Origin of the sequence: Schaalia sp. lx-260 (assembly GCF_021083645.1) — a bacterium.
Lineage (GTDB): Bacteria > Actinomycetota > Actinomycetes > Actinomycetales > Actinomycetaceae > Pauljensenia.
In genome coordinates this window covers 403,700-450,775 of sequence record NZ_JAJNRQ010000002.1, presented here as the reverse complement: position 1 = coordinate 450,775, position 47,076 = coordinate 403,700, and the positions used below count along the sequence as shown (strand labels likewise).

Below are 47,076 nucleotides of genomic sequence, written 5' to 3'. Positions count from 1 at the left end.
GTTCAGGGCCGTGAGGTGAGTGTGACTGGTGCGGGTGAGCTTGTTGACCTAACTGGCACCGCGTTTACAAACACGATGAAGCGCGGGACTGTGAAGGTCAAGAAGTTGGGCGAGCAAGCCGACCCGGGGGCTGAGAGCGTGCCTTTGGCTGGCGTGGTGTTCTCGCTGTTTGCTAAGACCGATGGTGTGGTGTCTGAGACGCCGTTTGCTACCGCGACCACCGGGGCTGATGGTGTGGCCTCCTTTGAGGGCGTGCCGTACGGGTCGTATGTGGTGCGTGAGACTGGTCCGCTGGCTGCGTATAACCCGTCCAGTGAGGCGCAGGGCCGTGAGGTGAGTGTGACTGGTGAGGGCGAGCTTGTTGACCTAACTAATAGCGCGTTTACGAATACGATGAAGCGCGGCACGGTGACCGTTACGAAGGTTGATGCTGACACTAGGGCGGCTTTGGCTGGTGTGACTTTCCAGTTGAAGCAAGAGGGCGTGGTCAAGTATGAGGCTGTGACTGATTCTTCTGGGGTTGCGACTTTCAGCTCGGTGGCGTACGGGGATTACACGCTTGTGGAGTCCGCGAGCCTGGTTTCTCATGTGTTGCGTGCTGATTATTCGGCTGATGTTGCTGTGCGTGAGCATGGCGCTAGGGTTGATGTGGGTACGGTGGATAACCCCATTAAACGCGGCACTGTGAAGGTGAAGAAGTTGGGTGAGCAGGCTGACCGGCAGGCGCAGAGTGTGCCTTTGGTGGGTGTGGTGTTCTCGCTGTTTGCTAAGACCGATGGTGTGGTGTCTGATAGCGCGTTTGCTACCGCGACTACTGGGGCTGATGGTGTGGCTTCGTTTGAGCGTGTGCCGTATGGGTCGTATGTGGTGCGTGAGACTGGTCCGCTTGCTGCGTATAACCCGTCTGTTGAGGCAGCGGGTCGTGAGGTGAGTGTGAGTGGTGAGGGCGAGCTTGTTGATCTGACTGGTAGCGCGTTTACGAATACGATGAAGCGCGGCAGCATCAAGGTCAAGAAGGTTGATGCTGAGGATGCTAGTGTGCCTTTGGCTGGCGTGGTGTTCTCCCTGTTTGCTAAGACTGAGGCGGGCGTGGTGTCTGAGACGCCGTTTGCGACCGCAAAGACCGGGGCTGATGGTGTGGCTTCGTTTGAGGGCGTGCCGTTTGGGGATTATGAGTTGCGTGAGAGCGCGAGTCTGGTTAATTACGTGTTGAATGCTGCGTGGAAGCAGGATGTGTCTGTTCGTGAGGATGGGCAGGACGTTGATTTGCGTTCTGTTCCTGTGACGAATCAGTTGATCCGCGGCACGGTGACAGTTACGAAGGTTGATGCTGACAGTGGGTTGCCTTTGGCTGGTGTGACTTTCCAGTTGAAGCAAGAGGGCGTGGTCAAGTATGAGGCTGTGACTGATTCTTCTGGCATGGCGACTTTCAGCTCGGTGGCGTACGGGGATTACACGCTTGTGGAGTCCGCGAGCCTGGTTTCTCACGTGTTGCGTGCTGATTATTCGGCTGATGTTGCTGTGCGTGAGCATGGCGCTAGGGTTGATGCGGGCATGGTAGAAAACCCGATCAAGCGCGGCAGTATCACGCTGAGTAAGGTGGACGCTGAAACTGGCGCTCCGCTTGCTGGCGCGGTGTTCTCCTTGTTTGCTAAGAGCGGGGATAGGGTTTCGGAGAGTGCTTTTGATACTCGAACGAGCGCCCCTGATGGTTCGGTTGTGTTTGAGCGTGTCCCGTATGGTGAGTACGTGCTGCGTGAAGTGCAAGCTCCTGAGGGCTATTTGCCTGACACGAGTGCGCGTAGTGTGCGTATAGATGATGACGGGCAACGTGTTTCAGTTGGTAAGGTAGCTAATCAGTTGATCCGCGGCAGTATCACGCTGACCAAGGTTGATGCTGAAACGCGTGCTCGGCTTGCTGGCGCGGTCTTTGAGCTTGTGGATGCTCAAGGCGGCGTGGTTGGTGAGCAAACCAGCACGAGTGATGGTGTGGTCTCGTTTGAGGGCGTGCCGTACGGTGAGTATGTGGTGCGTGAAAAGAGCGCGCCTGCATCGTTCTTGCCCAGTAGTGTGACACTGAAGGCGAGTATTACTCGTAATGAGCAGGTTGTTGCTTTGGGCGAGTATGTGAATACCGCGATGCGTGGCAGTATTCGGGTGCATAAGATTGACGCTGAAACAGGCCAGCCTTTACAAGGCGTGAAGTTTGGTGTGTATCAGCAGCCAGAAAACATGAGCCTTCCTGCCCACAGCACAGATAACACGGGCGAGCAGCCACAAAATGGCGCCCACACAACAAACCCCGCCGACACAAACCCCGCGGCCAACACGACTCCTGCAGGTGAGGCAAGCCCTGCGGGGGGCGAGCTTGTTGCTGTGGGTGTGTCTGATGTGAATGGTGATGTGGTTTTTGCTGGTTTGCGTATGGGATCGTATGTGGTGCGTGAGCTGGTTGCTGCGCCCGGGTACAATCGTGCTTCCAGCCTGACGCGTATGGCGGTTCTTCAAAAAGATGGGCAGGTTGTGCAGGTAGAAGACGTGGAAAATACTCCGATACGTGCTGATATTGTCCTGCGTAAACAAGACAAGGCGGGTCATGGTCTTGCTGGCGCTGTTTTTGAAGCTGTCCATCAAGAAAGCGGGCAAAGGCTGAGCGCGACCAGCGGCTCGGATGGTGTTGTGCGTTTTTCTGCTGCCGTGTACGGGCAGTGGGTGGTGCGTGAGGTTCATGCCCCGCATGGCTACCTGTTAAACCAGGAAACACGCACAGTCAACGTGAGCGAGCAGGACGTGAGAGTAGATGCCGGCGTGATAGTTAATGAGCCTGTCCCGGTCAAGATCGGTAAGAGCGCCCTGGCTATGACCGGCGCTATGCCGCTCATCTGGGTACTGGCCGCAAGCACAGCACTAGCCGGCCTGACACTCATAACCACCACCCGCACACGACGCACACGATGCATACACGGTGTGAACGGGGTAGCTACACAATAAACCCCGCATAAACCCCGCGCGCGTGCGGGAAAGGGATGCTCCCCTAAAAAAGGGGAGCATCCCTCTTTTTCTTTTACACACATGTTTCTGGCCGGTAGCATGACTCAGGCTACGCGGTTTCGACTGAAGGGCATACCCTCATACCTTTCTGGCCGGTAGCCTATTTTCTGAATGCACTACATGTTATGGAAACAAGTGAATGGGACTATGGGCTACAAGTGACTCACGTGAGTACTGACCCCTCGGAAGAATATCGGTAATGATGGACAGAGAAATCGTGGTCGATCAGCTTGAATTGGGCCTTATTTTTGAGTTGTAGCACCGCAGATTTTGCATTGAGGATTTCCCATCCCTCAATCCAAGCCGACTCCAACACCGAATTTGCCCCGTAATATCAATAAAAAACCAGGACAAAACCAACACGAAATGACCAACCAAAAACTCGAGCCGAAACGAGTCCAACACCCACTTTCGGGCTTCATAGCAACAAAAAACAAGAACCCCACCAACAAGATCTGTCGTATAGGCCCAAAAAACAAGAACCCCACCAACAAGATCTGTCGTATAGGCCCCAAAAACCAACACGCTTTGGCCAATAGGCCCGCTTTGGCCAATAGGCCCCAAAGAGATCGAAAAAACGAAAGGCTCCGTGAATTCACATTCACAGAGCCTTTTCTCGTGCGCGGAGGGGGACTTGAACCCCCACCCTCTAGTACGAGGACTAGCACCTCAAGCTAGCGCGTCTGCCTATTCCGCCACCCGCGCAGATGACGATGAAACAAAACAATTTGTTCCAAGCGCAGACGAGTCTAGCATGAAAAGAGGGGGTAATACCAAATTGAGCTCACAGCGCATATTTTGTCTGTGAGCTGACATCATAAATAGCTTAAATACGGCAAAATATAAGAAAAAAGCTGAGAACTCACGAAAAGGATGCCTCATGCAGATCGAAATGTGGGGAGATTTCACCTGCCCATGGTCATATCTCACACTTCGACATTTACGTCGGGTGCTTGCAGACTTTCCTCACCGCGACGAAGTTGAAGTCACTATGCGCCCATTTTTTCTTGACCCCGCACAAGAAGAAGTAACCGACATGCCCTGGGTGCAATCCCTCATTGAAAATGAAGATATGCAACCCGCTGAAGCGCTGGCCCTACGCGATCGGATTATGGCATTAGGACGCGCAGAAGGTATCCGTTTCGACCTTGATTCCATGATTCTTGCTCCAGGAACCGCTGCTTTCCGCGTACTCGTTCAATCACATATCGCAGCTTGGGAAGCAGGAGAAAACACAGGTTCAGACACATTAGTTCTGAAATTCGCCGACGCAATCTTTCGTACACGTTTTGAGATGGGATCAAATATTGCTGACCCTGAGGTCATTATCGGATGCGCACAAGATATCGGCATATCCCCACAGGATGCAGTTTTTGCTTTGTCGGACCCAGCAACAGCTGATGATGTCTGGTCGCAATACCAGCTTGCTATGCACATGGGAATAGATTCTGTCCCTACCTTGCTGTTTGATAATACATTCGTACTCCAAGGAATGCAGACAACAACAGCGTTACGTCACGCTTGCGATACAGCGTGGAAACACGCCCGTTCACGGAAGGAACAATGACATGGGTTTTACGCCAGTAAATATTGAGGGGGAAAATATTCGCCTCGTACCTATGAGCATAGGACACGCTGAGGAACTCTATGAAATCCTCCAAGACCCACGATTTGCTGAGACAACAACTATTCCGTGGCCTTACACGAAAGAAATGGCTTACTCTCACCTGAACGAAGTTGCTGATGCTTGGGATAAAGGTGAGCTAGATTGGGCTATTACATGTAGAAAAACGGGTGAACTCCTTGGACGCATTAACCTGTTCAGTCACGCACGTATTCCTCATTGCTTTGAAATAGCTTTCATGACACGTTCCGATCAATGGGGTAGAGGAATTATGACGCAAGCCGTTCGCCTAGCTGTGGCCACTGCTTTTGATCGCTTTCACGCCACACGCATTGAATGGTTTGCGAATGTAGGAAACTGGGGTTCATGGAAACCTGTCTGGCGATGCGGCTTCCAACGGGAAGGAATTACGCGGCGCGATGCAGGTAAATTTTGGGTAGCCTCCCTACTAAAAGAAGACCGTCGAGAACCAGCAAGCCCATGGGACGGGCCTCAAAAAATTGGTTTACCTGCTCTGGAATACGATTCGACACGCCCAGCACAATTGGTTACCCAATTTCATACGACCTACTCAATGCCAAATCGTGTAGCTGAAGGGGAGCGGCCTACCTTAGATTTTGACCGTCTGGATATGAGAATGTCGCTTATCAGTGAGGAATTCGCTGAACTTACAGGCGCAGTTTACGGCCCACAAGCTCGAAAAATCATTGAGGACGCATCTGCAAAAGCAAAAGAAATATCCGATCATACGCATGACGTTGTCGAAGCTGCGGATGCTTTAGCCGACCTGGTCTACGTGATTTACGGGATGGCTTTAGAAAGCGGTATTGACTTAAATGCGGTTCTTGATGAGGTTCAAGCGTCGAACCTGTCGAAACTTATGCCCGATGGTTCTGTTCTTCTGCGGGAAGATGGGAAAGTCCTCAAAGGCCCGAATTTTTTCCCACCGAATGTGCGCAGAGCACTCAAACTGGATGAATGACACGAGGAATACATTCAGAAAGAAGAAACAGCGCCGTGTGAAATTTTTAGACACCCTGAAAATATGATGTAGGTGCTAAAACAGGCATTATTTTCGTTGGAAAAATCGTGTGACACGAAAGTGCGACACTGCACACGGTGTTTTACATGGTGCATATGCGCACTTAATGAGACGATGATACATACGAGTAAGAAATGGAGGCCCACAATGGCTCGCATTGTTGTTGTCGGTGGCGGCTACGGAGGCGTAACAGTAGCTAAAGGTTTGGATCCTTTAGCGGAAGTAATCCTTGTAGAACAAAAAGATCGTTTTGTTCACCATGCGGCTGCTTTACGTGCTGCAGTTGAAGAAACATGGCAACACTCCATTTTCATGCCATACTCCAACCTGCTCACGCACGGAACTTTCATTCAAGGAACTGTGTCACGGGTTGAAGGAACCACTGTTCACGTGTACGGACGTGAACCTATTGAGGCTGACTATGTGGTGCTTGCTTCAGGATCTACCTACCCCTTCCCAGCGAAGTATTCGTCCTCTCGTGCTCAAGTGGCGCAAGCTCGTTTGGAACAATTGCACGAAAATTTACGTGCTGCACGTTCTGTCATGCTTGTCGGTGGTGGTACTGTGGGCATTGAATTCGCCGGTGAACTTGCGGCAACACACCCTGACTTAAACATTACAATCGTGGAAAAAGAACAAGATATTTTATCCACGCCAGGGTATTCACCGAAACTACGCGAAGAAATTAAGACTCAGCTTGCTGAACTTGGTATTCGCCTTATCACAGGATCAAGTTTGGCCTACCTTCCGCCTTTTAATGTGGGTGAGCTAGGGCATTTTACGGTGCAAACGGTGGACGGTGAAGAAATACAAGCGGATCTTTGGTTCCAATGCTACGGTGCTCGCGCAAATTCGGGTTTCTTAGCAGGAACATCCTATGAAGAAGCTCTGCACCCCGATGGGACAATCCGAGTGGAACCAACCCTTCAGGTGAACGGATATGCGAATACTTATGCCGTAGGTGATATTACTGATGTGCGTGAATCAAAACGCGCAGATGCAGCCCGCCAGCAAGCGCGAGTAGTTATTGCGAATATTTCTGCTCAGATTCGTGGAGAGCAACCAGAAAACGTGTATCGTCCGACTAAAGAATGGGTGATCCTCCCATTAGGACCGCGGATGGGTGCTTCACAATTACTGGATGATGAAGGAAATACGCGAATTCTTGGTGCAGATGAGACAGCAGAAATTAAAGGTGCAGACCTCATGGTGTCAGTTATTCGCGCACAACTAAACCTGCCGTAACTCTAGGAACAAGGTAAGATGTGACTATGAGCACAGATCCACGTCATGCGTTAAACCACCTGATCGAAGCCTTTGAACATCACTTTGATGTGGCATGCGCACAGGACAGGCTTGATGAACGTGCTTTGGAACAGGCTGAATCTGCTCTACGTGACGCTTTCTTCTTGTACGACGATGTCCTATTCCGACGTTTTGATGTAGAACTACCTTTCGACATGTATGAAGGCGATGAGGAATACGACGAGGAAGATGAAGAAAACGACGACGAACTAGACGATGAAGACTTTGACGATAGTGAAGACCTCGATATTTACGATATGGACATCGACTAAAGTTTTCCTCTGAAGGAATTTTTTACTCATGAAGCTGACCTCATAACTGGGGTTAGCTTCATTTCATATCTTCAGAGGAGCAAAGTTCACTCCGGAGCCCAATCCCGTGCGTTAGACACTACAAGAGGGTATTTCGACTGGATTGATGAATATTTCCTAACCTGCGCAGGAACCAAGGCTTATACGTATAAGAGCGCTTTTGCTGCTCAGCCCAACAGGTAGCTGCTCCCTTAAAGGCTCATATGCGTGAAGGGTAGGCGAATAAATTTCCTCAATCCGTGCCAACACAATCAGCAATCAGCCACTTCAGTGAGTACACGACGAATAGGGGTAGGTAAAGGCGATAGAGAAGAAGACAATATCTGCTCTAACTGACGTGCCGTACGCGGCCCGATAATCGCTGAAGTCACATGGGGATGATCGCGCACCCACACTAAAGACACATCAGCCATCGAACGCTCAAGCCCCTGTGCAGCACGTGCCAGCGCCTCTACTATCCCCTGTGAACCTGTCACATAATCAGCAACTGTATGGCGAAGGTGCTCTGAAGCTGCTCGTGAATCAGGAGGAGTCGAATGACGATACTTACCTGTCAACACTCCGCCGGCAAGCGGCGAATGAGCAAAGACCCCAAGACCTGCCTCATATGATTGACGAATATACGCTGCCTGCTGATGGGCATTCACTAAAGAAAATTCTTGTTCCACCACGCTGATAGGTGGATAAGTACCGTGCTGTCCCGCCCATACTGCCTGTGCTGTGTCCCACATACTGAGGTGATCGAGGCCTACATAATGCGCACGACCAGAACGATACGCCACCTCCAAAGCCTCAAGACTTTCCTCTAACGGGACTTGCAGATCAGGAGTGAGTAACCACAGGTCAACATGATCTGTCCCTAAACGCTCCAAAGCCTCATCTAAACCCGCCAGCATAGCGCCACGCGAAGATGAAGGATGAGCCACACCCCCTTCACCTCGTCGTAAACCCCCACGCCAAGCCAAAATCAGCCGATGTCGTCCTATCGTGCGCACACAATGCCCCAGAACATCAACAGCCGCACCATCACCATGCCACGGTGCGCACTCCACAAGAGAACCACCGGAGTCCGTGAAAAATTCCAACATCTCAGCTGCTTCATGCAGCTCAGTGTCGCGTCCCCACGTAAGCGTTCCAAGGCCCAGAGCCGAGACAAACAAACCCGACTTCCCGCACTGACGAATTTCCATAAAGCCACCTTACGTTGTACAGCGTATTTCAGCATGGAGGCAGACAGGGAATACAGTAAAGACATGACATGGCTTGATGCACTTATCATGGGTTTAGTTCAAGGACTCACTGAATTTCTGCCCGTTTCATCTTCAGCGCACTTGCGTATAGTAGGCGAACTCACAGGTATTACTGATCCTGGTGCAGGTTTTACCGCAATCATTCAAATAGGGACAGAAGCCGCTGTCCTCATTGTTTTTTGGAAAGATATCGCCCGTATTTTGTCGAAATGGTTCCGAGCCTTACCAATTGGGCCAAAAGAAAACCGCGTCCCCGCTACTGATCCTGACGTACGTATGGGTTGGATGATTATTGTTGGATCACTCCCTATCGGTGTCCTCGGATTACTGCTTGAAGATTGGATTGACACCACTTTCCGTAATCTGTGGGTGAGCGTCTTTACTTTGGCGTTTTTCGCTGCGCTTCTAGGACTTGCAGACCGATGGGCACCGCGCACTCGCACATTGGAACGTATGACATGGAAAGACGCTGTTCTGTACGGTTTCGCACAAGCAATGGCTTTAATTCCAGGTGTTTCACGTTCCGGTGGAACTATCACCATGGGGCGAGCGCTGGGATACACGCGTGAAGCTGCCGCGCGGTATTCATTCCTCTTAGCAATGCCAGCAGTCTTTGCTTCAGGCCTGTATAAGGTTGCAAAAGTGTTCACTGGTGGAGAACATGTTGATGTCGCCCCAACGGTTGGTGCCACACTTGTAGCTTTCCTTGTTGGATGGATTGTGATTGTATGGTTTCTTCGTTTGGTATCCACACAGTCGTATTCCGTATTTGTATGGTACCGATTGGCAATAGCTGCTGTGCTGGCCATCCTTTTGACAAGCGGAATACTTGAAGCCACTTCACATGCAATGGTGAGCTAAAGGGTGCATATGTGAAACATCGTCCACGAGTACTGCGCACAAATTAAAGAAATATTGTGTGCTGATCGGAAGAAAACAGCTTCATATTTTCCCGGTGAAACAGAAAGTGAGGGAGAAAAGCAGGCAGGGAAGGACGCTAAAAATGAGGAGAAGGGCACGGAAAGTCACAATCGCAGTGAAGTGATGAAAAACCTTACTTCACGTACCTCACGTCCTTGTTGAGGTGGATATTCGAGTACTGAGGAGGCGTGTAATTTTTTCTTCAGAAAGCTCAGGAACTACACCACCAAATTCAGGGCATGCAAAACGTACCCCACACCACTGACACAGAGGATTAGGTCGAGGAGTAAATACGCCTTGATGCGCGTCTTTTTCAATGGAAGCCCACGTTGTCTCAACATCTTTCCCAAAACGAATGATGTCCTCACGTTCCGGATCAAGTGTGAGAACACGACCACTACGCAAATACACTAACTGCAAACGCGCGGGAAAACGATCCTTCAACATAAGTAAAAGTGCATAAAAACGCATTTGATACAAGGCATCTTCGACAAAACGAGGGGCAGGAGCTTTCCCTGTTTTGTAATCAACAACACGCAAAAGCCCCTCAGGTGAACGGTCAATGCGATCAATGAAACCGCGCAAACGCACACCGTCAGGAGTCACAGCTTCCGCATGATATTCACGCGCAACAGGTGAAATATGCTGAGGCTTTTCAATATCAAAATACGAGGAAATTAACGAGCGCACCTGAGCAAGAGGATCATCTTGCACGTCTGTCACAGGAAATAAAGACAGTACTTCAGGGGTTTCCTCGCAGGTTTTCTGCCAATGCTCCGACAGTAATTTTTGCGCATATGTAACCGTGCGTTCGTGCGCAGGCAGATCAAAAAGATCCTCAAGAACACTATGAATCAGTGTTCCCATCGCTGTGGCATGAGTTGGTGGATCGGTGAAACCATCAACCACATGCAGCCGATACTGCAGCGGACAACGACGATATTCCTTTGCCCGCGATGCTGACAAGGCTGGTTCCCATGTCTTTGTACGTGCCATACATACCACGGTAGTGGCAACCCTTAACAGTGGCGAACCTGACAAGCAGAGAATGTGGACACAGCGATAAACTTCAATACGATGAGCACACAGATAACTCCTGAAAACCTGCGCCCAACATTCCCGATAGGGCAAGAAACTCGCAGAGGAAACCTTCGTGAGGGCGACAGAGTACAAATTAAAGACCCCAAAGGGCGACTACACACGATCACACTTGTTGCGGGAGGATATTTCCAAACTAATCGTGGAGGAATTAACCACGACGATCTGATCGGTCATCCTGACGGTCAAGTAATTACCACCCCTGAAGGCCGACAATTCCAAGTGCTTCGCCCATTACGTCACGATTACGTGATGGGAATGCCACGCGGAGCCGCCATCATTTACCCAAAAGACGCGGGAACAATCATTCACTATGCTGATATTTTCCCAGGGGCACGCGTCTTTGAAGCAGGAGCCGGTTCGGGAGCCCTCAGCTTAGCTTTGCTTGATGCTGTCGGAACACACGGGCATCTGATATCCGTTGAACGTCGTGAAGATTTTGCGGATATTGCTCGGGCAAATGTTGACCTATGGTTTGGGCGTCCCCATCCGGCATGGGATCTACGTATTGCAGATGCAGCTGATGAACTATGTGCGATGAATGAGGGTAGTATCGACCGCATTATTTTTGACATGCTGGCACCCTGGGAAAACTTAGACGCAGCAGCCCACGCCCTGATCCCAGGCGGAGTTTTACTGTGTTACGTTGCCACAGTCACTCAAATGTCACGCCTTGTTGAAGATATCCGTTCTTACGGTGGTTTCACTGACCCTGAAGCATGGGAAACTATGGCGCGGGGCTGGCACCTTGATGGTCTTGCTGTCAGGCCAGACCATCGTATGGTGGCGCATACAGGTTTCCTAGTAACCACTCGTCGCCTTGCCCCCGGAGTGCGTTCACAAGAGCGGCATACACGCCCCTCACCGGGTGCTGATGGAAAAGAAGGCATGTGGGATGACCAAGAAAACTGGAGCGATGAAGCCGTAGGAGCACGGATAAGCAGCCCAAAGAAAATCCGTAAAGTACGCCGTGACCTTTCAGCTAAAACTCAAGCATGGGTGGAAGGGAAAGACGATGAATGAGGATGTTCTTTCTGCTCGTATCAGTGAACAAGGACGCATGATTACTTCCCTTGAAGAAAAAAATGAACGCCTTTCACGAGCACTGACCACGGCACGTTCACAACTTGTACACATGCAAGAACAATTAACACAAGTGAACCGTCCTCCTCATACAATGGCTATCTTTTTAGCTGCACATGTTGGTGAACAACAAATTGAAGTCATGTCTGCATCACGGCGTATGCGTGTTGCTGCCGCCCCCGATCTGAACATCACAAATCTGAGCGTCGGACAGTGGGTACGTCTCGATGACAAAATGATTGCAATAGCAGCAGACGCAATGGCTCGCACGGGATCAATCGGTGTTGTTCGTGAAATTGTTGAACCCGACCGCTTACTTGTTGCGGCAGAAAACGGGCAAGAAATCCTCCTTGAACTTGCTGGCCCTTTACGACACGGAAATCTACGCTCAGGTGATTGCGTTGTCATTGACATGCGCGCAGGTATCGCTTTAGAACGCATCATTCGTTCAGACGTCGAACAAATGCTGACCCCTGAAATCTCCGACGTCACATACGACGACATCGGTGGTCTTCATGAGCAAATACGTCAGGTACGTGATGCGATTGAACTACCATTTCGTCATCCTGACCTGTATAAGCGTTTCGGGCTTCGACCCCCCAAAGGTATTTTGCTATACGGACCACCCGGATCAGGCAAAACATTGATAGCTAAAGCAGTTGCCCACTCACTTTCAGGCGACCATGCTGAAAAAGCATACTTCCTGTCCATTAAAGGCCCTGAGTTGCTGAATAAATTCGTTGGTGAAACTGAACGCCATATACGTGCGATCTTTTCGAGAGCCCGCACACTCGCCCAAGGTAATGTCCCAGTTGTCATATTCTTTGACGAAATGGAAGCCCTTTTCCGCACACGCGGTTCAGGTATTTCCTCCGACGTTGAAACAATGATTGTTCCTCAGCTCCTTGCAGAAATGGACGGAGTTGAATCCTTAGAAAATGTTGTCATTATTGGCGCTTCTAATCGCGCAGATATGATCGATCCAGCTGTTTTACGACCAGGACGTTTAGATGTCCGTATTCGTGTGAACCGTCCGGATCGTGCAGGCGCTGTTGAAATCTTCAGCAAACACTTACGTTCAACCGTTCCGCTACATCCTGATGAGATAGCTGCCGCTGGCACTCCAGAAGCTGCACGCGAAGCCGTAATCCAAGCAGCAGTTGAACGACTATTTTCACGCACAAACGATATGGCATTGCGTGAAGCTGAGCTAGCCGATGGGCGTACACTCACCATTTACCTTGCAGATGTCCTATCTGGAGCACTTATCGCAGGAATCGTTGAGCGAGCAAAAAAATATGCCATCAAAGATTTCCTTGCCAATTCCCCTTACGGTCTGCACCGTGACCACCTGATACAGGGAATAGAAGAAGAAAAAGGTGAATCAGTAGATGTAGCAGCATCAAGCTCAGCAACTGAATGGGCCAGAACCATAGGACTTGAAGCTGAAATTGTTGCACTACGACCTATAAGGACCACACAATGAGCGTGAATCGTATCATCGCAACAGAAACCGAATTCGGTATCTATCAAGTAGGAAATACGTGGGCTAATCCCGTACTCCTATCAACCCAAACGATACGCGCCCTTGCCAGGCGTTCACGTCAAAAAACACCTGCTGCAGACTCTGCTCCTGTGAGATGGGATTACACTGCAGAAGATCCACTGAATGACCTACGCGGAATGCGTATGACACGCGCAGCAGCAGACCCTTCTTTACTGACAGACGACCCGTACCATTTAGCCCCATCAGGCGGGGAAGAACACGTGCCGCGTCCACGAGCCGAAGAACTGGCGCTCCCAGCTGCTACAGCGGCTGTTTTGACCAATGGTGCGCGAGTATATGTGGACCACGCCCATCCGGAATATTCTGCCCCTGAAACACTTGGCCCACGCGACGCTGTTTTATGGGACCGTGCAGGCGAACTTATTGCATGCGACGCGATGGCTGAACTTACCCAAGAGCCAGAAGGCGCAATTGTCCTCGTAAAAAACAACACAGATGGAAAAGGCGCGGCCTACGGAACACATGAAAACTATCAAGTACGACGTGACGTTGATTTAGAGGACATTATTCGTGGGCTTACGCCTTTCATGGTGACCCGACCGATTTTATGCGGTTCAGGGCGTGTAGGTATCGGTCAGCGTTCACAAAAACCAGGTTTCCAAATATCGCAACGTGCAGATTTCGTTGAAAATGAAGTGGGATTAGAAACCACATTCAACCGTCCTATTATCAACACGCGTGATGAACCACATGCAGACCCATCCCGTTTTCGTCGTCTGCATGTTATCGGTGGAGATGCGAACCTTTTTGACTATTCTTCTTACCTGCGTTTCGCTACAACCTCGTTAGTCTTATGGGCTATCGAGCAGGGAATCGGTCTGGAATGGGAAGCTTTAGCTTTAGATGACCCGGTAGAAGCGACATGGGAAGTCAGCCACCATCCTCATATTGATTACCGTATGACAACGGCAGGTGGCGCTTCGTGGACTGCTGTAGATATGCAACAAACCTATCTGGATTTAGTGCGTGCCACCTATGAACGGCTTGGTATTGAGCCGGATACAGAATCAGCATACGCATTAACATTATGGCAAGACATTATTGACCGTATGAAACGTGATCTATTTTCTGTTGCTCCTGAAGTGGAATGGGTAGCGAAATACCAGTTACTTTCCCGTCAAAAAGAACGTTTAGGCGTGCAATGGGATGATCCACGGTTAGTGGCAATGGATTTGCAGTGGGCTGATATGAGGCCGCAGCGTTCCCTCGTAGCAAAATTAGAAGAAGCTGGCCGTGTACGACGCATGTTCACATTAGAACAAGTACGTGAAGCAGTAACGGAACCACCATCGAATACTCGCGCATATATACGCGGTCGAGCAGTTGCTCACCGTCCTGATTTAGTGAAAGCATCGTGGACATCCCTTGTTTTCGATTCGGGAGGTGCTGACCTGATTCGTGTTCCTTTGCCGCAGGCTGAAGGCGTCGACCGGGCCATCATAGAACGCTACCTACCTGACCTGCCAGCATAAGAGGCCGTAACTATTCGGTAGTTCGTACTTTTATCTTTGCGTTATTTCAGAGGCAAGGTAAAGTCTCTCAAATAAAAACTGACGAAAAGTAGCAGAAAAGAACAAAGAGAAGGAAGATAATTCAGTGGAACAATTACGCGCACATGGTGGTGGCCCCTCGCATGAGGACGAAGGGGAGATCCTCAACGGACAAGTAAATGCAACAGTACAACCCATTGATGCCCTTCTGGACGAAATTGATTTAGTTCTTGAAAGTAATGCCACGCAATTCGTTCAAGGATTCGTTCAGAAAGGTGGCCAGTAAGGTGAAACGCCGCGTCTTTGGTATAGAAACAGAGTACGGGCTTACCGCTGCGACACTGGATGGAACACCTGCCTCATTAAATGCCGATGAGGCTGCGCGTGAACTTTTTACTCCGCTTATCCAACAGTACCGCTCAACGAACCTGTTCTTACGTAATGGCGGCAGACTGTACCTTGACGTGGGTTCTCACCCTGAATACGCAACTGCTGAATGTGATCGCCTTGACGATCTACTTGCACAAGACCGTGCTGGAAGCCGCCTTTTTACTGATCTTGCCGCACAAGCTGACCACAGATTAGAAGAACACGGTCGCCCTGAACGCATGTACCTGTTCCGTAATAACGTTGATTCACAAGGAAATTCCTACGGATGCCATGAAAACTATTTGCTGCACCGCAGGCGAGATTTCCGGCAAGTCGCTGATGCTCTTGTTGCTTTCTTTATTACTCGTCAAGCGTTAGTGGGATCAGGATACATTCGTCGCACCCCGGCAGGCGCAGTATATTGCACATCACAACGAGCTGAGCACATGTGGGATGCTGTTTCTTCTGCGACAACACGTTCACGCCCTATCATTAATACCCGCGATGAGCCTTTGGCAGATTCCACGTCATACCGTCGTATGCATGTCATCGTGGGGGACACGAATGTTTGTGAAGCAACAACTGCGTTAAAAATTGGTGCGACACAGCTCCTCTTAGATGCCATTGAAGAAGGAATCCACCTAGAGGACCTCGCCTTGGCGGATCCTATGGGTGCTATCCGGCAACTCAATACGGGGAATAACACGCAAGTACGTCTTGACCTCGCTGATGGGCGTTCAATGACGGCAGCACAGATTCAACGCGAAATATATGAACGAGTCCTGCGCCGATGCCCAGTAGAAGAAATGACATCGTTACTTGTATATGTTGTGGACCTGTGGGATCGTGCAATCCATGCTTTAGATACAAATGATTGGACTCAGGTAGATACTGAACTGGACCATGTCATAAAGAAAAAGCTGATTGATGCCTATATGTCACGCACAGGATGCCGACTTTCGGATCCACGTATTGCCCGACTAGACCTGTCCTATCATGACATCACTGCGAGCGGCTTGGCTGATCGAATGGAAAAAACAGGGTTAATGAAGCGCCTGAGCACCGATGAAGAAGTCACATCAGCAACCCGTACACCGCCCCTGACGACACGCGCGTATCTGCGTGGAAAAATCATTGGTGCCGCTCAAGATGCGCATGTGGATCTTGCAGCAGATTGGGTACATATACGGCCAGAATACGGTAATGCGCAGCCCTTATCTTTGCAGGACCCATTCGCATGCGAAGACGTGCGCGTGGATGCTTTGATACGTGATATCACTGATTCAACACCGGTTTTACCAGCATGATGAATCAACACAGCCCCAATGTTGGCAGGCATGCGAAAGAACAAAGCACATACCGACGTGTCGTGTGGTATGCCGGTATTATCTGTGTGCTCCTATTAGCAGCCGCAGTTACTTTTGGGATTGTGCGCCTCTTGCCCATATTTACTCATAAAACATATGATGCTGCGCAGAGTACACAAAAATCACCTACCAGCTTTTATGGAATTGAAGTATCAGGGCGCGTGGGGGCTACTCCGGTCCTCACAGTGAATGAAACTATTTCACTCACAGGAGCAAAACGTCAGGTTCTTACTCGCGGCATGGGACGCGTTATCAGGGAAGAATCACCAGTTTTATTGTCGATCACAGCATTTGATGGTCGTGATGGCAGTATTTTGTCACCTCATGGTCGGCCACAAATAACTTTGGGGCGTGCAAGCACTCAAGTTTTCGATCAAGAAATCTTACGTGCGGTAGTAGGGAAAACAGAAGGAACGCGATTGTTATACGTGCGTTACCTCAGTGAAGAAGAACGCGCGGAATCTGCTTCGCCCATTGAAATTGATGTTATTGACATTCTTTATACAGTTGCTCAAGGAAGTAACGTTGACGTATCAACAGGCCCGATGGATGTAACTATTGCACCGGAAGGACCGATTATTCGTCACGGAGAAACCCCTCCAGATAATGTAACCGCACACCCTTTGATTCGTGGTTACGGGCCGCAAGTACAACTTGATGATCGTTTAGTTGTGCAATTTATTGCGACAGGCTGGACAGATGGGATTGTCCGTGATGCTACATGGAGTACCGGCGTGCCGCGTATGCTGCGATTAGGTGAGGCAATGCCGGGGATCCGTCAAGCTTTAGTCGATCAACGTGTAGGTTCCCGTGTGGCAATCACAATTCCTCCGGATTTAGCCTACGGAGACGACACTTTATGCGTGCTTGTCGATATTTTGGCAGCCGAACCAGCAAATGATACTGAGGAATCAGAGTAGGCACGTTCTGATCCTTAGAGACAATCTGAGGACAGGCCATAGGCAGCAGGAAACTCACAGGGAACTTAAATAGGATAAACATAAAAATCTCCGTGCTTTTCTTTCGTGCTGCCGTTACGAAAGAAAGACGCAAACCGGACGCTCTCTTTTTTCTGTGCCAACCCAACTAGACTCACACATATGACAGTTGCTGTACGTGTAATCCCATGTTTAGACGTGGATGCTGGCCGCGTCGTCAAAGGCGTGAATTTTGAGAATCTGACAGACGCAGGCGATCCTGTTGAACGCGCTCGACTGTACAGTGAGCAAGGCGCAGATGAAATAACTTTTCTTGACGTATCCGCATCCGTACAAGGACGCGCCACAATGTATGAGGTCGTGTCTGCAACTGCGGAAAACGTGTTTGTCCCTTTGACCGTAGGTGGGGGAGTACGCAGCGTTGACGACGTGGCACGCCTCCTTGAACGCGGCGCAGATAAAGTAAGCGTGAATACGGCTGCTCTGGCTGACCCTGACCTGATCGCTCGTGTGACTGATCGTTTCGGTAATCAGGTGCTTGTTCTTTCAGTAGATGCTCGTCGTTGTCAGCAGGGTGTGTGCACGCAGTCCGGTTATGAGGTGACAACGCATGGGGGGCGACGTTCAACAGGAATTGATGCTCTTGAATGGACGATACGTGCATGTGAACTCGGTGTTGGTGAAATCCTTTTGAACTCAATGGATGCTGATGGGGTACGTGAAGGTTTTGATGTGGATATGCTGCGTACCATACGTGAACATGTGTCCGTTCCCGTGATTGCTTCAGGAGGCGCGGGGCGGTGTGAAGATTTCGTGCAGGCCGCAGCAGCTGGCGCAGATGCGGTACTTGCAGCCTCTGTTTTCCATTTTGGTCTTTTACATATTCATGAGGTGAAACAAGCCCTAAAAAATGCACATTTCCCCGTTCGCTTATGAACACGAGAAAGCTTTTTGTCTTTCCTGTGCCTACTGATCGGACGCGCCCAGAACACTGCCGACAGATATGAAAAACTGACACCATGCTCAGATGGATGACCGCAGGGGAATCACACGGCCCCGTTTTACTTGCAACAATTGAAGGCATGCCTTCCGGAGTGGAAGTCACCACTGAAACTTTCCGTGACGCGCTGGCTCGTCGTCGTCTTGGCGCGGGACGTGGGCCTCGGCAAAAATGGGAAAAAGACGAGGTCACAATTCTGAGCGGTATCCGTCACGGGCAAACCACAGGTGCCCCAGTTGCAATCCAGATCGCTAACTCAGAGTGGCCTAAATGGGAAGTAGTGATGTCTGCGGATCCTGTCCCACCTGAAGCTCTCCTCATTGACGCGGGAAGTGGAGACGAACGCGAGGTTGCGCGTAATAAGAAACTCACACGTCCCCGTCCAGGACATGCTGATCTGGCTGGATTAATGTCTTATGACCTCACTGATATACGTAATGTGCTTGAACGCGCGTCAGCTCGTGAAACTGCGGCACGTGTCGTTTTAGGTGCTTTAGCTGAAGCCTTATTGGAACAGGTAGCAGGTATTCGTTTAGTTTCCCACGTGGTTTCTGTTGGTGAAGAACTTGCTGCCAGAGAGCGCGTACCTACCCCAGATGATGTTTCAGCTTTAGATGACTCACCTGTGCGTACTTTAGATGCGGAAACAGAAAAACGTTTCCTTGCTCGTATTCAAGCTGCGAAAGATACTGGCGATACTGTTGGAGGTGTCGTTGAAGTAATTGCATGGCATGTGCCTTTGGGATTAGGTTCACATGTCCACGCTGATCGTCGTTTGGATGCGCGTATTGCGGCAGCGCTCATGTCAATCCAATCTGTTAAAGGTGTGGAAATTGGGGATGGTTTTGCTCAAGCAGCTTTACCTGGTTCTGCTGCTCAAGATGAGCTGATCCGTGAAAATGATGGGAGCCTGCGTCGCACAGCAAATCATGCGGGCGGTATTGAAGGAGGCACTTCCAATGGGCAGCCCATTATTGTGCGTGCTGCTTTTAAGCCAATTTCAACGATTCCTCATGCGCTGCGCACAGTTGATGTGGAAAGCGGAGAAGCTACGACAGCGTTGCATCAGCGTTCAGATACATGCCATGTCGTTCCCGCTGCTGTGATTTCGCAGGCTGAAGTAGCTTTGGTTCTTGCCGATGCGTTATTCCAACATGCTGGTGGCCTGTCGGTCAATGAAATGAAACGTAACTTAGACGCTTATGTGCAGCATGTGAATACTCGATTAGGAGGATGGTCATAATGCTCCTGACATTGCCTATTGTTTTTGTGGGTTTACCTGGCGCTGGTAAAACAAAAGTGGGCCGTATTCTGGCGAAAAAACTTGGTGTCGCGCATGTGGATACTGATCTTCTCGTTGAAAGACGTGAGGGGCGCAGTGTGCGTGAAATTTTTGCTGCACAAGGAGAAGCAGCTTTTCGTGATATGGAATGTGCGGCTGTGGAGACTGCTTTACGTTCTCATGCGGTGATTTCGCTGGGAGGAGGAGCCGTTACCAATCCTGCTGTGCGTGATATGTTGCGTGGGCATAGTGTCGTTTTCTTAGACGTAGATCATGATGAACTTGTGCGACGCACTCAAGGGAAAACGCATCGGCCTTTGCTGGCAGATCATCCGGATGAGGCTTTGCGGCGTTTACGTGAAGAACGTGCTGACTTATATGCGCAAGTAGCGACGTATCATGAATATTCTGATTCGTCTCCTGCTGATGAGGTTGCTGAGCGTTTATATGCTCATGTGCAGGTCCCGCATCGCATTGTTCATGTGGGAGGGGAAAAACCGTATCCTGTGATTATTGGGCGTGGAAGTGATGCCAGTGACGTGGCCGCTGGTTTACGTTCAACGTGTACGAAGATTTTACTGATCCATGCGCCTTCAATGCTTCATCAAGCTCATGTTTTAGCTGAGGGTTTACGTGCTTTAGGGTATCAGGTTCATTGTGCGGATCATCCGGATGCTGAAGCAGGTAAAAATATTGAGGTTGTTACCGAGCTATGGGATGTGGCCGGTCGTATCCGTTTAGGTCGACATGATGCAATTGTTGCTGTTGGTGGTGGAGCAACCACGGATATGGCAGGTTTTGTTGCCGCCACCTGGCTGAGGGGAATTGATGTCATTCAGGTGCCTACCACTGTGCTTGCAATGGTGGACGCTGCTGTAGGTGGGAAAACGGGTATTAACACGCAGGCGGGGAAAAACCTTGTCGGCTCTTTCCATACGCCGACACGAGTGATAGTTGATATGGATTTCTTATCAACTTTGCCGTTGGAGGATATGCGTTCTGGTGTAGCTGAGATAGCTAAATGCGGTTTCATACGTGATGGTGTTATTACGGATCTTATTGTCCGACATGGTGCCGATATGCTGTCGCATGACAGTGAGGTTTTGATGGAGCTGGTAGAACGCTCTATACGAGTCAAAGCTGATGTGGTTTCGCAGGATTTACACGAGCTGGGTATGCGTGAAATCCTTAATTATGGTCACACGCTGGCTCATGCAATTGAGCGTTGTGAAAATTACCGGTGGCGCCATGGGTATGCCGTGGCGGTGGGCTGTGTTTTTGCCGCAGAGCTAGCTTGTGCTCGTAGTGTGTTGGACCGTGAAAGTGTAGACCTGCATCGTCACGTATTTTCACTTATCGGACTACCCGTTTGCTATGAGGGCGCTTCTTTATCGGATGTGTTATCAGTGATGCTTAATGATAAAAAAGTACGCTCTGGTCAGCTCCGTTTCGTTCTTTTGGATGGGATAGGTAATCCGCACGTGTACCGCGTCAGCGCTGAAGAACTTACTGAACCTGCCCGTAAAGTGGGACTCATTCATGTATGAGGAAAAAGCCTATGCTCGTCTGATCTTCGTGGGAGTGCCTGGTAGCGGTAAAACTGCTGTTGGTGAATATATTGCGCAGCATACGGGTGTGACTTTTATTGATGTGGATACACGTGTAGGTCAGGTTCTACATATGCCTATACATGATCTCATTATTACCGGCGATGAGCGTTTGCATGAGGTACGTCAAAGTGTTGCTTTGGATGCGATCAGTACACAAGGCGTGATTGTCGCCTTAGGTGCTTCTCAAGTGCATGATCCTGCGATTGTGGAATCTATTGATCGGGCTCAACGCGCAGGTACTGATATTGTGCAATTATCTGTTGATATTTCAACGCTTACGGTGCGTGAGGGAATGAATGTGCCGCGCCCTGTAAGTCTGGGTGCTCCGCGTGCAATGTTAGCTCAGATGATGAGTGCGCATCAGAGTGCGTGTGAACGCATTGGAGCTATCCGTGTAGATACAAATAAGAAGTCCATCACACAGGTGGCTTTTGACGTGATGAATACGTGTAAAATGTTGGACGGTTAATTTTTCCCTAATGAGTGAGGCACTTTCGTGGCAACCACAAACGATCTTAAAAATGGCATGGTCATGGTGATTGATGGTCAACTGTGGCAGGTTGTTGAATTTCAGCACGTGAAGCCGGGTAAGGGGCCCGCTTTCGTTCGCACGAAGATTAAGAATGTCATGTCAGGTAAAACTGTGGACAAGACATTCAATGCGGGTATCAAGATTGAGACGGCAACAGTTGATCGTCGTGATATGACTTACCTGTACCAAGATGGTGCTGACTACGTTTTCATGGACACCTCCACATATGAGCAAATCAATGTGCCTGCTGATGTGGTGGGAAATGCGCGTAACTTTATGGTCGAAAACCAAGATGTTATTGTGTCCCAACACGATGGCACTGTTTTATTTGTGGAGCTTCCCGCAACGGTTGTCCTGACAATTGCGCACACTGAGCCTGGCCTACAAGGTGATCGTTCAAACGCTGGAACTAAGCCAGCGACTTTGGAAACCGGATACGAAATTCAGGTGCCACTTTTCCTTGAGGAAGGCGTGCGCGTGAAAGTTGATACACGTGACGGCTCGTACTCTGGCCGTGTGAACGACTGATGTCACGGGCACATAAGTTCACTTCTCGCACAAAGGCACGTAAACGTGCAGTCGATGTGGTCTTTGAAGCAGACCAACGAGGCATGGGACGTAACTCTGAAGTTTTACGTGACTTATTGCGTGAACGTAAAGTAATTACTGCTGCTTTAACGCCGCTTCCTGAATATTCCATTGAGATTATTCAAGGGGTTGCCGATAATCTGTCACGGATTGATAAGCTCATTGAAAAACATGCAAAAACGCCGGGACTGTATCGTTTAGCTGCTGTTGATTTAGCAACTATGCGAGTGGCAACGTGGGAAATGCTGGCTCAAGCTCAGGATGTATCACCAATTATCGCCATTGACGAGGCTTTGTCGATTGTCACCTCAATTTCAACAGATTCGTCACCAGCTTTCGTTAATGCCGTTTTGGATGCGATACGTAAAGATCTTGAATCTCCGGCATGGCAGCGTAACAGCGTTACCTCCTCTGCTGATTCGCTCTCCTCATATGCAGAGCAAGAATCCAATGACTCTGAACGTGTTGATGAGCTTCACGCTAGCGAAACACAGAAGCGCGAGTCGCAAGAACACAGTGCCGAAAATGAGCAGCGATACCTCACAATGGCTGATATTACTGCCGCTGATCTTGCTCAACTTGATGAGCTCCTTGACGAATACTAAAAACTGATCGTCGTATTCATTTCCCCGTTCTTTTCACAGAACGGGGAATTCTTTTTACTGGAGGAAATTCAGAGGCATAACACCTACTTCCTTCACATATGACGTATTGCATACTAAGAATGACACGCGCATTTTCCGCGAAAAATCAGTAAAAAAACATTGGTTTTATCCACATAACTGTGATGAAGGTAAGAAAGAGTATCGCGTACTGCTATTGTGGGAAGGAAGTTAATCCTTTAAGGATCGTCCAGAGAGGCGGAAAGGAGAGGACTGTGGCTACCGCATACGCTGAGTCGCACTATAAAGAAGTCCTTGGATCACAGGACATTGGACGCTCGTTGAAGCGTATCGCATACGAAATTATTGAAAAGAATCCTACGGGTAATCTTGTCATCGCCGGTATTCCCACAGGCGGCGCATACTTGGCAGAACGTCTGGTGGACATTTTAGGTCATATCACTGACACAACGATTGACCTCGCAATTATCGACACGACGATGTACCGCGATGATTTGGCACATCAACCACTGCGCGCGCCAAAAAACACTCATGTTCCCTCTGAAGGAATTGAAGGTCGGACAGTCATCCTCGTCGATGATGTCCTATACACGGGACGCACAATTAAAGCTGCACTTGATGCCCTCAGCACAATTGGGCGAGCCAGTAGCGTGCAACTTGCAGTGCTTGTTGACCGCGGACATCGTGAATTACCGATACGTCCAGACTATGTTGGAAAAAACTTACCCACATCACGCCTAGAAACTGTGACGATACTTTTAGAAGAAAAAGACGGACGCGATGCCGTGCTTCTTGGAAAGAAAGGCTAAGCCGTGGGCCTCAAACATCTGATCTCTATTCGTGACCTTGACTACCGTGAAGCAGTACTCATACTGGACACCGCTGAACACATGGCAGCTACACAATCACGCCAAGTCAAGAAACTACCAACACTGCATGGGCGCACAGTAGTTAACCTCTTTTTTGAGGACTCCACACGTACACGTCTATCTTTTGAGGCAGCTGCCAAACGATTAAGCGCTGATGTGATTAACTTTTCCGCTAGAGGATCCTCAGTATCTAAAGGCGAATCCTTAAAAGATACAGCACTCACGCTACAAGCAATGGGAGCAGATGCAGTCATTGTGCGCCACCCATCCTCAGGTGCAGCACACCGCTTAGCACATGCCGGATGGATGAACCTCCCCGTACTGAACGCAGGGGATGGGACACACCAACACCCCACACAAGCTCTATTAGATGCCATGACACTACGGCGGCATTTCATAGGCCGTACCACAGGTGGCACCGGCAAGGAAATAAGCGCCCCTATTCTTGAAGGTAGCGACCTTGCAGGTGCTCGCGTCGTCATCGTAGGCGACGTTTTACACTCGCGCGTTGCACGTTCCAACGTTGACTTACTGAGCCTCCTCGGAGCCGAAGTCACACTGGTCGCGCCACCGACATTACTTCCTGTTGGCAGCGAAAACTGGAACTGCCACATCGATTACGACCTTGACCATGCGATCGCATCCAATCCGGATGCCATCATGATGCTTCGTGTCCAGCGAGAACGTATGAGCGGAGCAGGTGGAGGATTCTTCCCTTCACCTGGCGAATACCACTCAGCCTACGGACTGACACATCAACGGTTCGCAGCCCTTTCAGATCATTGCATTGTCATGCACCCGGGACCTATGAATCGCGGCCTTGAAATCTGCGCAGAAGCAGCAGATTCCCCACGTTCCGTTGTTGTTGAACAAGTATCTAATGGCGTATGCATCCGCATGGCCGCTCTTTACCTGCTGCTTGCCCCCGAAGGAGCCTCCCATGACTAACACCCACACGCGCGATACGTTGATTACTGCCGCAGACCTCACCGGTCACGGCCGCAGCGATCTGCTTATACGTGAAGGCACTATTATCGCCCTCGGTAAAGATGCCCGTGAACAGGCCAATGATCCTCACATAATAGATGCAGATGGTCTGATTGCTTTGCCTGGACTCGTTGATCTGCATACTCACCTGCGTGAGCCAGGACAAGAAGACGCAGAAACAGTATTTACCGGTACGCGTGCTGCCGCTGTCGGCGGATATACAGCAGTCCACGCAATGGCAAATACAACACCGGTTGCTGATACTGCATCAGTTGTTGAACAAGTATGGCAATTGGGACGCAAAGCCGGATGGGTAGATGTACGTCCCGTAGGTGCAGTCACCGTAGGGCTTGAAGGAAAACGTCTTTCCGCAATGGGAGCAATGGCTCGTTCACGAGCAGCCGTTCGAATGTTTTCCGATGACGGCAAATGTGTATCTGATCCGGTGCTCATGCGCCGCGCACTTGAATACGTGAAAGCTTTTGACGGTGTGGTTGCTCAACATGCGCAAGATCCTGAACTCACAGACGGTGCTCAAATGAATGAGTCGCCTCTATCCGGAGAACTCGGGCTTACTGGATGGCCAGCTGTCGCAGAAGAAGCCATTATTGCTCGCGATGTTCTTCTAGCGAAACATGTGGGTTCACGATTGCATGTATGCCATTTATCCACTGCAGGGTCAGTAGACATTGTGCGCTGGGCAAAACGTATGGGGGTTCAGGTGAGCGCGGAAGTAACTCCGCATCATCTTTTTCTCACAGAGGAACGTGCCACCACTTATGACCCCTTGTACAAGGTGAACCCGCCTTTGCGTTCTGCAGAAGATGTGGAAGCAGTGCGTGAAGGCTTAGCTGATGGGACGATTGATGCCATTGGAACAGACCATGCGCCGCATCCTCTGGAATCAAAAGATTGCGAATGGCAAGCAGGTGCCTTCGGTATGACCGGTTTAGAAACAGCGCTCCCTGTTGTTATTGCCACAATGGTAGAGACTGGACGTTTCACTTGGGCTGACGTGGCACGTGTCATGTCCATAACTCCTGCGCGGATTGGCCGTGTGCATACTCAAGGGCAGGGCTTAAATGTTGGGGCACCTGCTCATGTGACATTACTTGATCCTAGTATTCGTCGTGTTGTTGACCCGCATAGTCAATGGACACGCTCATCGAATAGTCCATTCGTGGGAGCAGAATTACCAGGACAAGTCCTCTATACCTTCTACGCTGGTCAACCGACTGTTGCTCTCGGTGTTCCCCTTGAGAAAGAAAGCCGATGAAAACTTTTACTCACTTCATTTCTGACGAAACAGATCCTGCCCTCCTAGTTCTTGAAGACGGAACTATTTACCAGGGGAAAGCATGGGGAAGCCGTGGGCGCACACTCGGTGAACTTGTTTTTTCCACGGGTATGACGGGATATCAAGAAACTTTGACAGACCCTTCATATCACCGACAAATCGTTGTCATGACAGCGCCTCATATTGGAAATACAGGTGTCAATGATGAGGACCCTGAATCACAGCGCGTATGGGTTGCTGGCTTTGTTGTCCGTGATCCTGCTCGACATCCTTCAAATTGGCGAGCACAACGCAGCCTTGAAGAAGAACTTATCGCGCATCATATTGTCGGTATTAGCGGAGTCGATACCCGTGCCATCACACGTCATATCCGCTCTCATGGGGCAATGAAGGCCGGTATTTTTTCCGGTAACGCGCTGCCTGCAGGTGCTGACCATATGAGTGAGCAAGCAAAAGAAGCCCTAGTCCGTATTGTTGTTGAACAACCACATATGGCAGGTGCAGAGCTGGCAAGTGAAGTTTCTACACACGATACCTACATATATGAACCGTCAGGACAATATGAGGGCTGCGAACCTGTCGCCACAATTGTTGCTGTTGACCTTGGAATCAAGTCACGTACACCGGAGCATTTCGCAAATAGGGGAGCGCGTGTCCTTGTTGTCCCACACACTATTACTTTTGCTCAGCTCCTTGCGTTGAATCCTGATGGAGTGTTCTTCTCAAATGGTCCGGGTGACCCATCCTCAGCAGAACATGAAATTGAACTTTTACGTAACGTCCTTGATGAACAAATCCCATTTTTCGGTATCTGCTTTGGACACCAGCTTTTTGGGCGTGCCTTAGGATATGGCACATATAAATTGACTTTTGGGCATCGTGGTGTCAATCAGCCTGTGAAAGAATTGGCTACCGGCCGTGTTGAAATAACTGCGCAAAATCATGGTTTTGCGGTGGATGCGCCAAGTAATGCTCCTTCACGTGCTCCTTTCGATGGGGGACGATATGGAGATGTTGAAGTCACACATGTGTGTCTTAATGATGGTGTCGTTGAGGGGATTCGCACTCTTGAACGCCCTGCTTTTTCTGTGCAATACCATCCAGAAGCGGCCGCAGGCCCACATGATGGTGAGCACCTTTTTGATCGTTTTATCGCTATGATGCGTGACCACAAGAAAGGCTAATCATGCCCCGTCGAACTGACATCCATTCGGTTCTCGTCATTGGCTCAGGTCCTATCGTTATCGGTCAGGCATGTGAATTTGACTATTCAGGAACACAAGCATGTCGTGTCCTTAAGGAAGAAGGCTTGCGTGTCGTCTTGTTAAATTCAAATCCGGCGACAATCATGACTGATCCCAGTATGGCTGATGCAACATATGTTGAACCTATTAATACAGAAGTACTGACAGCGATTATTGAAAAAGAACGGCCTGATGCGCTCTTGCCTACCCTTGGTGGGCAAACCGCTTTGAATGCGGCGATTGCTTTAGCTGAGGCTGGGGTTTTAGAAAAATACAATGTGGAGTTGATCGGTGCTTCTATTGAGGCAATTCGCGCTGGTGAAGATCGTGATATTTTCCGTGACATTGTGGAGCGATGTGGGGCCGAGGTAGCGCGTTCATTTATTGCACATTCGATGGAGGAGTGTCATCAGGCTGCTGCTGAATTAGGCTACCCACTGGTGGTTCGTCCTTCTTTTACTATGGGAGGTCAAGGATCCGGTTTTGCTTATACTCCGCAAGATCTTGAACGTATTGCTGGTCAAGGTTTAGCTGATTCTTTGACCACTGAGGTACTTCTTGAGGAATCTATTCTCGGGTGGAAAGAGTATGAGCTGGAGCTTATGCGTGATACTGCCGATAACGTGGTGGTGGTGTGTTCCATTGAGAATGTGGATCCTGTGGGTGTGCATACGGGTGATTCCATTACTGTGGCTCCGGCTTTGACGTTAACGGACCGTGAACTTCAGCGTCTGCGTGATATTGGTATTGCGGTGATTCGTGAGGTGGGGGTTGACACGGGTGGATGTAATATTCAGTTTGCTGTGCACCCAGAAACCGGTCGCATCATTGTTATTGAAATGAATCCTCGTGTTTCTAGGTCTTCAGCCTTGGCTTCAAAAGCGACAGGTTTCCCTATTGCAAAAATTGCTGCTCGTCTGGCAACGGGCTACACATTGGATGAAATTCCAAATGATATTACGCAATCAACGCCTGCTTCTTTTGAGCCGACGTTGGATTATGTGGTGGTGAAGGTTCCACGCTTCACATTTGAAAAATTCCCTGACGCTGATCCGACCCTGACAACTTCTATGAAAGCTGTGGGTGAGGCAATGGCGATTGGGCGTAACTACACGGAAGCTTTGCAAAAAGCACTGCGTTCCATTGATAAAGGAAGCGTTCAATTCCATTGGAATGGTCCGGTACCGACTCCCGAGCATACTGCTGAATTGGTGCGTTCGTGTGCGATTCCTACCGAGGGACGTCTTGTTCAGATACAGCAAGCTATTCGTGGTGGTGCCTCTATTGAAGAACTCTATGAGGCAACGAAGATTGATCCGTGGTTTCTTGACCAAATGGTTCTTCTTGACGAAGTGGCGACTCGAATACGTCAGGCAAAGGCTCTTTCACCTGATGTGCTTTTTGAGGCCAAAAGGCATGGTTTCTCTGATGTGCAGATTGCTGAGCTTCGAGGTTTGTCGCAGGCAACTGTTCGTGAGATTCGCACAGCTTTTGGTATTCATCCCGTCTACAAGACAGTAGATACGTGCGCCGGTCAATTCCAAGCCCGTACTCCTTATCATTATTCTTCTTATGATGAGGAAAATGAGGTAGTTTCGCGTGAGCGTGAAGCGGTCATTATTTTAGGTGCAGGACCTAATCGTATTGGTCAAGGAATTGAATTTGATTATTCCTGTGTCCATGCGACGATGGCTTTGCGGGAACGTTTTGACACGATTATGGTGAACTGTAATCCAGAGACTGTGTCAACGGATTACGATATTTCAGATCGTTTGTATTTTGAGCCTTTGACTCTTGAAGATGTTCTTGAGGTATATCGAGCTGAGTGTGTGGCAGGCCCGGTACGTGGTGTGATTGTGCAGTTAGGTGGGCAAACACCTTTGTCTTTGGCGGAAGATTTAGAGGCTGCGGGTGTGCCGATTTTAGGGACAAGTCCGGCATCTATTGCTTTAGCTGAAGATCGTGAGGCTTTCGGTCAGGTTTTGGCTGCGACAGATTGTCCTGCTCCTGCTCATGATGTGGCGCATACACCTGAGCAGGTATTAGCTGTAGCTGAGCGTGTGGGGTATCCGGTGCTCGTGCGCCCAAGTTTTGTTTTGGGTGGGCGTGGCATGGAGATCATCAATGACGTTGCTGCGTTGCGAACGTATCTTGATCGTCCTGATATGCCGACTCTTTTGGAACGTGGTCCTTTGTTGATTGACCGTTTCCTTGATGCTGCAATTGAAATTGATGTGGATGCTCTTTTCGATGGGACGGACCTTTTTATGGGGGCCGTTATGGAGCATATTGAAGAGGCCGGGATTCATTCGGGTGATTCATCGTGCGTATTGCCGCCGATGACTCTTTCTGAACGTGAGATTCAACGAATCACACATTCGACGGAGCAGATTGCGCGAGGCGTGGGTGTGCGTGGTTTGTTGAATATTCAGTTTGCCTTGGTATCCGATACTTTGTATGTCATTGAGGCAAATCCGCGTGCCTCACGTACAGTACCGTTTGCTTCTAAGGCGACGGGTGTGCCTTTGGCTCAAGCTGCGGCGCTTATTCAGGTGGGTGAAAGTATCGCGTCTTTGCGTCAGGCCGGTGTGTTGCCGCTCGAGGATGCACGGTATTTACGTGAGGATACGTCAATTTCTGTTAAAGCAGCAGTCATGCCATTTCGTCGTTTCCGTCGTGCTGATGGTTCTGTTGTGGATACTCTTTTGGGACCTGAGATGCGTTCGACGGGTGAGGTGATGGGAATTGATTGGAATTTCCCTGTTGCTTTCGCGAAATCTCAGTCAGCTGCGATTACTGATTTCCCGACGGGTGGGAAAGTGTTTTTGTCGATTGCTGATTCCGATAAACGAGCAATGGTTTTCCCTGCTTTGCGTATGCAGGAATTGGGTTTCACCATTGCAGCTACTCAGGGAACGGCTTCGGTTTTACGTCGTAATGGTATTGCAGCTCAGGTTGTTCGTAAGTCATCGGAGGGAGCTGGACCTGATGGGGAACCGACGGTGGTGGACCTTATTTCACGAGGTGAATTCGACATTATTGTGAATACTCCTCAGACTTCGTCGCATCGTCATGATGGCTACCGAATACGGACGGCTGCAAGTGCTAATAACAAGATAGTTATTACGACGGTTCAGGCTTTCCATGCTGCTGTTCAAGCAATGGAGGCGCGTACTCGGGGTTCGTATCAGGTGCGTTCGCTGCAGGAATGGGATGAGATTCGTAGGAAAGCGTGATGGGTATGGGTATTTCTTTTGGTGATCGGTTATATGAAGCAATGGGCCTGTATGGTCCAGTGTGTGTGGGTATTGACCCGCATCCGGCTTTGCTGCGTGATTGGGGGCTGTCGTGCTCAGCTCAGGGGGTTCGTGATTTTGGACTTCGACTCATTGATGCTTTAGGAGGTCACGTTGCTGCTGTGAAACCGCAGGTCGCTTTTTTTGAGGAGTATGGCAGTGCTGGTGTGGCGGCTTTAGAAGAGGTGATTGCAGCCTGTCGCGCTACAGGTACTTTATGTATCGTGGATGCGAAGCGGGGTGATATCGGCTCAACAATGATGGGCTATGCTCGCGCGTTTTTGTCTGATGATTCTGCGCTGGCCGGTGATGCAGTGACTTTATCGCCCTATGTGGGGGTGGGGGCTTTGATGCCTGCTTTAGAAATGGCTGGTCAAAGTGGTCGAGGTGTTTTTGTTTTGGGTTTGACATCGAATCCTGAGGGTATGTCTATTCAGCATTGTAGGGATGAGGGTGGAGAATCAGTAGCTGCGAAAGTGATGTCAGAAGTTTCACGCAAGAATATGGACTATGAATTTAATCACAGTGGTCCTTTTGGTGTTGTTGTTGGTGCAACCGTGGGCTCAGCTTTACGGCAGTTTTTAGTTAATTCTTCAGATTTTTCTGGGATTTTTCTTGCTCCAGGGGTGGGCGCTCAAGGAGCTGGATCAGCTGAGGTCAGGGCGGTTTTTGGCAAGATGATTGATCGCGTTTTAATTTCAACATCTCGCGCTGTGTTGAGTGCAGGTCCCTCAAAAGAGGCTCTGTGCGAGGCCTATGAAAAAACTCGATCTTCTTTGAGTCTTTAAGTAAAAATCAGCGAATTTTCATCTATTTATTACACAAAACTAGTCTCTTAGTGGCATGCTGTCTGTCATAAGAACCTAGGCAACATTTAGGAGGATCTTATGGCTGCCCTACCAGACTTGACTCCGCAACAGCGGGCTGAAGCGCTCGTAAAGGCAACCGCTGCACGTCGACGTCGAGCAGAGGTAAAAATTGCGCTAAAAAGTCGTCACATGACTTTTTCTGAGGTGCTTGATTTAGCTCAGACTGATGAAGCACTCGCAAAAATGAAAGTGGTAACACTCCTTGAGTCGCTGCCTCGTGTGGGTGTGAATACGGCTGCACAAATCATGACGGAAGTAGGCATCGCCCCTTCGCGTCGTGTCCGTGGATTAGGGTCTGTACAACGAGAAGCTCTTATTGCTCGTTTCGGCTGAAGCCCATAAGTCGTGGGATGATGGGGATATGGCTTCTTCGCAACTTATCGTCCTCGCAGGTCCAACAGCGGTCGGGAAGGGGACAGTGACACGTGCTCTTCTCGACCGTTATCCACAGGTCGTTCTCACCGTTTCTGCGACAACACGCCCTCCTCGCCCCGATGAAATAGATGGTGTTCACTATCATTTCATCTCTGAAGAAGAATTTGATGCCCTCATTGATTCTGGTGGAATGCTGGAATACGCGATTGTTCACGGGCATCATAAATATGGCACCTTACGAGCTCCTGTAGAAGAAGCTTTACGTCAAGGTCGCTGTGTGCTTTTAGAAATAGATCTTGATGGTGCGCGTCAGGTGCGCCGTAGTCAACCGGATGCTTTATGCGTGTTCCTTGCCCCGCCCTCATGGGAAGAATTGGAACGTCGTTTAATTGGACGCGGAACGGAAAATCCCCAAGAACAAGCGCGACGTTTACAAACTGCTCGTGTGGAAATGGCTGCGCAAGATGAATTCGATGTAACTGTGACCAATGACGACATTGACACAGCGGTATTAGAACTGGCTCACTTGATGGGGCTAGAGTAAAATCAACACCCGTGACTTTTATGTTCCCCGCAAGTCGGGAACACTCACACCTAGGAGGGGCTAAATGTCTGGAATTGTTGCGCAACCACAGGGGATTACTTCTCCGCCAATTGACGATTTACTTGAACATGTTGATTCAAAGTATGCGCTCGTGATTTTTGCCGCTCGACGTGCGCGTCAAATCAATTCCTACAATCAACAACTGGAACAGAATATGATCCAGTTCGTTGGACCGGTTGTTGAAAGTGATCCTCACGAAAAGCCTCTGGCAATCGCCCTACGGGAAATTAATGAGGGCTTATTAGCTCTCGACGTGCAATCACATTCCTGACACAAGGTGTTGCCACTATGTCCGCTACCATTATCCTCGGTGTTGGTGCGGGCATAGCTGCGTATAAAGCCGCGTATATTCTGCGTGAATTTACCCGTGCGGGACATACCGTACATGTGGTCCCGACACCGGCTTCGTTGAAATTTGTCGGTGAAGCGACCTGGAGTTCCCTGAGCCAAAATCCTGTACATACGGGTGTATTTGATACCGGCGACGCCGATCATGTGGAACTTGCGCGACGTGCAGATCTTATCGTCATCGCACCTGCAACAGCTGATCTCATTGCCCGTATTCGGCTTGGTCAAGCTGATGATCTGCTGACAACAACAGTTCTTGCATCCTCATCTCCTGTGCTCCTGGCCCCTGCGATGCACACCGCCATGTGGACTCATCCAGCCACTCAAGACAATATAGCGACCCTGCAACAACGTGGTATTCACATATGCGAACCAGAGGAAGGGCCTCTCGGATCAGGTGACTACGGTAAAGGACGACTGGCGGATCCTCATATAATCGCGGAAAAAGCATTCTCCCTCCTGCAAAAAACCGAGAGTGATAGACGCCGATCTGAACAGCCTCTACAGGGGCGACATATTGTGATCACCGCAGGGGGAACACGTGAACCCATTGATCCAGTGCGCTACATCGGCAATATTTCCACAGGACGTCAAGGTTGTGCCTTCGCACAAGCAGCATTAGATATGGGAGCACAAGTCACACTCATTGCCTCTCATGTTGCCCCTGATCTTTTACCGACAGGTAAGGCGCTCACACTGATCGCAACATCAACGGCTGCAGATATGGAACGTGAAGTTTTCGCCCACATCCATACAGCTGATGCCCTCATCATGACTGCTGCTGTTGCGGATTTTCGACCACAAAATACTCAATCTGTAAAAATAAAAAAAGATCCTCACACGGATGAAGCGCCAGTACTCGCATTGGAACGCACGACAGACATATTAGCCACCGTATGCGCACATCCTGATCGTCCTTCACTTGTTATCGGTTTTGCAGCGGAAACAGGGTCAGCGGCTACCGTTCGGCGCTACGGCATTGAAAAAGCACGACGTAAAGGTGCTGACTTTATTGCAGTAAACCGTGTAGGCGAGGGGCATGGATTTGGTGACGTTCCCAATGAGGTATATCTCATGAACGGGGAAGGAAATGAAGTAGCGCATTTTCGCGGAGAAAAGATCTGCGTAGCACGTGACATTCTTACGCATATGATACCCATGCTGGGTACGATAGATCAGTGACTTATCGACGACAGCTTTTTACATCAGAATCTGTGACTGAAGGACATCCAGATAAAGTCTGTGATCGTATTTCTGATGCAATCCTCGACGCTTTACTTACCTCAGATCCGGCTGCCCGTGTTGCGGTTGAAACAATGGCAACAACAGGACTCATACATGTTGCTGGTGAAGTAACCACAGAAAGCTATGTGGAAATACCGCAGATAGTACGAGATGAAATCTGTCGTATCGGATACACCTCATCAAAAGTAGGCTTCGATGGTTCCTCCTGCGGGGTGTCAATATCTATCGGGCAGCAAAGTTTAGATATTGCTGGAGGCGTTAACCATGCCCTTGAAGAACGCGATGAGGGCAGTGAAGAACTCTACGATAAACAAGGGGCTGGCGATCAAGGACTCATGTTCGGCTACGCCTGCCAAGACACGCCGGATCTGATGCCTGCACCCATTTGGTTAGCACATCGTTTAGCGCAACGACTCGCTGATGTGCGCCACAGTGGTGAAGTTGAAGGCTTACGGCCAGATGGTAAAACACAAGTGACGTTGGGATACGAAAATCATCAGCCAGTGAGTGTTGAAACGATTGTTGTATCCACTCAGCATGATGAAAATTTGACACAAAAACATGTGCATGAAGTAGTGAAACGTCATGTTATTGACCCTGTGCTTGAGCAAAGTGGACTGAAGCTTGACACGGCAGATATGAAGATTTTAGTGAATCCATCAGGGCGTTTTGTTATTGGTGGCCCAGCAGGGGATGCCGGATTAACCGGACGGAAAATCATCGTTGACACCTACGGTGGAATGGCCCGTCACGGTGGAGGAGCTTTCTCTGGTAAAGATCCATCGAAAGTTGATCGTTCTGCTGCGTATGCGGCTCGATGGGTAGCAAAAAATATTGTTGCAGCTGGATTGGCTGCGCGTTGCGAAATTCAAGTGGCATATGCAATTGGTCGTGCCCGTCCCGTTGGTTTGTATGTGGATACCTTTGGAACAGGTCTTGTAAGCGATGAGCGGATCACTCAAGCCATTGAACGTGTTTTCGATTTGCGTCCGGCAGCGATGATTGCTGAACTTGACTTGCTACGCCCCATTTATCGGATGACCTCGGCATATGGACATTTTGGACGAGATATCTTCCCATGGGAACAGGTGAATCGTGTGGACGCTTTACAGGCAGAATGTGGCGTGTAAGTATGAACAGCCGTGAGGGAAATTCTCATATGAGTGATACGAATAAGGCATCTTTGACAGATAGCGACCCTCTAGCAGAAGGAAAAACTGATTCAGACCACGCTCCATCGTCGCTAGACCTTGTTCATAGCTTGGAAGGTCGTAGGTGGATTCGTCGTACAGCTACTGAAATGGCTGTCTCTGGCATCGTGGGTTTGTTTGCCTCTTTTGTGCTTTCTATTGAGGCATGGCAGCTTGCGCAAGATTCTTCTACGCGCTTTAGTTGCGATATTTCAGCGGTTTTATCATGTTCTGCGGTTGCGCAGTCTTGGCAAGCTACTTTGCTGGGTTTCCCTAATGCCTTCTTAGGTATTCTTTTTGAAACAGTTGTTCTTGCGGTGTCTGTCGCTCTGATCGCAGGTGTCCGTTTTCCGCGTTGGTACATGCTATGCGTTGAAGCCCTCTACTCAGTGGGTTTGTTCTTTGCTCTGTGGCTTTTTAGTCAGTCATATTTTGTTCTTCATGTCTTATGTCCATGGTGTTTACTTATCACAGTGACAACGACACTCGTATGGGCAGGACTAACACGTATTAACATTCGTCAAGGTATCGTGCCAGTTCCTGACTTTATTCGTCGCATGGTGCATATGGGTATGGATTGGGCTGTAACAGGATTATTCCTTTTCATCTTGGCAGCTATGGTTTTTGCCCGTTATGGGGTTTACCTATTGATGTGAGGTGTCAGCATAGGGCGTGAGTTTTTAGTGTTCACGTATATGGGTCACCCGTATTGGTATGTGCCGTGCTTCTTGCACGTATGTGTTCGTATGAAAGTGGAGAACGAGTATTTTCGTTTGTATGTGACACCTGCGGCCCGTCGCCTTGGGACGCAGATGTAGGTGGTATGTGGTCCAATGGATACCATGATGACATCACAGGTAGCCCTTCCCGGTATGGAGCCTCCACCGGTTGAAGAACAAGAGCTTGCTCACGTCATCGTTGATATTGATGTGCCTCACCTCGATTATCCGCTGGAATACAGCGTGCCACCAGACCTTGTTGAAGATGCGCTCGAAGGTAAGGCTGTGAGGGTATTCCTGGCCGGAAAGAAAAGGGCCGGATGGATTGTTCAGCGTATGCGAGGTATCCCTCAATCATCAACTATTCAAGCACTTGAGGAAGTGACCTCATATCTGCCAATTCTGACAGAATCACTGCACCGATCAGCTCGTGTTATTGCTGATAAACACGTTGCCACTTTGTCGCAAACACTCAGTTTGGCAATACCGAATCGCCATGTAAGGGCCGAAAAAGCAGTACTTCGTCAAAAGCCTCCTGTTTTTTCCACAATAAATACACCTGACGTTGGCATATGGGAAGGCTATGCTGGGGGAGCGGCACTGATACAGCATTTAGCTTCGGGACATTCACCGCGTGCTGTGTGGACGTGCGTGCCAGGGCATCGTGATCGTCAGCTCATATCGTTAATTCAGGCAACCTTGGCTTCGCGGCGATCAATTATTCTCATAGTTCCAACAGGCACGCTGGCTCAAAAACTGCGTGATCGTATATCAGAATACATACCAGAATCAATTGGATTACTGACATCACAAAGCCACGCAGCAGACCGACAGCGTATCTACTGTGAAAGCCTTTTAGGGCATATACGAATTGTTATCGGAACTCGTTCAGCAGTATGGACTCCAATGAAAAATCTTGGAGCAATTATTGTATGGGATGATGGAAATGATCTTTTACGTGAAATCCGTGCTCCGCGAACAGATGCCTTAGAAGTTGCTGTTACTCGCAGCCACATGGAAAACATCGCTTTGATCTGTGCTTCGTGGACGCGCTCTTTACGTGCGCAAGCCCTTGTGCGTTCAGGATGGGCGCGTGACATTGTTGCTGATTTACAGTTACGTCGTCGCACCACTGCGATTATTCGCGTACAAGATGAAAAAGAGATTGAACGTGAAGGACCCGCAGGAAAACATCGTTTACCACCTGCAGCAATGCGTTTAATACATGAGGGACTACAGCAAGGTCCAGTACTTATACACACGCCTTTTAGTGGGTATATTCCGATCACTGCGTGTGCGCATTGTCGTCAGCCAGCCCGTTGCCTGGCCTGTTCAGGGCCCGTGGAATATAACGCCTCAGGTTCACCTGCATGTACGTGGTGTGGGCGAGGCGAAGAAATCTGGCATTGCCGTTACTGTCAGAGCAGGAAGCTGCGTGCTGTGCGTATTGGCTCAGAACGTACCGCTGAGGAACTTGGACGTGCTTTTACAGGTTTTCCGCTCACTGTCTCATCAGCAGAGCGTGAAATCAGTCGGCACATTGACTCCACCCCGCGGATTGTTGTGTCCACACCAGGATGCGAACCAGAAGCAGAAAATGGCTATGCCGCTGTTCTTATACTTGACGCGCCAGCTGTTGCTGGACGTCCAGAACTATGGGCGCCAGAAGAAGCTATCCGCCGGTGGACATCTGCGCTTGTGCTTGCTCGGGCAGGGGCACCTGCGTTGATTACTGGGGGGCTTGAACCTTCATTTGCACAAAATCTTATCCGCTGGGATTTCGTTGATTTTGCCGACAGGTTACTTGATGAACGTGAAGCCCTAGGATACTTCCCGGCTGCCACAGTTGTCGCACTGGATGGGCAGGCCGCAGATGTGTACGCCATGGCAGATGCATGTGGGGGGGAGATTCTTGGAACAGTTTCCCGTCCCCCTCGCAAAGCAGAACAGCATGCAACGGTTCGTACCCTCGTGCGGTGGCCTAAAGAAACAACTTCTGACGGATTACATACATTAAAAACCCTTCAACAAATGCGTTCTTCACGGCACTTGCCTTTAGTGAAAATCACCGTGAATCCACCGGAGTTATTCTAAAAGTATTTTCTTTCCTCAGTTTCGACATGGAAAATACGTATCTGCGGATATGTGTCATTACTTTGCCGCACATGCTTGAATACACTATGAGCACGTCTCGAACGAAAAACCCGCGTAAAAGCGCTAAAGGAAGCGAAAGACGAGCGTTGATCGCCTGTCTAAAATTCAGGTCTGCTTGCCCATAACGGTACACTGTGGGAGTGCGTATTGTTTTCGCGGGAACTCCCGAAGTAGCCCTTCCAACACTTGAAAATCTTATCGCTTCATCACATGAGGTTATTGCAGTCATTACCCGACCGCCCTCACGTGTGGGGCGAGGACGCGGACTTCACCCCTCACCCGTTGCAGAATATGCTGCACGCGCCGGTATTTCCCTGATTGAAACATCCCACATGAAAGCACCGGAATTTGCGCATCATATGCGCGAGCTACACCCTGACTTAGGTGTTGTCGTTGCCTACGGTGGCCTAGTACCTTCAGAGGTTTTACAGATCCCGCGCTTTGGTTGGATTAACCTTCATTTTTCAGACCTCCCCCGGTGGCGAGGAGCCGCTCCTGTTCAATGGGCCATTCGCTCAGGGGACACAATGACTGCAAGCTGCGTATTCCAACTGGAAACAGGGTTAGACACCGGTCCTGTTTTCTCACGACAGTACATGCCGATCAGGGGTGAAAATACAGGTGAATTACTTGAAAAAATGTCTTTTACAGGTGCCCAACAAGTATGTGACGTGGTTGATTCTTTAGAAGCAGGAACGGCCATTGCCACACCGCAAAGTAGTGAAGGAATCACGAAAGCACGAATGCTGACACATGAAGACGGTTACGTGGATTTCGCAGATACTGCCGCACGTATCGACCAATGTATTCGTTCAGTAACACCAAATCCTGGAGCTTGGACTGTGTTGCCTGATGGTCGCAGGATGAAAATTGCCGCAGTCACACTAACTGATATTCCCAGTCCAGGTGTTGGAATTGTACGTGCGACAAAAAATACTCTTGAAGTTGGATGCACAGATACATGCCTGCGAATTGACACAGTAGCACCTGCCGGTAAAGGCTGGATGGACGGAGCAGCGTGGGCACGCGGAGCACGACCTGAAGCAGATTTTCGTCTGGGAGAGGCACGATAAAAATGTCCACACGGCCTTATTCACAGGGTTATCGTCCTCGCCAATTAGTTGATCGGCCGCGTCGCATTGCTTATGAAGTGATACGACAGGTACATGAGCAGGGAGCATACGCAAATATTGTGCTTCCTCAAGCCCTGCGTGAAGCCCAGCATGAGGCTGGCTTTGATGGGCGTGATGCGGCTTTTACCTCGGAACTTGTGTACGGAACACTGCGTACTCGCGGCTACCTTGATTGGGTTCTCGAACAGCATATGAATCGGGCGTTGAGCGCTGTAGACTCCGCTGTTGTTGATCTCTTACGTATGGGCGCGTATCAGTTGCTGTATATGCGTGTGCCAGAACATGCGGCGGTTGCAACAAGCGTGGATCTTGCCCGCGAAGTGAGTACTGATGGGCCAGCAAAATTTTGTAATGCGGTTCTTCGTTCTCTTACACGGCAAAGCCCAGAAGAACGTGCAGTTGTCCTCGAAAATATCATTGATGAAGATGAACGCCTTGCCATTGAGTACTCACATCCGCAATGGATGGTAAAAGAATTTCGTCGAGCACTTGAAATTCATAGTGGTGCGGCGCATGAGCTAAGGGATCTTTTAGCTGCTGACAATGAAGCGCCGATCGTGACCTTGGTTGCACGTCCAGGGCTTATTGAAACAGAAGATCTTGCTGATGAAGCCGAAGATTACTTACGTACTCGTGTGGCATTAGGCGATTTAAGCCCATACGCAGTTTTTATTGAGAACGGGGATCCTGCTCGTTTACCGTCAATTCGTTCTGCACATGCAGGAGCGCAAGATGAGGGTAGCCAATTGGCTGCTATTATTGCAGCTCAAGCACCTGTCATAGGTTCCGATCAGCGTTGGCTGGACTTATGTGCAGGGCCAGGAGGTAAAACAGCGCTTCTGGCTGCTCTGGGTGCAAAGCGTGGCGCACAGGTGGTAGCAAATGAAGTCCATCCTCATCGTGCGCGTTTAGTGGAGCGTGCTACTCGTGCTCTTGATAATGTGAATGTGCTTTGCGCAGATGGGCGTACTTTAGGAGGCCCAGCAACAGCATGGCCCTTCGGTTTCTTTGATCGTGTTCTGGTAGATGCTCCATGTTCTGGTATGGGATCTATGAGGCGACGACCAGAGTCACGGTGGAGGCGGCAAGAAAGCGACGTGGCTGAGCTTGTGGACTTGCAAAGTGCTTTGCTAGGTCGGGCTGTGCAATTATTACGTTCAGGCGGTGTTTTGACATATGTGACTTGTTCACCGCATGTTGCTGAGACTGTGCAGCAGGTGCATGCACTTGTTGCTGAGGGAAAGGTCGAGTTATTGGATACTGCTGCGATTGCTCATCAGTATTCATCTCATCCGATTGCGGGAATTTCTGAGGGAGAATCACGGCCGCAAGGTATCCAATTATGGGTTCATCGTCATGACACAGATTTGATGTACATTGCCGCTTTACGGAAGCTCTGAAACAGGTAAAATTGCTTTATGACTCATAGCACTATTTCTCCGTCAATTTTGAACTGTGATATTGGTGATCTACGTGGATCACTTGAACGAATTGCACATGCTGACCTTGTTCATGTGGATGTGATGGATAATCATTTTGTTCCAAATTTATCGTGGGGATTACCAATCGTTGAAGCAACGATACAGGCAAATATTTTGCCAGTGGATGCGCATTTGATGATTGAGGATCCTGACCGTTGGGCCCCAGGATATGCTGAAGCTGGTTGTGCTTCTGTTACTTTTCACGCTGAAGCGGTAACAGCTCCTGTGCGTTTAGCGCGTGAGTTGCGGCATTTAGGTGCTCGCGCGGGTTTAGCTTTGCGACCGGCAACGGATATTGCGCCTTTCGTTGATATTTTGCATGAATTTGACATGATCCTCATTATGACGGTGGAGCCGGGTTTCGGTGGTCAATCATTTATTGAGTCGATGATGCCGAAAGTACGTCGTACACGAGAAGCTATTCGCAGTGCTGAATTACCTGTGAGTATTCAAGTAGATGGTGGAATTTCACGTAAAACCATTGAAATGGCTGCGCAAGCGGGTGCTGATAATTTCGTTGCAGGTTCAGCGGTATTTAACGCAGAAGACGCGTATGCGGAAATTGAGGTTTTGCGCGAATTGGCTTCTCAGCACTGTCACTGAGCGTTTCAAGTAGGTGTGTGCCTGATTCTTTCGTGCGCATATTCGTACAGAACATGGCACAATAGCAGGGTGCTTCGGGGTCGGTGAAAATCCGAGCCGGCGGTGAAAGTCCGCGACCCGCCTACATGGTGGCTGAGTCGGTGAAATTCCGACACCGACGGTGAAAGTCCGGATGGGAGGAGTACGCAGGGCTACATGTGCCTGTATGTGCGTGTAGTCCGATACGTGCGCCCCGTATGCCGGAAAGGAACCGACGGTGGCGCGTTACCGTACAAGGAACAAGATAACGCTGGTGCTAGCTCCTGTTATTTTTGTGTTTCTTGTGCTTGCTGCATGGTGGTTTTTTACTTATTTTTCCGGTGTGGAAGCGTGGCGTTTACCTTCGCCTCATCAAGTTTTTGTACGTGGAACGGATATGCTCACTCACCTGTGGCTATGGCAGCGTGTAGGAGTCACTGCGTATGAAGCTATACTCGGTGCTGTTTTAGGTGCTGTATGTGCTTTACCGCTGAGCTGGATGATTTATCGTTCTGTCGTATTAGCTGCCGCAGTTGAGCCTTTTTTGGGGGCTACACAGGCTTTACCAGCGATCGCTGTGGCACCACTTCTGGTTCTCTGGTTGGGCTATGGGGTATGGGCTATTTCTGCGCTTTGTGCCTTGATGGTTTTTTTCCCAATTCTTGTATCCACAGTTTTAGGGCTCCGTCATATTGATCCGCAGGTATTAGAAGCTGCTGAACTTGATGGTGCTTCTGGATGGACATTATTGTGGACAATGGAAGCGCCTCTTGCAGCTCCTGCTATTTTGGCGGGTCTACGTAACGGCTTCACCTTATCTGTTACCGGAGCTGTTGTCGGTGAAATGGTGATGGGTGGGACAGGTCTTGGACAGGTTCTTGTTCAAGCGCGTACAAATGTAGATACAGCCTCTCTTTTTGTGACGATTTTCCTGCTCTGCGCAATGGCAACAGTAATTTACGTTACCGTGCATCGCATTGAACATCGCTATAGGCGTGATGCGCTTTCTTATTCGATGGGTTCACAATGAAAAAACACTCTATCCATTACGCTTTATCTGCTTTTCTTGTAGGGGTGATTCTTCTTGCTGTCACAGCGTGCGCAGGGGGGGTGCCTTCTGCGGAATCTGGTACTCAGCATGTGAAGCCCGCTGCCACGCCTTCAGGTAAAGATGTGATTTTAGGGTTGACTTATGTGCCAAATGTGCAGTTTTCGCCAGTGTATGTTGCTGCTGATAGTCAGGCTTATATGAATGCAGGTGCTCATGTGAAGCTTCGGCATCACGGGGCGGAGGAAGGGCTTTTTACGGCTCTTGTGTCGGGTCATGAAGATATGGTTCTGGCTTCAGGAGATGAGGTTTTGCAAGCGCGTGAAGCTGGAATGGATCTTGTGTCGGTGGGGACCTACTACAGGCGTTCACCGGTGGCTTTTATTGTGCCCGAAGAATCACAGCTTCACGATCTGCGTGATATTGCAGGTAAGCGCATAGGTATTCCCGGTGAATATGGTTCAAACTGGTTTGCATTGTTGGCAGTACTTGCAGATGTTGGTTTGACTCGTCAGGATGTGGAAATCATTCCGATTGGTTATACGCAGCAATCTGCCCTTGCTCAAGGTCAGGTGGATCTTGTTGTTGGTTTTTCTAATAATGACAAAGTTTTTATGCAACGTTCCGGTATGAATGTGCGCGAGTTACCTGTGGATTTTGCGCGTATCCCATTAGTTTCAGCTTCTTTGGTGACGACAAGTGCGTGGGCGCGTGCTCATCCTGATCTTGTGCGTGCGGTGCTGAATGGAACGCGACAAGGGATACAGCAGGTGATGACCCATCCTGAAGAAGGTATTGAGGCAACTCAGCGTCAAGATCCGTCTTTAAGTAGTGAAGGCTTGCAGACGGCTCGTGAGGTTTTAGCGGCTACTCTTCCGCTTTTTATGGGTGACGATGGCTCTGTGTCATTGAAGCAAGATATGGAATTATGGCAGCGTATGGGAGATTTTTTCGCCGAGATTCCAGATATTTTGTCAGGGGCTGTTCATGTGGATCTTGCAGTGACAAATATGTATGTGGAATAAAGGGAAACTCAAGGATATGTGAAGCGTCGTGTCAAAATATGGGACGCGTGCACGTCGTTTCGGACCTTGAGTGCTTATGTGTCGTTTGAGTGCTCATATGCTTCATATACGTGCTGTTATATGCGGAGTATCTCGGATGAGATATGTGTGAATTTCGCAGATTTTTTATGTACCTGCCGCTGTGAACTGTGCTACTTAGAGTATTCATTCGTTGAGCAATTGTTGAAATTTTAGTATCTTCATTCATGCTTAGGAAAGCCTAAGCTAATAAATTCTTCTGGTAGTGCAACCTACCTATACCAATTGTGAATAACGGAAAGGATACTGCTGCCCGTGAAAATCACTCGGATCATGGCGACAACAGCTACCGCTGCACTCCTCCTGAGTGGCTGCTCAGGAAACACTGGAAGCTCCGCATCTTCGCAATCACAAAGTGCCGCGGATAGCATGGCTCAAAGCGCAGCACCCACTTCCTTCACCATCGAATCTAACCTTGGAACAGCCACACTCACATTGCCAATTAAACGTGCAGCTTCCCTTGATAATCGCACTTTTGAAGTCTTGGCTGCATGGGGAATCCCACTGGTAGCCGCACCTCAAAATCTCATTCCCTCAACGATTACCGCCTACTCGGGACCCGATGTAGCAAATGTGGGAACCCATCGTGAACCTAATCTTGAAGCCTTAGTCGCAGCTCAGCCTGATCTGATTATCTCCGGACAACGCTTCAGCCAGCACAATAAAGACATTGCTTCTTTAACTGATGCGCCTGTCATTGACTTTGAACCACGCGAAAATCAGCCATTGGATAAAGAAATAATCCGTCAAGTCGAAAACCTCGGAAAAATCTTTAGCAAAGAAGCTGAAGCAAAAGAACTCATTGATAACTTCACTGCCGCAATTGAACGTGCAAAGAAAGCATATGATGGAAAATCCACGGTCATGGCAGTCAATGTTTCTGGCGGTGAAATCGGCTATGTCGCACCTTCAGTTGGTCGCACCTGGGGGCCACTCTTTGACCTACTTGGCCTCAAACCTGCACTTGAAGTTCCTGAAGGAACACACTCACACACAGGCGACGATATTTCAGTGGAAGCCATTGCAGAATCCAATCCTGCATGGATTTTCGTCCTCGACCGTGATGGTGCTATAGCCGCCGACAAAGCTGGATATACACCTGCAGCTGATGTCATTGCACATAATCCAGCACTGTCAGGAATCGACGCGGTTGCTCACAAACGCCTTGTTGTCGCACCTTCTGACACCTACACCAATGAATCAATTATCACCTACACCGAAATCCTCAATAACATAGCTGAGGCATTCGAGGCAGCCCATTCCTAAGGTGCTACTGCGGTGTTGAAAACACACTCTAACGGTACAGGCTCGGAATCGCTAACACAGGGTTTGGAGCCTTGCCCTGCACAATTTTCTGAAGAAACACCTGCCCCTGAAAGAGGTCGCACGCGCAGATTAACAGTGGGACTACTCATAGCAACATTTGCTGTACTTACCCTGCTTTTGATTAGCCTTGCGACAGGTGAATACTCCATACTTACCGGTTCTGAAGGTAGCCGCATGTTCTTTGATGTGCGTATTCCTCGGACAATTGCACTGATTCTTTCCGGTGCAGCCATGTCGATGTCCGGTTTAGTCATGCAACTCATTACACAAAATCGTTTTGCAGAACCGACAACAACAGGGACAACCGAATGGGCAGGCTTAGGTTTGCTGCTTGTTATGGCAATCTTTCCGGGAGCTTCCGTTCTTACACGTATGACAGGTGCGGTATGCGCAGCATTTGTGGGAACAATGGTTTTCTTTCTACTTTTGAACCGCGTATCATTACGTTCTTCGCTGCTTGTACCAATCCTTGGCATTATGCTCGGTTCTGTTGTATCAGCAGTATCAACATTCATTGCCCTACAAGCAAATATGCTGCAATCTTTAGGAATCTGGTTTCAAGGTTCTTTTACATCTGTCTACACCGGTCAATATGAAGTCCTCTGGATTGTGGCGGGAGTTGTCGCCATTGTTTTCCTTCTCGCTGATCGTTTAACCGCTGTTGGTTTAGGGGAAGATGTAGCAACTAGCATAGGTGTGAATTACCGACGAATGGTTCTTATCGCCACAGGACTTGTTGCTATGGCAACGGGCGTTGTCACAGTTGTTGTTGGTTCTTTACCGTTTTTAGGATTGATTGTTCCCAACATTGTGTCCATGGTGCGAGGCGATGACCTGCGTTCCAACCTGCCGTGGGTTGTTGTGATGGGAATTGGTTTGGTGACCGTGTGTGACCTACTAGCGCGAATAATTATTTCTCCCTTTGAAATCCCTGTATCTGTGATTTTAGGGATCCTTGGTGCGAGCGTATTTATCGTACTTGTCATCATGCGCTCACGAAAGAACAGCCTATGAAAACATGTGACGTTAAAAAACATCCAACACATGTGCGCTCACAGGCTTTTCCTACGCGAAAAGCACACAGACGCTGGTGGATTCTTTTTATCGCCATGTGCCTACTCGGATTCATTATGTGCCTAGCTTTGCTGATGTGGGCAAATCCAGTAGAGCCAGGGACGCGTGCGTTTTGGCTTATCGTTCAACGACGGAGCAGTGCTGTTATTGCTATGCTCATTGTTGCTGTATCTCAGGCAATGGCCACCATCGCTTTCCAAACAGTTGCAGCCAATCGGATTATCACCCCCTCAATCCTTGGATTTGAGTCCCTATACCGAGCAATCCACACATCCACTATCTTTTTCCTTGGCGTGAGCGGCCTAGTTGCTGCCCGCACACATGAAACATTCGTGGGAACCCTCATACTGATGGTGGCTATGTGTTTGTTGCTCTATTCGTGGTTACTTACCAGCAAATACGCGACCCTACACGCAATGTTGCTGCTTGGGGTTGTCATAGGCGCAGGTCTAGGTTCTATATCAACCCTTATGCAGCGTTTGCTCACCCCAAGTGAATTTGATGTACTGACGGCTCGTCTTTTCGGTTCAGTCAATAATGCAAGCGACGAATACTATCCCATTGCCATTACGCTGGTTTTAATATGCGCTGGGGGCCTTTTCTTGTTGTCACCTCGCCTCAATATCATGTCTTTAGGACGTGAAATGGCAATTACTCTTGGCGTGAATCATCGTAAGACCAGCATCCTTGTGCTTATTCTCGTATCAGTACTAATGGCTACCTCAACTGCGTTAGTTGGCCCCATGACTTTCTTAGGTTTCATGGTGGCAACTTTGACCTACCAGTTTTCTGGAACTTTTGATCACCGACGGCTTTTTGCTATGGCTATTGCTTTAGGTGTTGTTGTCCTGACAAGCGCCTATTTCATTATGAATCACATCTTTAATGCGCAAGGCGTTGTTTCGCTCATTATTGAATTTATTGGTGGCCTCACGTTTATTATTGTGATTCTCAAGAAAGGACGATTGTGATTACTCTTCGTGATGTAGTAAAGAACTACTCCGATACAGTGCGTATTGGTCCTGTCACTCTTGATATTCCA

42 protein-coding genes, 1 tRNA gene and 1 riboswitch (1 of these 44 running past the window's edge) are annotated in these 47,076 nt (G+C 49.3%); of the genes, 40 read left to right on the top strand and 3 right to left on the bottom strand.

Going from position 1 to position 47,076, the window contains the following annotated elements; genetic code table 11:
* The coding region (locus LRP57_RS03970; RefSeq protein ID WP_269213824.1) for an MSCRAMM family protein at positions 1–2,991 on the top strand (2,991 nt) is incomplete at its 5' end.
* Between the two features lie 679 nt (positions 2,992–3,670).
* Here the strand turns inward: LRP57_RS03970 and LRP57_RS03965 are convergent.
* A tRNA-Leu gene (locus tag LRP57_RS03965) sits at positions 3,671–3,756 on the bottom strand.
* 175 nt (positions 3,757–3,931) lie between these two features.
* Here LRP57_RS03965 and LRP57_RS03960 point away from each other — a divergent pair.
* The 4 genes from LRP57_RS03960 (at position 3,932) to LRP57_RS03945 (ending at position 7,294) form a co-directional block, all read left to right on the top strand.
* A complete protein-coding gene (locus LRP57_RS03960; RefSeq protein ID WP_231205222.1) occupies positions 3,932–4,618 on the top strand; it encodes a DsbA family oxidoreductase in 687 nt (228 codons plus the stop codon).
* 1 nt (position 4,619) lies between these two features.
* The gene (locus tag LRP57_RS03955; RefSeq protein WP_231205221.1) at positions 4,620–5,657 is read left to right on the top strand and encodes a GNAT family N-acetyltransferase; all 1,038 of its coding nucleotides are present in this window, start codon (positions 4,620–4,622) and stop codon (positions 5,655–5,657) included.
* A gap of 207 nt (positions 5,658–5,864) precedes the next feature.
* Positions 5,865–6,962: an FAD-dependent oxidoreductase gene (locus LRP57_RS03950; RefSeq protein WP_231205220.1), complete on the top strand. Its 1,098-nt coding sequence runs from the start codon at positions 5,865–5,867 to the stop codon at positions 6,960–6,962.
* A gap of 26 nt (positions 6,963–6,988) precedes the next feature.
* A complete protein-coding gene (locus LRP57_RS03945) occupies positions 6,989–7,294 on the top strand; it encodes a DNA primase (protein WP_231205219.1) in 306 nt (101 codons plus the stop codon).
* A 290-nt stretch (positions 7,295–7,584) separates the two neighbouring features.
* On the opposite strand, the gene LRP57_RS03940 is transcribed toward LRP57_RS03945, so the two are convergent.
* Entirely contained in the window at positions 7,585–8,523 is a 939-nt protein-coding gene (locus LRP57_RS03940; RefSeq protein WP_231205218.1) for an aldo/keto reductase, read from the bottom strand.
* 63 nt (positions 8,524–8,586) lie between these two features.
* On the opposite strand from LRP57_RS03940, the gene LRP57_RS03935 reads away from it, so the two are divergent.
* Complete coding sequence (locus LRP57_RS03935) at positions 8,587–9,444, top strand: undecaprenyl-diphosphate phosphatase (RefSeq protein ID WP_231205217.1); 858 nt, start codon at positions 8,587–8,589, stop codon at positions 9,442–9,444.
* A gap of 207 nt (positions 9,445–9,651) precedes the next feature.
* Here LRP57_RS03935 and LRP57_RS03930 read toward each other — a convergent pair whose 3' ends face one another.
* Positions 9,652–10,500: a RecB family exonuclease gene (locus tag LRP57_RS03930; protein WP_231205216.1), complete on the bottom strand. Its 849-nt coding sequence runs from the start codon at positions 10,498–10,500 to the stop codon at positions 9,652–9,654.
* Positions 10,501–10,581: 81 nt separating this feature from the next.
* Here LRP57_RS03930 and LRP57_RS03925 point away from each other — a divergent pair, with 81 nt between their 5' ends.
* From LRP57_RS03925 to LRP57_RS03760, 34 genes are all read left to right on the top strand, one after another.
* Positions 10,582–11,625 carry a tRNA (adenine-N1)-methyltransferase gene (locus LRP57_RS03925; protein WP_231205215.1) on the top strand — a complete coding sequence of 348 codons (1,044 nt, stop codon included), beginning with the start codon at positions 10,582–10,584 and terminating at the stop codon, positions 11,623–11,625.
* Positions 11,618–13,171, top strand: a complete 1,554-nt coding sequence (gene arc, locus LRP57_RS03920) for a proteasome ATPase (protein WP_231205214.1) — start codon at positions 11,618–11,620, stop codon at positions 13,169–13,171. The genes LRP57_RS03925 and arc overlap by 8 nt, the downstream gene beginning before the upstream one ends.
* Positions 13,168–14,724: a depupylase/deamidase Dop gene (gene dop, locus LRP57_RS03915; protein WP_231205213.1), complete on the top strand. Its 1,557-nt coding sequence runs from the start codon at positions 13,168–13,170 to the stop codon at positions 14,722–14,724. Before arc ends, dop begins: the two co-directional genes overlap by 4 nt.
* A 124-nt stretch (positions 14,725–14,848) precedes the next feature.
* The gene (locus LRP57_RS03910) at positions 14,849–15,028 is read left to right on the top strand and encodes a ubiquitin-like protein Pup (protein WP_231205212.1); all 180 of its coding nucleotides are present in this window, start codon (positions 14,849–14,851) and stop codon (positions 15,026–15,028) included.
* A gap of 1 nt (position 15,029) precedes the next feature.
* Entirely contained in the window at positions 15,030–16,418 is a 1,389-nt protein-coding gene (pafA, locus tag LRP57_RS03905) for a Pup--protein ligase (protein WP_231205211.1), read from the top strand.
* Positions 16,415–17,398: an FKBP-type peptidyl-prolyl cis-trans isomerase gene (locus LRP57_RS03900; RefSeq protein WP_231205210.1), complete on the top strand. Its 984-nt coding sequence runs from the start codon at positions 16,415–16,417 to the stop codon at positions 17,396–17,398. The genes pafA and LRP57_RS03900 overlap by 4 nt, the downstream gene beginning before the upstream one ends.
* A gap of 180 nt (positions 17,399–17,578) precedes the next feature.
* A complete protein-coding gene (gene hisF / locus LRP57_RS03895) occupies positions 17,579–18,352 on the top strand; it encodes an imidazole glycerol phosphate synthase subunit HisF (protein ID WP_231205209.1) in 774 nt (257 codons plus the stop codon).
* Between the two features lie 83 nt (positions 18,353–18,435).
* Positions 18,436–19,659 (top strand): chorismate synthase, encoded by a 1,224-nt coding sequence (gene aroC, locus LRP57_RS03890; protein WP_231205208.1) that lies wholly within the window; start codon positions 18,436–18,438, stop codon positions 19,657–19,659.
* Positions 19,659–21,245 (top strand): 3-dehydroquinate synthase, encoded by a 1,587-nt coding sequence (gene aroB / locus LRP57_RS03885; RefSeq protein ID WP_231205207.1) that lies wholly within the window; start codon positions 19,659–19,661, stop codon positions 21,243–21,245. Before aroC ends, aroB begins: the two co-directional genes overlap by 1 nt.
* Positions 21,238–21,777, top strand: a complete 540-nt coding sequence (locus LRP57_RS03880) for a shikimate kinase (RefSeq protein WP_231205206.1) — start codon at positions 21,238–21,240, stop codon at positions 21,775–21,777. Before aroB ends, LRP57_RS03880 begins: the two co-directional genes overlap by 8 nt.
* 27 nt (positions 21,778–21,804) lie before the next feature.
* Positions 21,805–22,368: an elongation factor P gene (gene efp, locus LRP57_RS03875; RefSeq protein WP_231205205.1), complete on the top strand. Its 564-nt coding sequence runs from the start codon at positions 21,805–21,807 to the stop codon at positions 22,366–22,368.
* Positions 22,368–23,033, top strand: a complete 666-nt coding sequence (nusB, locus tag LRP57_RS03870) for a transcription antitermination factor NusB (RefSeq protein WP_231205204.1) — start codon at positions 22,368–22,370, stop codon at positions 23,031–23,033. Before efp ends, nusB begins: the two co-directional genes overlap by 1 nt.
* 272 nt (positions 23,034–23,305) lie before the next feature.
* Complete coding sequence (pyrR, locus tag LRP57_RS03865; protein WP_231205203.1) at positions 23,306–23,860, top strand: bifunctional pyr operon transcriptional regulator/uracil phosphoribosyltransferase PyrR; 555 nt, start codon at positions 23,306–23,308, stop codon at positions 23,858–23,860.
* A gap of 3 nt (positions 23,861–23,863) precedes the next feature.
* Positions 23,864–24,868: an aspartate carbamoyltransferase catalytic subunit gene (locus LRP57_RS03860; RefSeq protein ID WP_231205202.1), complete on the top strand. Its 1,005-nt coding sequence runs from the start codon at positions 23,864–23,866 to the stop codon at positions 24,866–24,868.
* Positions 24,861–26,183: a dihydroorotase gene (locus LRP57_RS03855; RefSeq protein ID WP_231205201.1), complete on the top strand. Its 1,323-nt coding sequence runs from the start codon at positions 24,861–24,863 to the stop codon at positions 26,181–26,183. The genes LRP57_RS03860 and LRP57_RS03855 overlap by 8 nt, the downstream gene beginning before the upstream one ends.
* Positions 26,180–27,388, top strand: coding sequence for a glutamine-hydrolyzing carbamoyl-phosphate synthase small subunit (gene carA, locus LRP57_RS03850; RefSeq protein WP_231205200.1), 1,209 nt, complete (start codon positions 26,180–26,182; stop codon positions 27,386–27,388). Before LRP57_RS03855 ends, carA begins: the two co-directional genes overlap by 4 nt.
* Before the next feature lie 2 nt (positions 27,389–27,390).
* Positions 27,391–30,684 carry a carbamoyl-phosphate synthase large subunit gene (gene carB / locus LRP57_RS03845; protein ID WP_231205199.1) on the top strand — a complete coding sequence of 1,098 codons (3,294 nt, stop codon included), beginning with the start codon at positions 27,391–27,393 and terminating at the stop codon, positions 30,682–30,684.
* 5 nt (positions 30,685–30,689) lie between these two features.
* On the top strand, positions 30,690–31,532 hold the full coding sequence (gene pyrF, locus LRP57_RS03840; RefSeq protein ID WP_231205198.1) for an orotidine-5'-phosphate decarboxylase: 843 nt from the start codon (positions 30,690–30,692) through the stop codon (positions 31,530–31,532).
* A gap of 99 nt (positions 31,533–31,631) precedes the next feature.
* Positions 31,632–31,946 (top strand): integration host factor, actinobacterial type, encoded by a 315-nt coding sequence (gene mihF, locus LRP57_RS03835; protein WP_231205197.1) that lies wholly within the window; start codon positions 31,632–31,634, stop codon positions 31,944–31,946.
* 28 nt (positions 31,947–31,974) lie between these two features.
* On the top strand, positions 31,975–32,532 hold the full coding sequence (gmk, locus tag LRP57_RS03830; protein ID WP_231205196.1) for a guanylate kinase: 558 nt from the start codon (positions 31,975–31,977) through the stop codon (positions 32,530–32,532).
* A gap of 64 nt (positions 32,533–32,596) precedes the next feature.
* Positions 32,597–32,863, top strand: coding sequence for a DNA-directed RNA polymerase subunit omega (gene rpoZ, locus LRP57_RS03825; RefSeq protein ID WP_231205195.1), 267 nt, complete (start codon positions 32,597–32,599; stop codon positions 32,861–32,863).
* A 17-nt stretch (positions 32,864–32,880) separates the two neighbouring features.
* Complete coding sequence (gene coaBC, locus LRP57_RS03820; protein WP_231205194.1) at positions 32,881–34,122, top strand: bifunctional phosphopantothenoylcysteine decarboxylase/phosphopantothenate--cysteine ligase CoaBC; 1,242 nt, start codon at positions 32,881–32,883, stop codon at positions 34,120–34,122.
* A complete protein-coding gene (gene metK / locus LRP57_RS03815; protein ID WP_231205193.1) occupies positions 34,119–35,315 on the top strand; it encodes a methionine adenosyltransferase in 1,197 nt (398 codons plus the stop codon). Before coaBC ends, metK begins: the two co-directional genes overlap by 4 nt.
* Positions 35,316–35,485: 170 nt before the next feature.
* Entirely contained in the window at positions 35,486–36,031 is a 546-nt protein-coding gene (locus tag LRP57_RS03810) for a vitamin K epoxide reductase family protein (protein ID WP_231205246.1), read from the top strand.
* 186 nt (positions 36,032–36,217) lie between these two features.
* Entirely contained in the window at positions 36,218–38,188 is a 1,971-nt protein-coding gene (locus tag LRP57_RS03805) for a primosomal protein N' (protein ID WP_231205192.1), read from the top strand.
* 200 nt (positions 38,189–38,388) lie between these two features.
* Positions 38,389–39,321, top strand: coding sequence for a methionyl-tRNA formyltransferase (gene fmt / locus LRP57_RS03800; RefSeq protein WP_231205191.1), 933 nt, complete (start codon positions 38,389–38,391; stop codon positions 39,319–39,321).
* Between the two features lie 2 nt (positions 39,322–39,323).
* Entirely contained in the window at positions 39,324–40,781 is a 1,458-nt protein-coding gene (locus LRP57_RS03795; protein WP_231205190.1) for a transcription antitermination factor NusB, read from the top strand.
* Between the two features lie 18 nt (positions 40,782–40,799).
* Positions 40,800–41,465: a ribulose-phosphate 3-epimerase gene (rpe, locus tag LRP57_RS03790; protein WP_231205189.1), complete on the top strand. Its 666-nt coding sequence runs from the start codon at positions 40,800–40,802 to the stop codon at positions 41,463–41,465.
* 66 nt (positions 41,466–41,531) lie between these two features.
* Positions 41,532–41,653: riboswitch (FMN riboswitch) on the top strand.
* 119 nt (positions 41,654–41,772) lie between these two features.
* Positions 41,773–42,513 carry an ABC transporter permease gene (locus LRP57_RS03785; protein ID WP_442984705.1) on the top strand — a complete coding sequence of 247 codons (741 nt, stop codon included), beginning with the start codon at positions 41,773–41,775 and terminating at the stop codon, positions 42,511–42,513.
* Positions 42,510–43,556, top strand: coding sequence for an ABC transporter substrate-binding protein (locus LRP57_RS03780; RefSeq protein ID WP_231205187.1), 1,047 nt, complete (start codon positions 42,510–42,512; stop codon positions 43,554–43,556). Before LRP57_RS03785 ends, LRP57_RS03780 begins: the two co-directional genes overlap by 4 nt.
* A 333-nt stretch (positions 43,557–43,889) precedes the next feature.
* Positions 43,890–44,900, top strand: a complete 1,011-nt coding sequence (locus LRP57_RS03775; protein WP_231205186.1) for a siderophore ABC transporter substrate-binding protein — start codon at positions 43,890–43,892, stop codon at positions 44,898–44,900.
* A gap of 135 nt (positions 44,901–45,035) precedes the next feature.
* On the top strand, positions 45,036–45,974 hold the full coding sequence (locus LRP57_RS03770) for an ABC transporter permease (protein WP_442984704.1): 939 nt from the start codon (positions 45,036–45,038) through the stop codon (positions 45,972–45,974).
* The gene (locus LRP57_RS03765) at positions 45,971–47,005 is read left to right on the top strand and encodes an iron chelate uptake ABC transporter family permease subunit (protein ID WP_231205185.1); all 1,035 of its coding nucleotides are present in this window, start codon (positions 45,971–45,973) and stop codon (positions 47,003–47,005) included. Before LRP57_RS03770 ends, LRP57_RS03765 begins: the two co-directional genes overlap by 4 nt.
* Positions 47,002–47,076: the 5' end (the start) of an iron ABC transporter ATP-binding protein gene (locus LRP57_RS03760; RefSeq protein WP_231205184.1), read on the top strand. The gene runs 681 nt beyond the window's last position; the window shows 75 of its 756 coding nt (coding positions 1–75); it begins with the start codon at positions 47,002–47,004; the stop codon falls past the right edge of the window. Before LRP57_RS03765 ends, LRP57_RS03760 begins: the two co-directional genes overlap by 4 nt.

What these genes read in the sequence shown, in the direction of transcription:
- LRP57_RS03810 (WP_231205246.1), top strand. Translation starts at nt 35,486, where the DNA reads ATGGCTGTCTCTGGCATCGTGGGTTTGTTTGCCTCTTTTGTGCTTTCT.
- hisF (WP_231205209.1), top strand. Translation starts at nt 17,579, where the DNA reads ATGACAGTTGCTGTACGTGTAATCCCATGTTTAGACGTGGATGCTGGC.
- rpe (WP_231205189.1), top strand. Translation starts at nt 40,800, where the DNA reads ATGACTCATAGCACTATTTCTCCGTCAATTTTGAACTGTGATATTGGT.
- LRP57_RS03925 (WP_231205215.1), top strand. Translation starts at nt 10,582, where the DNA reads ATGAGCACACAGATAACTCCTGAAAACCTGCGCCCAACATTCCCGATA.
- LRP57_RS03960 (WP_231205222.1), top strand. Translation starts at nt 3,932, where the DNA reads ATGCAGATCGAAATGTGGGGAGATTTCACCTGCCCATGGTCATATCTC.
- LRP57_RS03950 (WP_231205220.1), top strand. Translation starts at nt 5,865, where the DNA reads ATGGCTCGCATTGTTGTTGTCGGTGGCGGCTACGGAGGCGTAACAGTA.
- dop (WP_231205213.1), top strand. Translation starts at nt 13,168, where the DNA reads ATGAGCGTGAATCGTATCATCGCAACAGAAACCGAATTCGGTATCTAT.
- LRP57_RS03945 (WP_231205219.1), top strand. Translation starts at nt 6,989, where the DNA reads ATGAGCACAGATCCACGTCATGCGTTAAACCACCTGATCGAAGCCTTT.
- LRP57_RS03780 (WP_231205187.1), top strand. Translation starts at nt 42,510, where the DNA reads ATGAAAAAACACTCTATCCATTACGCTTTATCTGCTTTTCTTGTAGGG.
- LRP57_RS03935 (WP_231205217.1), top strand. Translation starts at nt 8,587, where the DNA reads ATGACATGGCTTGATGCACTTATCATGGGTTTAGTTCAAGGACTCACT.
- mihF (WP_231205197.1), top strand. Translation starts at nt 31,632, where the DNA reads ATGGCTGCCCTACCAGACTTGACTCCGCAACAGCGGGCTGAAGCGCTC.
- coaBC (WP_231205194.1), top strand. Translation starts at nt 32,881, where the DNA reads ATGTCCGCTACCATTATCCTCGGTGTTGGTGCGGGCATAGCTGCGTAT.
- aroC (WP_231205208.1), top strand. Translation starts at nt 18,436, where the DNA reads ATGCTCAGATGGATGACCGCAGGGGAATCACACGGCCCCGTTTTACTT.
- rpoZ (WP_231205195.1), top strand. Translation starts at nt 32,597, where the DNA reads ATGTCTGGAATTGTTGCGCAACCACAGGGGATTACTTCTCCGCCAATT.
- LRP57_RS03765 (WP_231205185.1), top strand. Translation starts at nt 45,971, where the DNA reads ATGAAAACATGTGACGTTAAAAAACATCCAACACATGTGCGCTCACAG.
- carA (WP_231205200.1), top strand. Translation starts at nt 26,180, where the DNA reads ATGAAAACTTTTACTCACTTCATTTCTGACGAAACAGATCCTGCCCTC.
- LRP57_RS03900 (WP_231205210.1), top strand. Translation starts at nt 16,415, where the DNA reads ATGATGAATCAACACAGCCCCAATGTTGGCAGGCATGCGAAAGAACAA.
- arc (WP_231205214.1), top strand. Translation starts at nt 11,618, where the DNA reads ATGAATGAGGATGTTCTTTCTGCTCGTATCAGTGAACAAGGACGCATG.
- LRP57_RS03795 (WP_231205190.1), top strand. Translation starts at nt 39,324, where the DNA reads ATGTCCACACGGCCTTATTCACAGGGTTATCGTCCTCGCCAATTAGTT.
- pyrF (WP_231205198.1), top strand. Translation starts at nt 30,690, where the DNA reads ATGGGTATTTCTTTTGGTGATCGGTTATATGAAGCAATGGGCCTGTAT.
- LRP57_RS03940 (WP_231205218.1), bottom strand. Translation starts at nt 8,523, where the DNA reads ATGGAAATTCGTCAGTGCGGGAAGTCGGGTTTGTTTGTCTCGGCTCTG.
- LRP57_RS03855 (WP_231205201.1), top strand. Translation starts at nt 24,861, where the DNA reads ATGACTAACACCCACACGCGCGATACGTTGATTACTGCCGCAGACCTC.
- LRP57_RS03805 (WP_231205192.1), top strand. Translation starts at nt 36,218, where the DNA reads ATGATGACATCACAGGTAGCCCTTCCCGGTATGGAGCCTCCACCGGTT.
- LRP57_RS03955 (WP_231205221.1), top strand. Translation starts at nt 4,620, where the DNA reads ATGGGTTTTACGCCAGTAAATATTGAGGGGGAAAATATTCGCCTCGTA.
- nusB (WP_231205204.1), top strand. Translation starts at nt 22,368, where the DNA reads ATGTCACGGGCACATAAGTTCACTTCTCGCACAAAGGCACGTAAACGT.
- LRP57_RS03880 (WP_231205206.1), top strand. Translation starts at nt 21,238, where the DNA reads ATGTATGAGGAAAAAGCCTATGCTCGTCTGATCTTCGTGGGAGTGCCT.
- gmk (WP_231205196.1), top strand. Translation starts at nt 31,975, where the DNA reads ATGGCTTCTTCGCAACTTATCGTCCTCGCAGGTCCAACAGCGGTCGGG.
- carB (WP_231205199.1), top strand. Translation starts at nt 27,391, where the DNA reads ATGCCCCGTCGAACTGACATCCATTCGGTTCTCGTCATTGGCTCAGGT.
- LRP57_RS03930 (WP_231205216.1), bottom strand. Translation starts at nt 10,500, where the DNA reads ATGGCACGTACAAAGACATGGGAACCAGCCTTGTCAGCATCGCGGGCA.
- aroB (WP_231205207.1), top strand. Translation starts at nt 19,659, where the DNA reads ATGCTCCTGACATTGCCTATTGTTTTTGTGGGTTTACCTGGCGCTGGT.